The organism is Magnetococcus sp. PR-3 (assembly GCF_036689865.1).
GTDB lineage: Bacteria > Pseudomonadota > Magnetococcia > Magnetococcales > Magnetococcaceae > Magnetococcus.
Map to the genome: position 1 here is coordinate 1 of NZ_JBAHUQ010000040.1, position 53,271 is coordinate 53,271.

Annotated in this window: 48 protein-coding genes; 29 read left to right on the forward strand and 19 right to left on the reverse strand. The window is 51.1% G+C overall.

The window, feature by feature from the left end:
• Positions 1-208: 208 nt before the first annotated feature.
• The 3 genes from V5T57_RS18225 to V5T57_RS18235 form a co-directional block, all read right to left on the reverse strand.
• Positions 209-2,809 carry a LuxQ periplasmic sensor domain-containing protein gene (locus tag V5T57_RS18225; protein WP_332892689.1) on the reverse strand — a complete coding sequence of 867 codons (2,601 nt, stop codon included), beginning with the start codon at positions 2,807-2,809 and terminating at the stop codon, positions 209-211.
• A gap of 30 nt (positions 2,810-2,839) precedes the next feature.
• A complete protein-coding gene (locus V5T57_RS18230; RefSeq protein ID WP_332892690.1) occupies positions 2,840-3,997 on the reverse strand; it encodes a substrate-binding domain-containing protein in 1,158 nt (385 codons plus the stop codon).
• Positions 3,998-4,292: 295 nt separating this feature from the next.
• The gene (locus V5T57_RS18235; RefSeq protein WP_332892691.1) at positions 4,293-5,573 is read right to left on the reverse strand and encodes a multiheme c-type cytochrome; all 1,281 of its coding nucleotides are present in this window, start codon (positions 5,571-5,573) and stop codon (positions 4,293-4,295) included.
• A gap of 340 nt (positions 5,574-5,913) precedes the next feature.
• Here V5T57_RS18235 and V5T57_RS18240 point away from each other — a divergent pair, with 340 nt between their 5' ends.
• Together V5T57_RS18240 and V5T57_RS18245 are read left to right on the forward strand one after the other, a co-directional pair.
• On the forward strand, positions 5,914-7,047 hold the full coding sequence (locus V5T57_RS18240) for a NapC/NirT family cytochrome c (RefSeq protein ID WP_332892692.1): 1,134 nt from the start codon (positions 5,914-5,916) through the stop codon (positions 7,045-7,047).
• A 197-nt stretch (positions 7,048-7,244) separates the two neighbouring features.
• The gene (locus V5T57_RS18245) at positions 7,245-7,373 is read left to right on the forward strand and encodes a hypothetical protein (protein WP_332892693.1); all 129 of its coding nucleotides are present in this window, start codon (positions 7,245-7,247) and stop codon (positions 7,371-7,373) included.
• A 96-nt stretch (positions 7,374-7,469) separates the two neighbouring features.
• Here V5T57_RS18245 and V5T57_RS18250 read toward each other — a convergent pair whose 3' ends face one another.
• The gene (locus tag V5T57_RS18250; protein ID WP_332892694.1) at positions 7,470-8,258 is read right to left on the reverse strand and encodes a PhzF family phenazine biosynthesis protein; all 789 of its coding nucleotides are present in this window, start codon (positions 8,256-8,258) and stop codon (positions 7,470-7,472) included.
• A gap of 486 nt (positions 8,259-8,744) precedes the next feature.
• On the opposite strand from V5T57_RS18250, the gene purL reads away from it, so the two are divergent.
• The gene (gene purL / locus V5T57_RS18255) at positions 8,745-12,632 is read left to right on the forward strand and encodes a phosphoribosylformylglycinamidine synthase (protein ID WP_332892695.1); all 3,888 of its coding nucleotides are present in this window, start codon (positions 8,745-8,747) and stop codon (positions 12,630-12,632) included.
• Between the two features lie 108 nt (positions 12,633-12,740).
• Positions 12,741-13,592: a hypothetical protein gene (locus V5T57_RS18260; protein WP_332892696.1), complete on the forward strand. Its 852-nt coding sequence runs from the start codon at positions 12,741-12,743 to the stop codon at positions 13,590-13,592.
• Here the strand turns inward: V5T57_RS18260 and V5T57_RS18265 are convergent, their stop codons facing one another.
• Positions 13,593-13,934, reverse strand: coding sequence for a tetratricopeptide repeat protein (locus V5T57_RS18265; RefSeq protein WP_332892697.1), 342 nt, complete (start codon positions 13,932-13,934; stop codon positions 13,593-13,595). It abuts the gene before it with no gap.
• 305 nt (positions 13,935-14,239) lie between these two features.
• Between V5T57_RS18265 and V5T57_RS18270 the strand changes: the two genes are divergently transcribed.
• The 9 genes from V5T57_RS18270 (at position 14,240) to rnhB (ending at position 22,017) form a co-directional block, all read left to right on the forward strand.
• Positions 14,240-14,875 carry a Maf family protein gene (locus tag V5T57_RS18270; protein ID WP_442918238.1) on the forward strand — a complete coding sequence of 212 codons (636 nt, stop codon included), beginning with the start codon at positions 14,240-14,242 and terminating at the stop codon, positions 14,873-14,875.
• Between the two features lie 93 nt (positions 14,876-14,968).
• Positions 14,969-15,826 carry a sulfurtransferase gene (locus tag V5T57_RS18275; RefSeq protein ID WP_332892699.1) on the forward strand — a complete coding sequence of 286 codons (858 nt, stop codon included), beginning with the start codon at positions 14,969-14,971 and terminating at the stop codon, positions 15,824-15,826.
• 522 nt (positions 15,827-16,348) lie between these two features.
• A complete protein-coding gene (gene ffh, locus V5T57_RS18280; RefSeq protein ID WP_332892700.1) occupies positions 16,349-17,740 on the forward strand; it encodes a signal recognition particle protein in 1,392 nt (463 codons plus the stop codon).
• A 237-nt stretch (positions 17,741-17,977) separates the two neighbouring features.
• Entirely contained in the window at positions 17,978-18,934 is a 957-nt protein-coding gene (locus V5T57_RS18285) for an AEC family transporter (RefSeq protein WP_332892701.1), read from the forward strand.
• A gap of 373 nt (positions 18,935-19,307) precedes the next feature.
• Entirely contained in the window at positions 19,308-19,559 is a 252-nt protein-coding gene (gene rpsP / locus V5T57_RS18290; RefSeq protein WP_332892702.1) for a 30S ribosomal protein S16, read from the forward strand.
• Between the two features lie 23 nt (positions 19,560-19,582).
• Positions 19,583-20,116, forward strand: coding sequence for a ribosome maturation factor RimM (gene rimM / locus V5T57_RS18295; protein ID WP_332892703.1), 534 nt, complete (start codon positions 19,583-19,585; stop codon positions 20,114-20,116).
• Between the two features lie 29 nt (positions 20,117-20,145).
• Positions 20,146-20,916 carry a tRNA (guanosine(37)-N1)-methyltransferase TrmD gene (trmD, locus tag V5T57_RS18300; RefSeq protein ID WP_442918239.1) on the forward strand — a complete coding sequence of 257 codons (771 nt, stop codon included), beginning with the start codon at positions 20,146-20,148 and terminating at the stop codon, positions 20,914-20,916.
• 85 nt (positions 20,917-21,001) lie between these two features.
• Positions 21,002-21,352 carry a 50S ribosomal protein L19 gene (gene rplS / locus V5T57_RS18305; protein WP_332892705.1) on the forward strand — a complete coding sequence of 117 codons (351 nt, stop codon included), beginning with the start codon at positions 21,002-21,004 and terminating at the stop codon, positions 21,350-21,352.
• A 77-nt stretch (positions 21,353-21,429) separates the two neighbouring features.
• Entirely contained in the window at positions 21,430-22,017 is a 588-nt protein-coding gene (gene rnhB / locus V5T57_RS18310) for a ribonuclease HII (RefSeq protein ID WP_332892706.1), read from the forward strand.
• A gap of 269 nt (positions 22,018-22,286) precedes the next feature.
• On the opposite strand, the gene V5T57_RS18315 is transcribed toward rnhB, so the two are convergent.
• From V5T57_RS18315 to V5T57_RS18330, 4 genes are read right to left on the reverse strand one after another with little or no spacing between them, the layout of a single operon-like run.
• A complete protein-coding gene (locus V5T57_RS18315; protein WP_332892707.1) occupies positions 22,287-24,353 on the reverse strand; it encodes a hypothetical protein in 2,067 nt (688 codons plus the stop codon).
• A gap of 1 nt (position 24,354) precedes the next feature.
• A complete protein-coding gene (locus tag V5T57_RS18320; RefSeq protein WP_332892708.1) occupies positions 24,355-24,975 on the reverse strand; it encodes a class I SAM-dependent methyltransferase in 621 nt (206 codons plus the stop codon).
• A complete protein-coding gene (locus tag V5T57_RS18325; protein ID WP_332892709.1) occupies positions 24,972-25,877 on the reverse strand; it encodes a carbohydrate deacetylase in 906 nt (301 codons plus the stop codon). The genes V5T57_RS18320 and V5T57_RS18325 overlap by 4 nt, the downstream gene beginning before the upstream one ends.
• Positions 25,877-26,941, reverse strand: coding sequence for a glycosyltransferase family 2 protein (locus V5T57_RS18330; protein ID WP_332892710.1), 1,065 nt, complete (start codon positions 26,939-26,941; stop codon positions 25,877-25,879). Before V5T57_RS18330 ends, V5T57_RS18325 begins: the two co-directional genes overlap by 1 nt.
• 298 nt (positions 26,942-27,239) lie before the next feature.
• Between V5T57_RS18330 and grpE the strand changes: the two genes are divergently transcribed.
• From grpE to V5T57_RS18370, 8 genes are all read left to right on the forward strand, one after another.
• Positions 27,240-27,854, forward strand: coding sequence for a nucleotide exchange factor GrpE (grpE, locus tag V5T57_RS18335; RefSeq protein WP_332892711.1), 615 nt, complete (start codon positions 27,240-27,242; stop codon positions 27,852-27,854).
• A 147-nt stretch (positions 27,855-28,001) separates the two neighbouring features.
• Positions 28,002-29,978 carry a molecular chaperone DnaK gene (gene dnaK, locus V5T57_RS18340; RefSeq protein WP_332892712.1) on the forward strand — a complete coding sequence of 659 codons (1,977 nt, stop codon included), beginning with the start codon at positions 28,002-28,004 and terminating at the stop codon, positions 29,976-29,978.
• A gap of 130 nt (positions 29,979-30,108) precedes the next feature.
• Entirely contained in the window at positions 30,109-31,236 is a 1,128-nt protein-coding gene (gene dnaJ, locus V5T57_RS18345; protein WP_332892713.1) for a molecular chaperone DnaJ, read from the forward strand.
• 112 nt (positions 31,237-31,348) lie between these two features.
• A complete protein-coding gene (gene dapB, locus V5T57_RS18350; protein ID WP_332892714.1) occupies positions 31,349-32,155 on the forward strand; it encodes a 4-hydroxy-tetrahydrodipicolinate reductase in 807 nt (268 codons plus the stop codon).
• Between the two features lie 450 nt (positions 32,156-32,605).
• Complete coding sequence (locus V5T57_RS18355; protein ID WP_332892715.1) at positions 32,606-32,950, forward strand: hypothetical protein; 345 nt, start codon at positions 32,606-32,608, stop codon at positions 32,948-32,950.
• A gap of 72 nt (positions 32,951-33,022) precedes the next feature.
• The gene (pyrF, locus tag V5T57_RS18360; RefSeq protein WP_332892716.1) at positions 33,023-33,751 is read left to right on the forward strand and encodes an orotidine-5'-phosphate decarboxylase; all 729 of its coding nucleotides are present in this window, start codon (positions 33,023-33,025) and stop codon (positions 33,749-33,751) included.
• A 364-nt stretch (positions 33,752-34,115) separates the two neighbouring features.
• Positions 34,116-34,766 (forward strand): thiopurine S-methyltransferase, encoded by a 651-nt coding sequence (locus tag V5T57_RS18365; RefSeq protein WP_332892717.1) that lies wholly within the window; start codon positions 34,116-34,118, stop codon positions 34,764-34,766.
• Between the two features lie 105 nt (positions 34,767-34,871).
• Positions 34,872-35,342: a hypothetical protein gene (locus V5T57_RS18370; protein ID WP_332892718.1), complete on the forward strand. Its 471-nt coding sequence runs from the start codon at positions 34,872-34,874 to the stop codon at positions 35,340-35,342.
• 48 nt (positions 35,343-35,390) lie between these two features.
• On the opposite strand, the gene V5T57_RS18375 is transcribed toward V5T57_RS18370, so the two are convergent.
• From V5T57_RS18375 to V5T57_RS18390, 4 genes are all read right to left on the reverse strand, one after another.
• Positions 35,391-36,542: a C45 family peptidase gene (locus V5T57_RS18375; protein WP_332892719.1), complete on the reverse strand. Its 1,152-nt coding sequence runs from the start codon at positions 36,540-36,542 to the stop codon at positions 35,391-35,393.
• 130 nt (positions 36,543-36,672) lie between these two features.
• The gene (locus V5T57_RS18380; protein ID WP_332892720.1) at positions 36,673-37,368 is read right to left on the reverse strand and encodes a cytidylate kinase-like family protein; all 696 of its coding nucleotides are present in this window, start codon (positions 37,366-37,368) and stop codon (positions 36,673-36,675) included.
• A 398-nt stretch (positions 37,369-37,766) separates the two neighbouring features.
• Positions 37,767-39,026, reverse strand: a complete 1,260-nt coding sequence (locus V5T57_RS18385; RefSeq protein ID WP_332892721.1) for a hemolysin family protein — start codon at positions 39,024-39,026, stop codon at positions 37,767-37,769.
• Positions 39,027-39,028: 2 nt separating this feature from the next.
• Positions 39,029-40,627, reverse strand: coding sequence for a hemolysin family protein (locus V5T57_RS18390; protein WP_332892722.1), 1,599 nt, complete (start codon positions 40,625-40,627; stop codon positions 39,029-39,031).
• A 354-nt stretch (positions 40,628-40,981) separates the two neighbouring features.
• Between V5T57_RS18390 and V5T57_RS18395 the strand changes: the two genes are divergently transcribed.
• From V5T57_RS18395 to V5T57_RS18405, 3 genes are all read left to right on the forward strand, one after another.
• On the forward strand, positions 40,982-41,938 hold the full coding sequence (locus tag V5T57_RS18395; protein WP_332892723.1) for a CHAD domain-containing protein: 957 nt from the start codon (positions 40,982-40,984) through the stop codon (positions 41,936-41,938).
• A 166-nt stretch (positions 41,939-42,104) separates the two neighbouring features.
• Positions 42,105-42,617, forward strand: coding sequence for a sulfotransferase family 2 domain-containing protein (locus tag V5T57_RS18400; protein ID WP_332892724.1), 513 nt, complete (start codon positions 42,105-42,107; stop codon positions 42,615-42,617).
• Positions 42,618-42,915: 298 nt separating this feature from the next.
• The gene (locus tag V5T57_RS18405) at positions 42,916-44,121 is read left to right on the forward strand and encodes an HD-GYP domain-containing protein (RefSeq protein WP_332892725.1); all 1,206 of its coding nucleotides are present in this window, start codon (positions 42,916-42,918) and stop codon (positions 44,119-44,121) included.
• 100 nt (positions 44,122-44,221) lie between these two features.
• Here the strand turns inward: V5T57_RS18405 and V5T57_RS18410 are convergent, their stop codons facing one another.
• The 6 genes from V5T57_RS18410 to V5T57_RS18435 form a co-directional block, all read right to left on the reverse strand.
• A complete protein-coding gene (locus tag V5T57_RS18410; RefSeq protein WP_332892726.1) occupies positions 44,222-45,223 on the reverse strand; it encodes a 2,3,4,5-tetrahydropyridine-2,6-dicarboxylate N-succinyltransferase in 1,002 nt (333 codons plus the stop codon).
• Between the two features lie 479 nt (positions 45,224-45,702).
• Positions 45,703-46,647 carry an electron transfer flavoprotein subunit alpha/FixB family protein gene (locus tag V5T57_RS18415; protein WP_332892727.1) on the reverse strand — a complete coding sequence of 315 codons (945 nt, stop codon included), beginning with the start codon at positions 46,645-46,647 and terminating at the stop codon, positions 45,703-45,705.
• On the reverse strand, positions 46,637-47,392 hold the full coding sequence (locus tag V5T57_RS18420; RefSeq protein ID WP_332892728.1) for an electron transfer flavoprotein subunit beta/FixA family protein: 756 nt from the start codon (positions 47,390-47,392) through the stop codon (positions 46,637-46,639). The genes V5T57_RS18415 and V5T57_RS18420 overlap by 11 nt, the downstream gene beginning before the upstream one ends.
• Positions 47,389-47,766 carry a DsbA family protein gene (locus V5T57_RS18425; RefSeq protein ID WP_332892729.1) on the reverse strand — a complete coding sequence of 126 codons (378 nt, stop codon included), beginning with the start codon at positions 47,764-47,766 and terminating at the stop codon, positions 47,389-47,391. The genes V5T57_RS18420 and V5T57_RS18425 overlap by 4 nt, the downstream gene beginning before the upstream one ends.
• Before the next feature lie 2 nt (positions 47,767-47,768).
• A complete protein-coding gene (locus tag V5T57_RS18430) occupies positions 47,769-48,005 on the reverse strand; it encodes a hypothetical protein (RefSeq protein ID WP_332892730.1) in 237 nt (78 codons plus the stop codon).
• Positions 48,006-48,022: 17 nt separating this feature from the next.
• Positions 48,023-48,451, reverse strand: coding sequence for an OsmC family protein (locus tag V5T57_RS18435; RefSeq protein WP_332892731.1), 429 nt, complete (start codon positions 48,449-48,451; stop codon positions 48,023-48,025).
• 257 nt (positions 48,452-48,708) lie between these two features.
• On the opposite strand from V5T57_RS18435, the gene V5T57_RS18440 reads away from it, so the two are divergent.
• From V5T57_RS18440 to V5T57_RS18460, 5 genes are read left to right on the forward strand one after another with little or no spacing between them, the layout of a single operon-like run.
• On the forward strand, positions 48,709-49,794 hold the full coding sequence (locus V5T57_RS18440; RefSeq protein ID WP_332892732.1) for a DHH family phosphoesterase: 1,086 nt from the start codon (positions 48,709-48,711) through the stop codon (positions 49,792-49,794).
• Complete coding sequence (gene lipA, locus V5T57_RS18445; protein WP_332892733.1) at positions 49,748-50,674, forward strand: lipoyl synthase; 927 nt, start codon at positions 49,748-49,750, stop codon at positions 50,672-50,674. Before V5T57_RS18440 ends, lipA begins: the two co-directional genes overlap by 47 nt.
• Positions 50,671-51,306 carry a lipoyl(octanoyl) transferase LipB gene (gene lipB, locus V5T57_RS18450; protein WP_332892734.1) on the forward strand — a complete coding sequence of 212 codons (636 nt, stop codon included), beginning with the start codon at positions 50,671-50,673 and terminating at the stop codon, positions 51,304-51,306. Before lipA ends, lipB begins: the two co-directional genes overlap by 4 nt.
• Positions 51,307-51,312: 6 nt before the next feature.
• A complete protein-coding gene (locus tag V5T57_RS18455; RefSeq protein ID WP_332892735.1) occupies positions 51,313-51,756 on the forward strand; it encodes an NUDIX domain-containing protein in 444 nt (147 codons plus the stop codon).
• Positions 51,757-51,779: 23 nt separating this feature from the next.
• A complete protein-coding gene (locus V5T57_RS18460) occupies positions 51,780-53,144 on the forward strand; it encodes a DegQ family serine endoprotease (RefSeq protein ID WP_332892736.1) in 1,365 nt (454 codons plus the stop codon).
• Positions 53,145-53,271: the final 127 nt, after the last annotated feature.

The following is a 53,271-nucleotide window of genomic DNA, read 5'->3' on the forward strand; positions in this document are numbered from 1 at the left end:
ACATAGGGGGGGGCTATGACATGGAGAGGTGTGCCGCCAAAAAACAGGTTATCGCTCTGACCTTAAAGGGGGCATAGCGTCTTTTGTCCCGCTATCACGCGCTCAAACAACGGTATCTTGATCAGACTAGGGTGATCAACATGGCCCTACCTTGAAGGGATGTGGAAAATGATGGTGGCCAAAATAGAGGGATAGCACTGGTGAGCCTTCAACCCTTTGGTAGGGGGGGCGGGGTGTGAGGGGTAAGGGGGGATCTGCCGGTTGTATATTGGGCGATGTTTTGCAGAAGCACCTTTTTTTTGATGGGTTTGGTTAGGTAGGCGTTGCACCCTGCATCAAAAGCGATCTGTCGATGTTCATTCATGGCATGGGCTGTTAGGGCGATAATGACGGTGGGTGCCTGTTGGTGGGATTTCTCCCATAGGCGAATTTCACGGGTGGCGGTTAGGCCATCCTTAATGGGCATTTGAATATCCATAAGGATCAAATCAAAACGCTGCTCCTTGACCGCATCAATAGCCTGTTGGCCGTTGTGGGCTTCCTGCAAAGTGATATGGGTCTGTTTACGTAGGTAGGTTTGGATCAAATTACGGTTATCTTCCGAATCCTCGACCAGCAGTAGATGAATAGCGGCTAACGGCTCTGTTTCAGATGGTGGCGGTTGGATATTAAAGGTTGGATCTGGCGCTTGGCATAAGTGGATAGGCCAGTAAACATGAAAAACACTGCCTTGCCCTACGGTGCTTTCAACCTCAATGGTGCCCTGCATCATCTCAACCAAACGTTTGACTATGGCCAATCCCAGGCCACTCCCCCCAAACCGGCGTGTCATGCTGGAGTCTGCCTGGCTAAAGATTTCAAAAATGATGGATTGTGCGCTGGCTTCAATCCCGATCCCGGTATCTTTAATGGCCAGATGTAAGCTGTTTTCTTGGCTTATCTGCAGGGATAAAGAGATCTTCCCCTCTTCTGTGAATTTAATGGCGTTACCGGCCAGGTTGATCAAGATCTGCCTGAGACGGCTGACATCCCCCAGTATCCACTGTGGTACATCCGGCGCAATGTGGGTATGAAAGGCCAAACCCCGGCTCTCTGCCCCAATGGACATGACAGAGGTAACCTCTTCCAGAAGATGGTGAATATCGGTGGGGGATTGCTCCAGGGTAAAACAACCACTTTCAATACGGGAGAGATCCAGAATGTTGTTGATCAGTTCCAGTACCGCCGCACCCGCGGTTTGCATTTTTTCAACAACATGTTGATGCTCAAGGGGTAAGTCTGCTTCTAAAAGTAGATCCCCCATGCCAATAACCACATTGAGCGGTGTGCGGATTTCATGGCTCATGGCCGCAAGAAATTCACTTTTTGCTCGGTTGGCAATTTCAGCTTCATCTTTGGCCTGACGTAAGGCCTGTTCCAGACGTTTAATGCCTGTAATGTCAGTCGAGATTCCACAGATGGCAAACACCCGCCCTTTGGCATCTAGAATGGGAAATTTGTTAGAGAGGTAGGTATGGGTGCCTTCTGGCCCAGGTGCCTGCTCTTCGAACTGAATCGGTTTGGCTTGCTGTAAAACAAGTTGGTCATTGTCCCTAAACTGTTTGGCGATCTCAGCTGGGTGTAGATCAAAGTCGGTTTTTCCTAGGATATCCGCTTGTTTAATATGAAACAGCTGCTCATAGAGGGTATTGATCAATAGGTAGGAGCCATCGGGGGCCTTCATGTAGATAACCGATTGGGCGTTGCTGATAAGGGCTTCGATCTGGCTCTGTTTCTCCGTCAGGGTATCCACCATATCCTGCAGCATCCACCCGACCTCGTTAAACTCCTGGACCAAGGTGGGGTGATAGCGTACATCCGGTTTGCCCTTGCTGACCTTTTGGCTGAAATTCATCAATGAGCGCAGGCCATGACCAAAAAAGCGTAAGATCACCCACAGCATGGCCATGGCAACCAACAGAACCGCGATCCCGGTATACAGAACATTGCGCCACACGGCATGACGGAGCTCGGAGAAGGAGGCATCAGGAATGGCAATCATCAAATGTAGAGAGGTCTCCCTACCATCAATACGTAGAGGTCGGCGGGCGATGACAAAGCCATTCATATTTTCCGCCTCAACCGTCTCTAAAAGTGCGGGTATGCCCATCAGGGTTTTGATCTCTCCTTTGGGGGGATAAGCGACCGCCATTTGTTGAAAATGAAACAGGGCCAACCCCGGTACATTAAGAGCACTACGCAGTTGGCGCAGCAGGGGGAGGTTGTCATAGATGGTAATGCCCCCCATGAGTTTACCCAGTACCCGGCCAGTTTCAGGCAAAATTAAAGGCTCCCAAACCACCAGTAAGGGATTTTTGCCAAGGGGTGTGGTCAAAGACCATTGCCCAGGTGCTTGATCAATAGGCTGTTGTAGGGGGGTGTGATCGCCCAGGGGATAAACACTGGTTGTTACCCAGTTAGGCTGTTGATGGTGGTGTATGGCCAGATGGTCCAGCTGTTGTACCGCGGTGGAGGCGTACAGCTCCTCCAGCTTAAGTTTGGCCGCGCTCTGTTGATTTTTTTTGACTGCGGACAACAGGGTCGGGTGCCGAACGGTACCGGACAGTACCTGCCGGATCGCGTGGAGTTGGTTGTTTAGGTAGGATTCTGCAATGACCAAGTGCTGATCAAAGACATCTTCAATCTGCTGTTTCAAGATGGTTTGCGCCGTATGGATGGTCATACCAAACACAATTGCTGCAACCAGGATTAACCCGCCCAGGTTAACCAATAGCAGCAAGGGTATAAGGCCTGTGCGCAATTTAGTCATGGCTCTGCCTATGTAATGAGAGGCAAATCATCATGGCGTGCCACGCGTGGTTGAGGGGGCATGGTTTGAGTAGCGAAAGGCCCGTTCACGTAAGGTATCAATGGCAGCTTGGCTGGTCTGTTGGGTTATAAGGACTATCTCCCCGGAAAAGATGGTGGGTACTTGGTCACCCGCTCCCTGCTGATCCAACGCAATGGCCTCTGCCATGGCGACACCATTATCATCATTCATGCGCATCACCGTCATGGCCAGTGTTCCAGCCTGCAGTGCTTTTAGCTCATTCTCACCGCCCCCCCAACCATTGGTGAGAATAGGCTTGGTAGGAGGAGCGCTTTTTAGTGCGTCCACAACCCCTAAGGCGATATCGGTGGAGCAGGAGAAGATAAACTCAGGTTGCTCGGCTAATTGTAAAATTTCATGGGTGGCCATGGCCGCTTTTTTACGGTTAAACCCTGTGTAGTAAGCAGCCATAGGTTGGGATGGGTTGGTCGCGTAATGTTCCCCATACCCCTGCCGGAAAGTATCCCCCCGCATGGAGCTTACATACCCTGGTAACCCATAGAGCAGGGCATAACGGGCTTTTTTTCCTAATAGGCGGGTGTAGGCTTGAACCAGCAGTTGGGTGCCCAATGCATGGTCAAACCCCACGTACATAAAGGGTTGGTAGCCATCCCAGGCGCGCAGAGGGGTGGTGATGTTTTGTAGAATAACCTTGGGCCGGTCACGGCTGAGAATACGTTCAATCATGCCGCGATGGCGCAAGACATCCAGGGTGAAAATAAGATAGTCCGGGTCTTTTGAGAGGGCTCGGGCCAGTAGAGCGGCCTGTTTAGGGACCTCTGTTTCAGGTTTGGTAAAGTGGGCGTCTAACGTATAGGGCAGGGCCTGTTCTTTAAGGCGAGCCTCAAAGGAGGTTTGGCTGCGGCGCCAATAATCCGAACTCTGCAAGCCAGGGTAGATCATGGCAATGCGTACAGGTCTTTTTAGGGGCTTGCGCTGTGCTTGAGCGGGGTGTTGAACCCGCAAGGAGAAATTTTTTTGTCGGCTCTGGAGTTGTGGGTTCTGTTGGGTGTATTGATCAAAGGTCCAGTACTCGGCGAGCAGATTTTGAGCAAACACAGCTGGGGCGCTGCTGAGCCAGCATAGACCTAGCACCATGGTGATCATATAGCTTCGAGGTATACCCATAGTGGCCTCCTCCACGCGCTATCCACCCATATACTCCCCATAACCATTCTACAATGCATATGGCCGTTTGGATAATGGCATTTTCAAATAGAAATAATGACTTATGAATAATGTTGTCTAAACCTATAGTTGAGCGTGTCTTGCCTGCGTGTGGGGGGCGGCTTATAGGTGATGCATTGGGTTAGAGAATGAGATTGCTCTTCTTTGGAGATAGGTGTGGAGGATGAAGTTCCACCAAAGGGGAGGGGGTTGGGTAGGGGGCTGGTTGTCTACCAGCCCCCTCTTAAAGTGTGGATTAGTTGCTCTTCCACTGTGCATGGGCAATCAGCTTGGCTTCACGGACATCTTCTGGCAGTACTTTGGCCATCGCTTTGTTGATGCCGGGCCACAGCAGATTGTAGTGCAGTTCAGCACGTATGGAGGCCACATTTTGGGCAGGGATCTGGTAGTTTAGCATCCGTTTTTCAAAGGGCTTTAAACGGCTATCAGGACCCACACCCTTGGCTTTGGGGGGGATCGTCGGCTTACCTTTGCCATCCAGCAGAACCAGGTGGAAATAAGCATTGGGGTCATCCTTGGAGGGGTGGCCCTTGGTGCTTTTCCACACCTCATCCCCATCTGCATTGAATGCCGTTACCGTCAAGAACATATTCCGGAAGGGTGCCCCTGTTGGCATGCTGTGGGGTTGCAGGTTCTCCAGATAGATCTGGGTCAGTAGTTGAGGCCCTGTTTGTTTGACATCTAGATCCAGTATGACAGCACGTTTGAGCATGCCCATGTTGTGCCCACCGCCCATATCGTGGTTGGCGACACCATCGGTATTGGGCATATGGCAGGTTTGGCAGGTCACCTTGGACGCACCCATATTATACTCATTACCGGTCTGACAGAGGGGGACGCCATGGCCATTGTTGCGCTGATCATGGCAACCCATGCAGGCATCTGCCGTACGGAACAGTCGGTTTTTGCCCTCAAGGGGTAGGAACAGACCTTTGCTGGCTTCCAAATGAGGGTTGGCTGCCTCATCCATGCCTTCCAGGTTGTCCAGATCGTCACCACCACCACTGGGTAGAATACCGCTGGGTCCTGAGAGGGTATTGCCTAACTCATAGGCATCAATACCAAGGGTTAAGCCTGGCTTGCCGGGTTTGCGTATGCCTTTAAAAGCCTTAATACGGTGGCACGCCACACAGTTTACCCCTTCTGCATACACAGGGTTGGCATCCAGTTTGGTTTTGCCTTCCACCGCCAAGTTGGGTACATGGCATTTTAAACAGACAGGATACGTCCCTTTTTTGGTGCGTAGATCTTCTTGGTTGGGGTCCCCAATCACTTTGCGATAAAAGGCGTTATGAATGGGATCTTTGGCTGCTGTGCTTTGCGCATGCATAGAGCCTTTCCACTGTTTATAAATGCCCTCATGGCAGGCTTTACAGGTCTCGGCACTGATGTGATTAATGGGGACCTGTTTTTCCTCCACCATGGTGGCTTGGGCTGTGGGTGCCAGGAGTGTAAAAAACAGGGTGGTCAAGGTAAATGCTATCAATCGTTGAATGGTCCAAACTGATGGGCGCATGGAGGCCTCCCCCTATCAAATAAAGGTGTGCTGCATCACCAGAGTAGGTATCGGCACAGGGTGTCGGTACCCGTCCAAAAACACAGGTTTGGCTCTGTTGGCCTGTTTGCCTGTGCATAATCCGATTATTTCGGTATACCCCTGTTCATGCCTGTATTTGGCAGAACATTTTTATGTTTAAGGTTGATTTTTGTCAGAAAGATATATCAATGTCAATAAGGTTAGGTCTATGAAAAAGCTTAGAAACCCATATAAAAATGATTTTCATTTGGGTGTATAGCATATTTATGTTTGCTAATATATGCGCTAAGTGTTTGGTGATCCAGGGGGAGATGATCTCATGATGGCATGGTTAAAAGCGCTCAATCGCCCAGCAAAATACAAGATGGGCAGTTTAATTTTATTGGGTATTCTTACAGGAGCAGGTGGACTGGGGCTTTTTAATGGTTTTATGGCCTTTAGTAACACCGAGAAATTTTGTCTGAGCTGTCATGAGATGCAACCACTTTATGATGAGTACACCCACTCGGCCCATGCAGGTAATGGTAGTGGTGTGTTGGCGGTTTGTGCGGACTGTCATGTTCCAAAGGGTTGGTTGCCTAAATTGATCCGTAAGATCCATGCAAGTAAAGAGATTTATTACCATTTTAAAGGCAGTATTGCGACCCCCGCCAAGTTAGAGGAGAAACGTTTGGTTTTGGCTGAACGTGTTTGGTCAGAAATGCGTGGTAACGACTCCCGAGAGTGTCGGAGTTGCCATCGTATGGAGGGGATGGTGGCATCCAAACAGAACAGTCGGGCGCAGGCTGGACATAAACGTGCCTTGGCAAATGGTGAAACCTGTATTGATTGCCACAAAGGCATTGCCCACCAAAAGCCCAAGCTTAAACCTGCGTTAGAAGCGGCGCATCAAGCCATGCTGGAGCACCGCACTCAGCCCAGTGTTGATCAGCATGTTGCGGCCCTAGGTACGCTAAAAATGTATGGAGAGAAGCAGGGCGGAAAAGCCCAAGCTGTAGTTTTGGTCGGTACGGTCATGAAGGTGGCCAAACGAGAGGATGCACGTGTCGCGTTGACCTTGGAAGGCTGGCGTAAGGCTGGTAAATCCCGACAGATCTACCTTGCTCCTGATCGTCCGCAGCTGTTGGCATCCACCACCAAAGCGGGATCCAAAAAAATAGAACCCCTATCCACCACGCAAACCCTTAGTGGTGTGCTGTGGACCAAGGTTCGCCTTACCCTCTGGGGGTCACCAGAAAAGTTGAGTGATAAACCCCAGGCTATTTGGACTTATGCTGCGCGGTTAAATGATCTGGTTTGTGGGCAGTGTCATCAACCTTATGCGCCAGATAAATATAGAGTCAAGCAGTGGCCAGCACAGCTCAAAGCGATGAAACCCATGGCGAAGTTGGATAAAGAGGATGAACGTCTATTACAGGTTTGGTTACAGCGGAATGCCATACCTGAGAAGTAAAGGTGTGATGATCATGTTGAAAGAGAGAGGGTGTTTCTTCTGGAAACCCCCTTTTTTTATGGTGGTTCGGTGAGACCAGGGGCCAAAGAGAAAAAACTCTCAGGCAAAAACTTATATGTGACGATACAAATATTAGGAAATCATGTTATACTTACGTGTAATCACCTGTCACAAGCTTTGCTTAGAGGAGGTGCACCATGTTGGCCACACTTTGGTACCTTATGTTTTTTGGTGGCTTGGCTCTCTTGGGTGTTCTTGTGGTCCGCTCGATTATGGATCTGCTCCATACGCATTTTAGTCACTCGGTCGATCATATGACCCATTAGGGTGGAGGGTTGGTGAAACAGCCCCCCGCATAGGGCATTGATCATGTGGTGGGCCTTTCCCATCCAGATGGTATGGGTACAGGGAGTAAGGTGTTTTTATGCGGATAGCCGACCGGCAACCACCGTGACAGCCTGACCGCTTAAGATGACCCGATTATCTTGCACGCACACCTTAACCTCTCCACCCCGCCTCGAAGCCTGATAGCCGACCATCTCCCGTTTACCCAATATAGGGCCCCAGTAAGGCGCTAAGGTGCAGTGGGCTGAACCGGTCACCGGATCTTCAGGTATACCGGCTGCGGGGGCAAACAGTCTGGATACAAAATCGTGTTCAGTTGTTTCCGCTTGGGCGGTGACGATGACGGCCCGAGTTTCAATCTCTTTTAGGGCGTTCATATCCGGGGTTAGGCTTCGTACCAACGCTTCATCGTCAAGACATACCAGATAATCCATACGACTGCGCGACACGCGGCCTGCCGTTATCCCCAAGGCTTTCAGCAAGGCTTCTGGTTTTGGGCAGGGGTGTGCTGGTTCTGCCGGAAAATCCATCTCAATCCAATCCCCTTGACGGGTACAGGTTAATAAACCGCTGCGGGTATGAAAGCGGGCGGTTTCCTGAGTCTTCAGTATGCCCTGTTGCCATAGGATGTGCGCTGCGGCCAAGGTTGCGTGCCCGCACAGATCGACCTCAAGAGTTGGGGTAAACCAGCGCAGACCAAAATCTGCACCCTGGCGGCTGACAAAAGCGGTCTCGCTCAGGTTCATCTCTCCGGCCAAGGCTTGCATCCAGGTCTCTTCTTCCTTTTCAGGAAATAGATGGACTGCGGCAGGGTTACCACCGAAAGGCTGGCTGCTAAAGGCATCGACAATAAACAGGTTATCCATGGTTTTTCCTGGGTCAGAGATGGCACCCTTTAATCGGATAAAAGGGCCAAGGTTAAAAGCAGCGATGAGCCCAAGTACAAAAGGAGGGGATTGGGCTTGGCGTATGAAGCGATTGGCTGGCCTAATGCCATGAAAAAGGCAGGCTGTGGCGCCTGTTCCACCTTTCTGTCGGTTTTAAGTACAGGGTCTTTTTTTGCCTGTCCTATGGGATCAATCATCAGCCGACCGAGCTGAATAGGGTACCTTTGTTCTCTTTTTTAAGGTTAAGTTACTGAATAAACGGTAAATAAAGGGTCTGTTTAGTAGAGGGTGGATTACGGTTTTCTCCCAAGCCCTTTGGCGCGCATCCACCCCTTACCAGATAAGACATCCATGGTGCTTAAATTTATCCGCATCATTCACCGCTTTGGGGCTGAAATTTTATACACTTTAGGCTAGCCTATGCACCTCTTTTCCAACCCGGTACCTCGCAGCACGGAGCATCCCATGGACGCAACCCACGTATTGACGCTTAACGGCAGCAGCGCCTACTCCAGCTTTCGGCTGGATAAGTTATTGGACGCTTGTCAGGCTGTGGTACCCCATTTACAAAGCATGGATGCCTGGTTTGTCCATTTTGCCAGCCTGGAAAGGCCACTGGATGAACCGGAGCAGGCTAAACTGGCCCAACTGCTCACCTATGGTCCCAAAGAGCTTAGCCATAAAGAGGATGTGACCCCACACCTGTGGGTTATTCCTCGTTTTGGTACCACCTCTCCTTGGTCCTCTAAAGCCACGGATATTGCCCAGCATTGTGGCTTGGCGGCGGTGCTTCGTTTAGAACGGGGTATGGCTTTTCACTTTGAAGGGCTCATGAATGGGGATGTGGAAAAAATTATCCCGCTGATCCATGACCGGATGATCCAGCAGGTGGTGACCGATGCAGATGCCTTGCCGGGTATGTTCAAGACCTTCTCCCCTGGTGCGTTGCGGGAGGTGCCCTTGCAGCAGGAGGGCCGTGTGGCGCTGGAGCGGGCCAATGGTGACTGGGGTTTGGCGCTTTCGGAAGATGAAATTGACTACCTGGTGGAGCAGTATCAGGAAGAGGGGCGTAACCCCACCGATGTTGAGCTGATGATGTTTGCTCAGGCAAACTCTGAGCACTGCCGACACAAGATTTTTAATGCCGACTGGCATATTGATGGGGAGTCTCGGCCCAATACCCTGTTTGGTATGATCCGTAATACCCATATCCGTGCCCCCGAAGGTACCGTGGTGGCTTATAAGGATAACAGCTCGGTTATTGAGGGTAGTGCCGGTCAACGTTTTCATCCGGATACCGAAGATGGTATCTACCGGGCTCATGAGGAGACAACCCATATTCTCATGAAGGTAGAGACCCATAACCATCCCACCGCAATCTCCCCTTACCCCGGTGCGTCCACTGGCTCTGGCGGTGAGATCCGTGATGAAGGGGCGACGGGGCGTGGTTCTTCGCCTAAGGCTGGTTTAACCGGTTTTTCCGTCTCCAACCTTAATCTACCTGGTGCGGTGCGTCCCTGGGAGTTGCCATATGGCAAGCCAGACCGGATCGCCTCAGCACTGGATATTATGCTGGAAGGTCCCATCGGTGGCGCGGCCTTTAATAATGAGTTTGGGCGGCCCAACCTGTGTGGTTACTTCCGTACCTTTGAACAGGATGTCGCAGGTGAGGTGCGGGGCTACCATAAGCCTATTATGATTGCGGGTGGTTTGGGCAATATGAAAGCGGACCATGTGGAGAAAAATCCGCTGAAAGAGGGGGATTTAATTATCCAGCTTGGTGGCCCAGCGATGTTGATTGGGTTAGGCGGGGGCGCGGCCTCCAGCCAGACCAGTGGTAGCTCCCATGCGGAGTTGGATTTTGCATCGGTTCAACGGGACAACCCCGAGATGGAGCGGCGTTGCCAAGAGGTGATTAACCGCTGCTGGCAGTTGGGTGATAGCAACCCCATTCAATCCATTCATGATGTTGGGGCCGGTGGTCTTTCCAATGCTGTGCCTGAGTTGATCCATGATGGGGGGGTGGGTGGACGTTTTGATCTGCGTAATATCGACAATGCAGATCCTGGTATGTCCCCCATGGAAATTTGGTGTAATGAAGCCCAGGAGCGCTATGTTCTGGCCATTCATCCCGAAGATCGTGAGCGGTTTGAGGCGATCTGTCTGCGTGAGCGGTGCCCTTTTGCGGTGTTGGGGGAGGCCACAACCGAAGAGCAGTTGATCCTGACCGATCGTCTCACGGGTGAAACCTGCATTGATATGTCCCTGAACACCCTGTTGGGTAAACCACCACGTATGACGCGGGATGTAACCCACCACCGTCGTCAGGCCCACCCGTTACGCATTCCTCAGGGGCTCTCTCTCAGTGAAATGTGTTACCGGGTTTTACGTCTGCCTACCGTTGGGGATAAGAGCTTTTTGATCACCATTGGAGACCGTAGCGTGACCGGTATGGTCACCCGTGACCAAATGGTTGGCCCTTGGCAGGTACCGGTGGCGGATGTTGCCGTGACAGCGCGTGGCTATGAGGGGTATGAAGGTGAGGCGATGGCCATGGGTGAACGCACCCCTGTTGCCTTGTTGGATGCCCCAGCATCAGGTCGCATGGCCATTGGTGAGGCGTTGACCAATATGGCGGCAGCTCGTGTGGGTGACTTGGGCCGAGTCAAACTCTCGGCCAACTGGATGGCCCCGGCTGGTCATCCGGGTGAAGAGGCCAATCTGTATGAGACCGTCGAGGCTGTGGGGCTGGAGTTGTGCCCAGCATTGGGGATCTCCATTCCAGTAGGTAAAGATTCGCTCTCCATGAAAACGGTGTGGAAGGATGAGCAGGAGAACCCCTGTGCGGTAACCGCACCGGTCTCTTTGATTATTTCAGCTTTTGCTCCGGTGGTGGATGTACGCCAGACGGTGACACCACAGCTACGTACCGATTTGGGTGAAACCCGTTTGATCCTGGTGGATCTGGGTGAAGGTAAAAACCGCCTGGGGGGTTCTGCACTGGCCCAGGTTATGGGACAGATGGGGGATGTGCCGCCGGATGTGGATGATGCGGATAACCTGAAACAGTTCTTCCAGACCATTCAAATTTTGCATGAAGCTGACAAGATCCTCGCCTATCACGACCGTTCGGATGGCGGGCTGTTTACCACCTTATGTGAAATGGCCTTTGCAGGGCGCTGTGGTTTGGATATACAGCTGCAAGGGTTGGGTAATCAGCTAGAGGGTGTCCTGTTCAGTGAAGAGCTTGGTGCGGTGGTGCAGGTTCGTGCCGAAGATGCCAAGAAAATGGTTAAACTTCTGAACTGCTGTGGTATTGCGACAGATATTGGTACGGTCGCAGCCCATGGCCAACTGCGTTTCCACCGGGATCATGATCTCATTTTGGATCTGCCCCGTGTGGGTTTGCACCGGGCTTGGTCCGAGACCTCTTGGCGTTTGCAGAGCCTGCGGGATAACCCCGAATGTGCCCAGCAGGCCTATGATGCCTTATTGGACATTAAGGATCCGGGGTTACACGCCAGTTTGAGCTTTGACCCAGCGCATAACGTCGCGGCCCCTTATATTAACAGTGGCGCTCGTCCCTCTGTGGCAATTCTGCGTGAGCAGGGTGTGAATGGACATGTAGAGATGGCGGCGGCTTTTGACCGTGCTGGTTTTGAAGCGGTGGATGTCACCATGGCGGCATTGGCCGGGGGTGAGCGGTTCTTGGCAGACTATAAAGGGTTGGTCGCCTGTGGCGGCTTCTCTTATGGTGATGTGCTTGGGGCTGGTGAAGGGTGGGCCAAATCCATTCTGTTTAATCCAAAACTGCGGGATGGTTTTCAGCAGTTTTTCCACAGTGCGGACAGTTTTGCCCTGGGGGTGTGTAATGGGTGCCAAATGCTCTCTACTTTACATGAGCTGATTCCTGGTACCGAGCTATGGCCACGTTTTGTTCGTAACCACTCGGAACAGTTCGAGGCCCGCTTTAGTCAGGTAGAAATTCCCCAAAACCCCTCGATCTTCCTTAACGGGATGGCAGGTTCCCGTATGCCTGTTGCGGTGGCTCATGGTGAAGGGCGTGTCGAGTTTGCCCACCGTGCCCACCAAGACCGGGCTTTGGCCGAAGGGTTGATAGCACTGCGTTATGTGGATAGCTATGGTCAGGTGACTGAGAGCTATCCGGCTAACCCCAATGGTTCGCCCCAGGGTATTACCGGCCTGACCACAGCCGATGGCCGGGTGACCATTATGATGCCCCATCCCGAGCGGGTATTCCGGTCTGTTCAAAACAGTTGGTATCCCGATGCCTGGGGTGAAGATGGTGCTTGGATGGCCATGTTCCGTAATGCCCGTAAATGGGTTGGCTAAAAAAGAGCAACCCAATCTCATTTCTGTTCACTAAATAGTGATCGTTGTGCAAACCATAGATGGGGCGCATGCATAATCTGCAAGCTATGGGTTTAACAGAGGTTTGAGATGGCAACTGAACAGAAAAATCACCTAAAAAGCCTCATGCGCAAAGAGCGGCGCATGCAGCGTCTGTTGGTTATCTTGTTGGTGGTTATCGGCCTGCCTTCCGGCTTTTTTATCATCCTGCAGGTGCGGGAGAGTTTGAACTCGGATAACCCTTTTGTTCGTGAGCGTCAGACGGCTGATTGGAGCAAAAAACCCTCTTCAACACGTCAGGCAAGCAGTCGTGTTGCCCGCTCAGGTAGTGGTTCTAGCAGTAGTGGCAGTGGGCGTACTTCTAGCTCGATTGGAGGGGGGGCGAGTAAGTCTCAACCCCAGTTGGTGAGCAAGCAGGAGCTGCAACAAGCAAAGCAAGAGATGAAGCGTCTGGCCAGCCAAGAGGCTCAGCAGCAGTCAATGCATGAACAGTCTCAAGCCCCTGAAGCTCCCCGGGAAAAAGAGGCTTTTGAACCCCGTTATACCATTGAAACACCGGATAACCCCGATGAGCAGGCCATTCCTGTGGTGGAGCAAGGTCCTATTAAGGTGGGGAATGGTCGTTTGGGGCGTTCATTAATGGGGCAAAGCCGCCTGTTTGCAGAGATCTTGAACCAAAGTGAGCAAGCAGTTACCCGTGTGGCGATCAAAGTACGCTTTACGGATGCGCAGGACCGTGTGGTTACCGAACGTATTTTAAACCCACTGGCGATCTCCAGTGGTGTCTTTGGTGATACCATCAAACCTCTACGTGGGGGGGAGATCCGCACCTTTGGTACCTCGGTGGATGATCTGCCGCGTCGTTGGAATGGTGGGGTTAACATCTCCATTGAGCAAATTGAGCAGGCAGCCCCGACTGCTCCTGCTGGTGTAACCCCTTGATCAAGGGTGGCGGCGCTGATTGAACCAGTGAGATACCAGACGGTTGCCGCGCTGCTGCATCTGTGGGCTCAGGGTATGATTTAAGGATTGCAACTCAGCCAAAGCGGCTTTAAACCCTTGCAGTGCAGCCAGTTTGATCCACTTATACGCATGGCTATAGTTCTGTTTCTGTAGGTCGGCCATCCCCATTTGATATTGACTGGCGGCATGGCCCAAATCGGCGGCTTTCTTCTGCCAGACTAAAGCTGTACGCGCGCTTTTTTGTACGCCCAAACCTTGTTGATAGAGCTTCATCATAACCAGTATGGCCGGTAAGTAACCCTGGTTGGCGGCTTGGTACATGAGGCTGGCCCCTTTGTTGATTTGACCAGACGTATTTAACAGAAGGTTGGCCTCTGCATAGATGGCTTGAGGACTCTTCTTCTTATGAGAATGGGGATCTGCTGGTTGCGCGTGTATACCGGTTGTTAAGCCGCACAAGAGTAGAATCAACAGGGTACACTTTAAACCATGCATGGGCGCGTCCAGGTTAAGGGGTAGTGGTTTCTTCTCTTATCGGCTCAAGGGGGAAAAAGCCCAACCGCTGCTTGCCGTATGGCCGGTGTTCGCTTTCCATTTGACATAAGCTTGGGTGTGCCGCACTGTGCATGGCTAAATTGACCTGGGTTTGTAGGAGATTCTCGCCCGTGAATGTGATCCTGGCATCGACCTCCCGCTATCGTGCCCAGTTGTTGGAGCGGCTACAGCTGCCGTTTACCCAACAGGCACCGGTGTGTGATGAAAAACCTGTTGCCGGGGAGCTGCCCGAGCAGATGGCAAGGCGTTTGGCCCAAGCCAAGGCCATGTCGGTAGCTAAGGGTTTGACCCAAGGTGTGGTGATCGGTTCCGACCAAGTGGCGACCTTGGAGGGTGCCATCGCTGTTGGCAAACCGGGTGGGTTTGAACAAGCACACGCTCAACTGACCGCTGCATCGGGCCGTGGGGTTACCTTTTATACCGGTTTAACGGTTATCCATGTTGAAACAGGCCAGGAACAGAGCTGTGTTGAGCCCTTTCGGGTTGTTTTTCGTGATCTGAATGACCATATGATACATAACTACCTGCACCGTGAAGCACCCTATGACTGTGCTGGTAGTTTTAAGGTGGAAGGGTTGGGTATAACCCTGTTTGAGCGTTTGGAAGGGGATGACCCTACCGCGCTGATGGGGCTGCCTTTGATCCGCCTGACCCGCATGTTGGAGGCCGTGGGGGTTGAACCGTTGGGTATGCGTGATGCAACCTAATTAGGAAAAAACACGGGTCCGGGGGGGCTGATCGTGTTGAGATAGGCGCACTGTCCTGGTGGAGAGCGGCGCTGTCACCATTTGGGGTTGATAATGTCTGAGCAAAGTTCGGCTGGTACTGACTGGCCTAGTGGTTTGTTTGTTAAGACCGATTGGTTAGAGAATAATCTACAGCGCGACAATCTGCGCATTGTGCAGGTTGGGGGTGAGAACTTTTATAACCGACTGCATATCCCTGGTGCGGTGATGGTGGGTTATAATGAGATTACCGGGTATCGGGATGGTGTGCCGGGTTTTCGTTCCGAGAGTGCGCTTTTGAGCAAGCTGTTTGGTAAGTTGGGTATTGGCCCAGACACCCAAGTGGTCGCTTATGATGCCAGTGGGGGGATGGATGCTGCCCGCTTTATCTGGACCATGCACTGCATGGGGCATAGCCAAGGGTATGTTCTGGATGGTGGAATGGGGGCTTGGTATACCGAGCAACGCATTACCGACCATCAATTGCCACAAATTGCGCCAGTGGAATTTGCCGGAGTAGAGAACCTGAGCTGGGATGCCGACATTGACCTGATGCAGCAGGTTGCAGCAGGAGATGTTGAGATGAAGGTGCTCGATACGCGTAGTGAAGCGGAGTATGAGGGGCAAACCATTCGTGGCCCCCGAGGTCATATTCCTGGTGCTTATCACCTGGAGTGGACAGACGCCCTGCGTGGCCCCCAGGATCCGCATTTAAAAGAGGATGCTCAGCTCCAGGCAATGTTGTCCAAATGTGGGGTGGATAACCCTGCACAGGATGAGGTGGTTGTCTACTGTCAGACCGCACACCGTGCCGCCCATACCTGGGCCATGCTGCGCCATTTAGGTTATGGAAAGGTACGTTTGTACGATGGTTCCATGGCCGAGTGGGGCTTGGCAGGGCAGGCAGTGGTCGCAGGCAAAAGCCCACGTTAATCGGTTTTGCGTAAGGTTGTTTGATAGATCTAAGGTGGTGTGACGCGGATGTTTGGCGCCTCAGAGCCTGTACGTATCTAAGCGAAGCATATCTGGTGAGATATCCATGGGCAGCATCCGATCTTTCGGTTGCTGCCCATTTTTGTAGGGGGTCGCGGCAAGCAGCATTGTGTGTGGTCCGTAGGCTTCCATCAGGCTGGTTATGTAATTTTTATCCATGCGACTGATGCTGTTTTGGTCACAGCGCGCTTACACGCTTTAGACCATCATATACCAAAACAGGGCGCCTCTTTTATGCTGAGCCCTTGCAAAAATGGGGGGCCGTACCCATCTCAGAGGATGGCAGGGGCTGCATATTCTTAAGCCTGGGTGTAAAACGGTATCTCTGGTTTTAGGACCCTTGGGCGGATGTTTCTATCCGGTTTGCTCAAGCTTTCGAGACCTTCGCCCGCAAACCTGCTATATTCATGGATCCATTGATTGATTGGACCCAACGTCGTACCAGCACCACAGGACCTGCCCATGTTTGAATCCCTCTCCGACCGCCTTGAAGCCACCTTTAAAAAGCTTAAAGGCCAAGGCAAGCTCTCTGAACAGAATATCAAGGATGCACTGCGCGAGGTCCGTATTGCCTTACTGGAAGCGGATGTCAACCTGACCGTTGTAAAAAGCTTTATCAGCCGTGTGCGTGAAAAAGCGGTGGGTGTGGAGGTGCTGAAAAGCCTGACACCTGGTCAGCAAGTGATCAAGATTGTCCATGACGAGCTGGTCACCGTGATGGGGGAGGCCAACGAAGGTTTGAACTTGGCCGCTCAGCCTCCGGTGGTTGTGATGATGGCGGGCTTGCAGGGGTCGGGTAAAACCACCAGTACGGCTAAGTTGGCCAAACGTCTTATTGATAAAGAGAAGAAAAAATGTCTGCTGGCCTCGTTGGACGTCTACCGTCCTGCGGCGATGAAACAGTTGCAGACCGTTGGGGGGCAGGTTGGGGCGACAGTTTTACCCTCTGAGCCAACGGAAAACCCCCGTGATATCGCCCGGCGGGCCTTGGAAGAGGCGCAAAAGGGCGGCTTTGATGTGCTGTTCCTGGATACCGCCGGTCGTTTGCATGTTGATGAAGAGCTCATGGGTGAGCTCTCTGATGTCGCGGAGATCGTAACCCCGACGGAGATTCTTTTTGTCGCAGACTCTATGACCGGTCAGGATGCCGTCACGGTGGCGCAAAGCTTTGATGAAAAGCTTAGTATTACCGGTGTTCTGCTCTCTAAAACCGATGGTGATGCCCGTGGTGGTGCTGCGCTATCGATCCGGGAAGTGACCGGCAAACCCATTAAGTTCTTGGGTACTGGTGAGAAGCTGGATGGTCTTGAGCCTTTCCACCCTGACCGCGTGGCCTCACGTATTTTGGGTATGGGTGATGTGGTCTCCCTGGTTGAGACCGCCATGGAAAAGGTGGATCTGGAAGAGACCGTTAAACTGCAGGAAAAGCTGGCCAACAAAAAAGCGTTTACCCTGGAAGATTTTCTAACCCAGATGCAGCAAGTACAGAAGATGGGCTCGATTGGTGACCTGGTGGGTATGATCCCGGGCGCTAAGCAAGCGATGAAGGGTAAAGAGCTGGATATTGATGATAATCACATCAAACGGCTTGAGGCGATTATCCTTTCCATGACCAAAAAAGAGCGGAAGAAGCACGCCATTATCAACGCTTCGCGTAAGCGTCGTATTGCGGCGGGTTCTGGTACCTCGGTTCAGGAGGTCAATAAGCTGCTCAAGCAATTTGCCCAAACACAAAAGATGATGAAAAAAATGGGTGGTATGGGCGGTATGGGGAAAATGATGAAAGGGATGAAGGGGTTACCAAAAATTCCTGGTCTTGGTGGTGGGGGCGGTTTCCCGAAAATGCCTTTTTAAACCAGGGATGTATGCCAGCCTGGATCTAAGTAATATGGCACCATCCCCCCCCCTTCTTGATGGTGGGGAATGTTTTGACAGATCAAGACGATCAGAGCCCTTTTATCCCATGTATGGGACAAAAGGGCTCTGTTTGTTTTGGGGGCTGTATACGGCGGTTGAGTGGTTGGATAAGCTCTTTGCTCCCCCCTGTTGGAACTTGCGATCCTTATGTTGGAGAGCCTGTGAGTCATGGTGATGCTTGATTTTTTGGAGACAGCCTATTTTGTGGCAGAGGTGACCGGGCCGATCTTTTTGTTGGTCCTGCTGGGGGCGTTACTGCGGGCTGTCGGGGTTATTACCCCACGTTTTGTTGATGATTCTTCTCGGGTTGTATTCCTGGTGGCGCTGCCTGTTTTGGTCTTTATGGCCATTGCTCGGGCGGATCTGGCTGCGCTGTATCAGCCCGCACTGTTGGGCTACTTTTGTTTGGGCACCATCATTACCTTTATCCCGCTGATGTGGATGGCCACTCGGTTTATTTCTGAACCGGAACGTTGTAGCGCTTTTGTCCATGGTGCCTTTCGGGGGAACTACGGCATTGTGGCGTTGGCGCTTTCGGTGAATGTTTTTGGTGATCAGGCCCTACCCCAAGGGGCTATGATCTTGGCTGTTTTGGTCCCCCTGTACAATGTTTTGGGGGTGTTGGCCATGACCGTGCCCTTTAAAGGACACGATCGCCTTTCGTGGGGGCAGGTGTTGCGGAGCACGGTGACAAACCCGCTAATATTAGCTGTTGTGTTGGCACTGCCCGTGGCGTTACTACAGCTCTCCTTGCCCCCTATTTTAGATCGTACCGGAACCTATTTTTCGCACCTTACACTACCTTTGGCACTTTTGGGGGTTGGTGGATCCTTAACCTGGCGTGGTCTTAAACAGGCCAGTGGTCTTTCAACCGTGGCTACCCTGCTTAAGTTGGTGATCCTGCCGGCTCTGTTAACCTTGGGTGCCTTGGTGGCCGGTTTTCGGGGGCAAGATGCTGGTATGCTCTTTCTGGCTTTTGCCAGCCCAACAGCGGCAGCCAGCTTTATCATGACCAAAGCCATGGGGGGAGATGGCGAGTTGGCGGGTCATATTATTGCGTTATCTACTGCTCTATCGGTGGTGAGCATCGGCACGGGGCTGTTTCTTTTGCGTACGTATGGTGTTATTTAACCCGGATTGTTCATGAATTCCAGACGCTCTCGCTTAATCTTTGGATTTTAAGGGCTTTGTAGCACTTGGAGCTATCAATAAATATCTCGAGCGCGTTAAGAAATCCTTTAAAATCCAACTCTCTACGTGATAATCGAAGGGGTTTATGAAATGTTTGGGTTGAAAAGGTAGGGGGCGAATGACACGAATTTTTCAGTCCTTGAGCACTCTTTTATCCCCTGTTTGTCTCTTGGACGCGGAATTGTCTTGACGCTTTGATTAATTCGTATACAATCCCAGGATTTCCAGGTTACCCAAGGACCGCGCTGCCACAAAGTGGCCAAGTGCTGAGGTCCTTTTTTGCAATTTGTCTGGTTCGTAGAGAGGAAAACAGATGGCCGTTTGCATCCGTCTGGCACGTGGTGGTAAGAAGAAAAAGCCTGTTTACACTGTGGTTGCTGCTGATAAGCGCATGCCCCGTGATGGCCGTTTTCTTGAGAAGCTGGGTCAGTACATCCCCGCTAAAGAGGGTGGTGTGTTCACCCTGGATCAAGAGCGCTATGCTCACTGGGTCAGCCAAGGCGCCAAGCCTTCTGACACTGTAGCAAGGCTTATTGCCAAGGAACAGGCTTCCGCTGAAGCCTAAATGCCGCAAGGTGGAAAGCCACCATGACCGATAAAGAAGAGATCCGTTGGGTGACCATAGGTCATGTAATGGGCGCTTTTGGTGTGCGGGGTGAGATGCGTATACGCTCTCTAACCGACATGCCTGAAGATATTTTTGAGTACCCGGTCTGGTGGTTGTTTGCCCCTAAGCAGGGTAGCCGTAAGGAGATGAAGTTAATCTCCGGCCGCCAGCACAGTAAAGGTGTGATCGCCAAGTTGGAGGGGGTTCTCTCTCGCGAAGCTGTCCAGGCCCTTTATGGTGCTGAAATCCAAATTCCACGCGATCAGTTGCCCGAATGGGTCGATGAGCCCGGTGTAGATGGCCTATGGGCCGATCTGATGGGGTGTCGTGTGGTGGAACGGGATGGTACAGAACTAGGCACGGTTCATGACATCATGGAAACCGGAGCCAACGATGTACTGGTGGTGCGCGGCGGTGCCGAAGGGGAAAAACTACTTCCTTACATTGAGGAGGTGGTTGTTGAGGTCGATCTGGATCATAAACTGATCAAGGTTGAGCTCATGGAAGGCATGTAGGGATGGATCCCAGCGCGGCAGATCAAGCCATACGCTTCTCCATACTTACACTTTTTCCTGAAATGTTTGCCCCCCTTGAAGCTTCTATACTTGGGCGTGGGCAGAAAAGCGGTCGGTTGGACCTGAATCTGGTACAGATACGGGACTATGCCACCAACCGTAACCAAACCGTGGATGACAGCCCCTTTGGCGGTGGTCCTGGTATGGTGTTAAAACCAGATATCTTAGCCCGCGCACTGACCGATACGGTGCAGGGAAAAAAGGCCCATGTGGTCTATATGACACCCCAAGGTAGCCCCTTTAATCAGGCGGATGCCCAGCGACTGGCCCAGCATAACCATCTGGTTTTGATCTGTGGCCGTTATGAAGGGGTGGATGAGCGTTTTATCGACACCTATGTGGATGAAGAGTTTTCCATGGGTGATTTTGTCCTGACGGGGGGTGAGCTGCCCGCCATGATGGTGGTAGATGCCACCGCACGGATGATTCCCGGTGTGTTGGGGGATCAGGGAAGTGCCGAAGCCGACTCGTTTCAAACCGGTCTGCTGGATCATCCCCACTATACCCGTCCAGCCCAGTGGCAAGATGGGGATCAGGACGAGACAACTGTTCATAAAGCACCGGATGTCCTGCTCTCGGGCAACCATGGTGCCATTGAAGGATGGCGTAGACGACAAGCGCTTTTGCGCACGTTAATACGCAGGCCGGATCTGCTGGGCAATGCCCCGCTAAGCCGGGCAGAAAAACGTCTGATCCAAGCTTTGGCTGAAGATCTAGACGCTATGGAACCTGACGATTGATTAGGACACCATCAAGGTGTTTGCGTAAGCGCCGCTAACCCCCTTGGGATAAGTCGGTGGCGGTGTGTATACGAGGAATAAAACGATGAATGAACTGCAGGCTTTTGAACAGAGCATGACTCCTGAGACCCCAGCTCCCAAGTTTGGCGCTGGCGACACCCTGAAGGTCCACGTGAAGGTTGTTGAAGGCAACCGTGAGCGTATCCAGGTTTTTGAAGGGGTTTGCATCAGTCGTATGAACGCCGGTCTGCGTTCCACCTTTACGGTGCGTAAAATCTCCTTCGGTGAAGGCGTAGAGCGGACTTTCCCTCTCTACTCTCCCCGTGTGGACCAGATCGAAGTCATCCGTCGTGGTGACGTCCGTCGTGCTAAACTCTACTATCTGCGTGGCCGTACCGGTAAGGCCAGCCGCATTAAAGAGAAGCGTGACTGGTAGTAGCGCTTCCTTTGGGAAACGTAGCGAGCATATCCGACAAGGCGCACCCTGGTCCCAACTTGGAACTGGAGTGCGCCTTGTTGCGTTCAAACCCAGCCTTACACCATATCTGTGGTGTGGATGAGGCCGGGCGTGGGCCCCTGAGTGGTCCTGTGGTGGCCGCAGCCGTCATTCTTAATCCAGAGCAGCTTCCTGCTGGGCTGAACGATTCCAAAAAATTATCCGCTAAAAAGCGAGACGCCCTGTTTGAGCTTATTCAAGCACAGGCGGATTTTGGTATTGGTCAAGCGACGGTTGAAGAGATTGATGCACTGAATATTCTGCATGCCAGCATGTTGGCTATGTGCCGTGCCGTGGAAGATCTACAAACCAAGGTACGGGTCGACTTTGCCTTGATTGATGGCAACCGCCTACCTAAAACTCTTATGGTGCCGGGTGAAGCTGTGGTTAAAGGGGATGCTAAGTCGCTCTCTATTGGGGCCGCTTCCATTCTTGCCAAGGTCACGCGGGATCGTATCATGGCGGTGTTGGATGCACAGTATCCCCACTATGGTTGGGCCAAAAGTCAGGGCTACCCGACCAAAGCACATCTAGAAGCCTTGGCTCAACACGGTGTTACCCCTCATCACCGTCGTTCTTTTAAGCCCGTTCAAAAGTACCTATAACCCAGATCGGGTTGATGACGGCCTTTCTCCAACCGCTCAAGATATTGTATAAGACCGGTTTTGCAGCGCTAAACGATCTGCTGGCATACAAGCCTGCTTCCAACCTATATGACAGGCTGGGATCTCTAATCTGCTCAATTACAGAACAGAGATGTGCCAGTTGACCGTGCCCCACGGCTAAAGCCGCTTTTTTTCCGCAGTCCACTCTCCTGGCCTCTCTCTTATATATCTCAACGATCTTTGTGCCGATATCCGTTGGAGATGGGCTGTTAGCTTGCGCCCGTGCAATCAATCCAACTGGAGGGTCTCTCTAGCTGTTCCACCCGTAACACACGGTCAATCCCCTTGGACTGGGCATGTTTACAGAGTTGTTCCATGGTGAGTTCTCGACTCCATGCGCCCTCACCATAGGAAGGAAAGCCATAACCGGGATACATCTCACAGTGCTGCGCCTTGGGGGGAAAACCTAAAAGCATCGGTAGGCCTGTAACCGCGGGTACCGTATGGGTAATGCTCCAACAAATGGCATAGCTGTCTGTCCAAAAAGCCGTATTGCTGGGGGGAATGTAGATCGCGTGTGGCGTATCGTTAGACGCATGCTGCATCGCTAGCTCAACGTGTTGGTTAAGCTTCACAATGGGGCTGTTATGGAGCTTTTCAGCAAACTGTGGGTTTAACTCAAGGCGCGAATGCGGTTTAAAGGTGGGTTCATGTTCCGGTTGCCATTTATCTACACCACGGTTCAGTGCTTCAACCAACAGGGATAAACGATCTTTGATCTTAATGGGTTGCCAGTGGTGAATGGCAATTTTTACAGTAAAAAGAGCAACGGGTAGAAGCAGTAAAACAGGGAGCCAGGGTTTCCATTTGGGTGAGGGCTCTGTCTGCTCTTGCGTTTGCCACTGTTGAATTTCGTTGAGTAATAAAGGTAGTGCCATCCATTGGGGAACATAGATGAACCATAGCTCAGCGTTGTTGACCATTAACCCTAAGAGAATGGGTAGGTAAGCAAAGAGTAGCAAAAGAAGCAAAAAGGCAGCACTAGAGTGTTTTTCGTTCTGGCTATGCCATAGACCCCACTTATGCCCTAAGTGCCGAACCATATAGAGCCCGATAAAGAGGGTTGGGATCAAGAGTGCTGCGATCATATATTTGGGTTTGGCTAAAAAACGGGTGAGTGGTGCCCAGCCCAAGTGAATGCTGTCACTACCACTTTGGACCATATACCCTTTTTCAACAAAGAAGTGGTAGCTCATCCAAAGGGCCAGCAATGTGAGCAGCCCAAAAATGAGTTCCACCTTGGTTAAACGACGTGTTACCAGTAACAGCAGACCCCCCGACGTAAACCACAACATGCCCGTGCTGATTTTTAATGCACAAAGCACAATTCCCAGTATGATAAAAAGGCTATAGATCAGGTGCTTACCTGTTGGATCAGATGACGGATCTTTAATCATCCTTAACATAAAGGGAAGGGATGCCACCGCCACGATCAGAGACATCAGCATACTCTCACTGATGTAGTAACTGCTTTTTCCCAGCATATCGACCATCAAAACCAGGATAAGCAATACGGCAGCTTCCTTTAAAGGTTGGATGGTGTCGTGTCGTGTGGCCAGGGCTATCCGAGCTAGAAAAACCATAAAAAAGAGTAGAGGAATGGAAAAAAGCCAGTGAAGTAAAGCGTGGCTAAGCATAAGTTTTCCACCACTTAGCGTGGCCAGGGCCGCCAGCCAGTAATGGGCACCAATATGATAATCAAGGAGCTTAATGCCATCGGCACCAATAGAGGCTAAACCACTCTGTTTGGTCATGTGAATGATACTGGCATGGTGCAGCGTATCTGGGCTCATCCAGACTTCATTACCCCATGGTTGTGACCCCAGTAGCGCAAACTCCAGTGAAAAGGGATTGGTATAAGGTATGGCCAGAAGTTGATGCCAAAAATGGGGCATGAGCAGTAAAACTGCGAGTAAAACCCACCATTTAGAGGAAGGGCGCAGAGGTAGGTAGCGAAACAGCTGAACCACACCTAAAAAAAACAGCCCGCAAAAAAAATAAAAAAGTATGGGCCCGGTGATCAATGCCAATAAAGGAATGAGTGCGATACCCAGCACCGCCAGGGGTAAGCGCCAGGAGCGTTGCCAAGTTTCGGGTATCCACAGTGGTGACAGGGCAACCGCACCAAACAGTACCCAAATACGGGCAACAGGGGCGAGCTCTGTGGGTAGGATCATCAGACGTGGGGTGAGAAAGAGCACACCCATGGCGGTACTGAACAGCAAGCTCCAAAGACCATACAGTGCAAGTAGAGAGCGCCGATCCTGTGTGTGCATGTTAGGGCCCAACCGTTGGAATAAGTTGATAGGCGGTGGCGAGTGGCCAACTTTTTTTGACGTTCGTGAGTGTCCAACCCGCACTAGCGGCCTGTTGCTTAACCGTTTCTGGGGTGAAGAGGTGGATAGAGACCCCATGGCTACGGTGGTATAGCGTATAGAGCGTGCCCCAAAAACCGGGTCGGGGATTGAGCAGCACTAAGACGGTCTCTTCGGTTGCGAAACGTCGAATGTTCTTTAAAACCTCTACCGGTTGATCGACAAACTCCAAAAGGCCAGCACAGACGATACGACCATAGCTCTGTGAAACTGTAAATGATGCCCCGTCGCCAACAATGCCCTCAACAGTATCTGGTAAGGCTGCGACCATTGAGGGGGAAAGGTCGACCCCCGTGGCGCAAAGGGGTTGCTCAGGCAGAACCGAGCGCAGATAAAACCCATGACCACACCCCACGTCTAAAAACCGCTGATCAGCGACAGAGCCCAGAAGGTCCAACACCACTTTACGTTCGTTGGCTTTAAATTGCGAAATGGGCCAGCGACCTAACAGTTGGTCATATTTTTCTGACTGGGTATCAAAGTGCTGCAGGGTTGTGGGTTTAGATTCGGATGATGGCTTCATAATAATCCGTGCTGGCTGGCCAGCTGTCTAAAGTTGGTGGTTTGGTTGTGTTCATTATTTAAAAGCGGTGCAAGGGTGGGGTTACAGACCGTCTCCAGCTCCTGTTGACGCATGGTGTGGTTGCAGTAGGCCGGGAGTGAGGGGTCGACCCATGTTGTATCCTGGTGGTGGGCAATGGTCGGGTGTAGTAGCAGTTCGATCACAGCCGAGCTAGGCGCAGCCTGTACCAGTCGCTCGACCACAGGCATGGTCATGCTGGATGAATGAAACAGCCCATGGAACACATCATTGGTTTTGACCCCATGTTGGTCAGCCATGCGTTTGGTCCGCTTAAACCAGCGATTCATGTTCAGCCAGTGGGCCCAAACCAGAGGGTTGATACGCGCCACAGCCAAGCTTTGCCAAACAAAGGGATCATGGCTCCAGCGGACATAAGGGATCTTATACTCTTGTGCCAGCTTGGTGGTGATCTCGAATATCCAGGGGATCATATGGATATGTTGGTGCCCATTTAGGTGATCGGCGGCTGTCTGGTGCAGCACTTGTTCAATTTGTGCTCTAAACTCACACTCTACTTCTTGTTTTAATCGCTTGGAGGGGGGCATTAAAGCTAAGCGGATAAACCCCATCATTTGGCGATGGCGGAACAGGCCGTCTGGCAGACAAAGTGTGGGTAGCAAGGTGGGCTTAGCGGTGGCTTTACCTTCATTCAAACACAGATGTACCCCAACCCCCATATCAGGGCATTGAGGTAGAACCTCTTCCACCGCTTGATCCCAGGCTAGGCCATTGGTGCGGATCGAAGTAGAGCGGATCAGGCCGTGTTGATAACCATGCAGAATCCCTGCATTAAAGCAGTGCTGTAGTCCGAGATCATCAGCATGCACAATCCAGTAGCGCATTAGGTTTTTCCTTGTTTCTCCAACGACGTGGCATCCGATGTCTGTTGCGGAACCGCATTTTTTTTCTGGATTTTTCGATAGGGTTGAAAATGCACAAAGGTAGGCATTTTTCGGGAAGATTCATAAATCAGGCGAATGTAGTTTCCCATCACTCCTGTCATGAGCATCTGCATAGAGCCAACCACCAGAACCAGGGTAACCAGGGAGGTCCAGCCTGGTAGTGTTTCCCCTTGGTAATGGTTTATAATGGCATAAATAATATAAGCTATACTCAGGAAAAACAGTATGATACCTGCAAACAGGCCAATATTGAGCGGCTTGGATGAAAGCTGTAGCACAGCGTGCCAAGCCATGTGTAAATTCTTTTTAAAGGTATAGGCTGGTTGCTCGGCATAACGGGATTCCGCCTGATAGTCGAGCACAATGGTGGGAAAGCCTAACCAGCTGATTAACCCACGAATAAAAGGTTCCTGCCCGGCAACCTGTAGAATGTGGCTGACGGCTTGTCGGTCAAGAAGCTGAAAATCAGCGGCATTCTCAACAAGGTGAACGTTCGATATGCTGTTAATGAGGCGGTAAAAACTCCGCGACAGAAGGCTTTTGACCGCCCGTGTGTCGGTATCATTCTTGCGGCGCATTTGAACAATAAATGTGCCTCTTTCCCATAAATCCACCATCTGTTCAATCATCTGGGGCGGGTGTTGTAGATCGCAGTCCAGGGTGATAATCGCATCCCCTTGGCTGTTGCTCATGCCCGCCAGCAGGGCTGATTGATGACCAAAATTACGGGTCAGCTTAATCAGAATAACCTGGTCGTCCTGTTCACAGAGCTTCTCAACCTCTTTACTGGTCTGGTCCATCGAACCATCATCGACAAAGATAATTTCATGTTTGATGGGGATAGTAGCCAAGATCTCTTTCAGCTTATGGTAAACACGGGCAATATTTCTCTCTTCATTGTATGCAGGAAGCACAATGCTTAGTAGCGCGGTTTTTTGATCCTGAAACGAGTTCTCTGGTAACTCAAGAGTATCCAGCATGTCAGGTTCGATATAGTTACTCATAGGAGGAATCATCTTTAATTAAGTAAGGGATGGTTCAAACGGCCCGGTTCTCTTGTTCACCTGCAGGGTAATATTGCAACATCCAGGCCAGAAGCCCGTCGAAGCGGGTGGTCGTGGGGCGGTATCCATGGGGGCCAGCGGATGCCGTGCTCTTAAGCTTTTTTCCGATTTTTTTGATCTTTTTTTCCTCGCCCACTTGCAATCTATGCCAAGGCTCCTTACATAGGGGGCAGTCCAAATGATCCCTACGCTGCCAGATACTGGGCGGCGCTTGTTTTTTTTGAGGAGACCCGGTGCCATGAGTGAAGCAGAACAGCAAGAGAAAAACCCCGATATGGAAGCCGAGGCGACCGAAGAAGAGAGTCAGGCCGTTGAAGGGGAAGTGGTAACCGAAGAGACCGAAGCCTGTGAGCTGCCTGAAGAGGGCGAAAATGCCGAGCCTTCGCTTGATGACCAGTTGCAAGCAGCCCTGGATAAAGCGGAAGAGAACCAAAAAAACTTCATGCGTACTGTGGCAGATATGGACAACCTGCGTAAACGCAGTTCACGGGATATGGATCAGGCCCGGAAATTTGCTGTCGAAGGCTTTGCCAAAGATCTTCTGGGTGTGGCTGATAACATGGAACGTGCCATGAGCCATATGGACCAAGAGAGTGAGAATGATCAGGTTAAGGCCATTGTTGAAGGGGTGAAGATGGTTCAGGGTGAACTGACCAAAACCCTAGAGAAGCATGGTGTTAAGCGTATTGAGGCCGTGGGGCAGCCTTTTGACCCTAATCTGCACCAAGCTGTTATGCAAGTGCCAGATGAAGAGGCCGAGCCCGATACCGTGGTTCAGGAGATGCAAGCAGGGTATACCCTCAATGAGCGTTTGCTGCGTCCCAGCATGGTTGGTGTCGCCAAGGCCCCCTGATTTTCTTTAGGGTAGGGGGTTGCAAAAAGAGAACCCCAACCCCATATGTGGGGCAGCAGAACAAAAGCATAAGCCGCATAAGGCTTTTTATAGTTAATCTTACAGGCCCAAACTGGGCTGTGATCGTATAGTCAAGAGGACAAGAAAATGGGTAAAGTGGTTGGCATCGACTTGGGTACCACAAACTCCTGCGTCTCGGTCATGGAGGGTGGTGAGCCCCGTGTGATTGAAAACAGTGAAGGGGTGCGTACAACACCTTCCATGGTGGCTTTTACCAATCAGGGTGAGCGTCTGGTCGGTCAGGCTGCTAAGCGTCAGGCAGTCACCAACCCCACCAATACCCTTTATGCCATGAAGCGCTTGATCGGACGTCGCTTTGATGATCCTTTGACCGCTAAGGATCAGCAGCTGGTACCCTTTAAAATTGTTAAAGCTGACAATGGCGATGCTTGGGTTGAGGCTGAAGGTAAGAAAATGAGCCCCTCAGAGAGCTCAGCGATGATTCTGCAGAAGATGAAGCAGACCGCTGAAGACTACCTGGGTGAAGATGTGAGTGAAGCGGTGATCACCGTGCCTGCTTACTTCAACGATGCTCAGCGTCAGGCGACGAAAGATGCCGGTCGTATCGCTGGTCTAGAAGTGCTGCGTATCATCAACGAGCCAACTGCAGCAGCCCTGGCCTATGGCCTGGATAAAAAAGATGGTCAAACCATTGCGGTTTACGATCTTGGTGGTGGTACCTTTGATATCTCCATTCTAGAGATCGGTGATGGGGTGTTTGAAGTAAAGGCCACAAACGGGGATACCTTCCTGGGTGGTGAAGACTTCGATATGGCCATTATTGATTATCTGGCTGAGGAGTTCCTTAAAGAGAACACCATCGATCTGCGTAAAGATTCTATGGCCCTTCAGCGTCTGAAAGAGGCCGCTGAAAAGGCTAAGATTGAGCTTTCCAGCAGCACCCAGACCGATATCAACCTGCCCTTTATCACCGCCGATGCTTCAGGTCCTAAGCACTTGAACCTGGGCCTCTCCCGCGCCAAGCTGGAGTCTTTGGTTGATGATCTGGTTCAGCGCACCCTGACCCCTTGTGGTACAGCATTGAAAGATGCCGGGATGAGCGCTTCAGACATTGACGAAGTGATCCTGGTTGGTGGTATGACCCGTATGCCTCAGGTGCAGTCGGTTGTCGGTCAGTTCTTCGGTAAAGAGGCCCATAAGGGTGTGAACCCTGATGAGGTTGTTGCTGTGGGTGCCGCCATCCAAGGTGGTGTGCTCAAAGGTGACGTGCAAGACGTTCTGTTGCTGGATGTCACCCCTCTCTCCCTGGGTATTGAGACCCTCGGTGGTGTGTTCACCAAGCTGATTGAGAAAAACACCACGGTACCTACCAAGAAGTCTCAGGTGTTCTCAACCGCGGCAGATAACCAGTCTGCGGTGACCATTCGTGTGGCCCAGGGTGAGCGTGAGATGTTCCCCGATAACAAAAATCTGGGTCAGTTTGATCTGGTTGGTATCGCACCCGCCCCCCGTGGTATGCCCCAAATTGAAGTGACGTTTGATATCGATGCCAACGGCATGGTGCATGTGTCAGCTAAAGATAAAGGCACCGGTAAAGAGCAGTCTATCCACATTGAAGCTTCGGGTGGTCTGAGCTCCGATGAGATTGATCGCATGGTCAATGAGGCAGAATCTCACGCAGAAGAAGATGCTCAGAAGCGTGCTTTGATTGAAGCCCGTAACAATGCAGATTCTCTGGCCTACTCCAGTGAGAAGTCGCTCACCGAGCATGGTGATAAGCTTGATGATGCGTTGAAAGAGCAAATCTCTGCCGCCATTGCCGATCTTAAAGGTGTGAAGGATGGCGATGATCTGGAAGCCATCAATACCAAGACTCAAGCCCTGATGGATCTCTCCATGAAGATGGGTGAGCAGATCTATAAGGAAGATCCTGAGGCAGCTGCTGCGGCGGCTGCTGCGGCGGGTATGGATCCTGCGGCGGCGGCTCAAGCTGCGGGTATGGATCCTGGTGCGGCTGCAGGTGGTCCTGCGGATAGCGGTGCTAAGAGCGCAGAAGATGTGGTTGAGGCTGAGTTTGAAGAGGTCAATGACGAGAAGAAGTAAGTCATTGTGCAGTATGGATAAGCCCCTATTAAAATAGGGGTATGGAATAACGGCGGAGAGTGCATTTGTTGCTCTCCGCCGTTGCCCCATCGGGGTACTCTAGGTAATTAGACGGAAGTTAGGACCAGTTATGTCCAAGGATCTCTACGAAATTCTCGGTGTGGCCAAAGATGCCAGCGATGCTGAAATTAAGTCGGCCTATCGCAAGCTGGCGATGAAGCTGCATCCAGATCGCAACCCTGGTGATGATGCCGCGGAGGCGCAGTTCAAGGAGGTCAATGCTGCGTATGAAGTGTTGAAGGATTCGCAAAAGCGTACCATCTATGATCAATATGGTCATGCGGGCTTGGGTCAGGGTGGTCCTGGGGGCTTCAGCGGTCAGGGTGGGGCTGGTTTTGGCGATATTTTTGAAGAGTTTTTCGGAGATATTTTTGGGGGTGGTCGTCAAGGTCGTGGGGGTGGTCGGAGTGGTGCTCGCCAAGGTGAGGATTACCGCTATGATCTGCGTATAAGTCTCGAAGAGGTCGCCAGGGGTGTAGAGAAGCGGGTACGGATCCCCTCCATGTCAGCTTGTGAGACCTGTCGGGGTACTGGTGCCCGATCCGGGAGCAAGCCAACCACCTGTACCACCTGTGGTGGTGCCGGGCAAATTCGCACACAGCAAGGTTTTTTTGCGGTACAGCGTGCCTGTCACGTCTGCCATGGTAAAGGGCAGATCATCTCAGACCCATGCCCCGATTGTGGTGGTGCCGGGCGCCAGAAAAAAGAGAAAACCCTAACGGTTAAAATTCCCCCTGGGGTGGATACCGGTACCCGCATTCGTCTCTCTGGTGAGGGCGGCGCAGGTATGCATGGTGGCCCAGCAGGTGATCTTTACATCATCACAGATGTAGAAGAACACTCTATTTTTGAGCGCTATGGGGCTGACCTGTTGTGTGTGGTGCCCATTACCTTCCCTCAGGCGGCACTTGGGGCCAAGTTAGAGGTGCCTACGCTCAGTGGTAAAGCACGTATTACTTTACCAGCAGGTAGCCAAACCGGTAAGCGTTTGGTGCTTCGTAGTAAGGGTCTGCCGCATCTGAACCGTCCAGGTATGTTGGGTGATCTGGTTGTTGAGGTTCGGGTTGAGACACCGGTTAAGCTCTCTGGCAAGCAGAAAGAGTTGCTTGAAGAGTTTGAACGGTGTGGTGATCCGAATAGCCAGCCGGAGTCTGTGGGCTTTTTTGACAAGGTCAAAGAGTTTCTAGGCGGCAATTAAGCTGAAAATCAGATAGAATACTTCCGCTTTCCGTGTTAGGAGGGTGGAATGAAAATTTTCCACACCGCCCTTCTGGGGCGGTGTGTTTGTTTGCAAACTGAGGGTGGGTGTCATGACGATCAAAGTGGGTGTTACCGGAGCTTGCGGGCGCATGGGGCGTATGTTGGTTGAGGCGACGCATGGGGCTGCGGGTTGTGCGTTGGGTACGGCCAGTGATTATCCAGCCCATGCTTTGATTGGTTCTGATGCTGGTGAACTGGCCGGTATGGGGAAGCTGGGGGTTTTGGTTGGTGGCGATGGTGAGGTCACCTTTCGCGATGCGGATGTGGTGATTGATTTCTCTGTTGTGGATGCCACGTTAGCCCATTTAAAGCAGGCCTTGGCGTATCAAACCCCCATTGTGATTGGTACAACAGGTTTTTCAAACGCTGAGCGGGAGCAGATTGTTCAAGCCGCCAAAGAGATCCCTGTGGTGTTTGCACCGAACTATGCGGTTGGGGTGAATCTTCTGTTTAAAATTGCCGCTGAGGTCGCCTCTATTATTGGTGATGACTACGACATTGAGATTGTTGAAGCGCATCACCGTCATAAGGTCGATGCCCCTTCAGGTACTGCCTTGGGGCTTGGTGAGGCCATTGCAGCGGCTGTTGACCGTAATTTGGATGAGGTCGCGATTTATGGCCGTGAAGGTCAGACTGGCGCTCGTGATGATAAGACCATTGCGTTCTCCACCATTCGGGCGGGGGATATCGTTGGGGATCATACCGCCATGTTTGCCACGGATGGGGAACGTTTAGAGCTAACCCACCGTGCCAGTAGTCGTATGACCTTTGCCAAGGGGGCTGTGAGAGCGGCCAAATGGGTTGTGGATCAAAAGCCGGGCCTGTATGACATGCGCGATATTTTAGGCTTTAAATAAGCAACCAGTTAAGATTAACCAGCAGCCCTTTGTCTTCTGCGCGGTTTCGGGTTTTGTGCCTAGGCCCTGCACCCGTAAAGAGACCTTGGCTGTGCGCCCTTAGGCGACCATTGAACGGAGTTGGTAGAAATCTGCCCGATCTTTAAATTGATCAGGTATTGCCCTTGGACCTCTGGGTATGGTTTGTCTGATGTGGGTTTAAGCTTAAGATAAATAAGAGCCTGAAAAAGGCTGTGCGTATAGGGTGAAGCCGGTTATGGGCTGGCCCCGTGTGACACCAGCTGCTTTGACTTGACCGTTAAAGTGGGTGTGACAGAGCAGATAATATGTGTATATAAATCGAGCGATCCGACCGTAACCTGAAAACATATTCAGGACGTTGGTTCAGGCTCAAAGAGACCCCTGGGGTAGCGCCACTGGGGTAGATCCCCGCCAAACGAGGATGAAACAATGGATGAAGATATCATCGTAATCAACGATCTTAAGCCCGGCACCAAGGTTTCCATTGAATTTGGTAACATGGAGCCCGTTCTAACAAAAATGGACGAGCCAAAAAAATTCCTGATGGAAGATTGGTCCGAAGATGAGATGGAGATCTATATCCTCGAAGACCAAATTGAAGAAGATGAGCCCTTACACTACGCTCTAGAGCCCATGACCCTGGAAGAAGGTTTAAAGCGCAACGAAGGTAAGTTCGGCGTAAACCGTATTATGTGGAATTTTTTAGGTCGTGAAGTGGAAGGTTTTGAAGTCGAAGAGGCTGAAGAGGAAGAGGCCGAAGAGGCCGCCGAATAAGCCATTCGGTTTGATCAGGAAAAGGCGTCCCTAGTGACGCCTTTTTCGTCTCTATACCAGAAGGTACTATCTATGTCAGATCGCCCTATCTCCGCTGCTAAAAATATTGACCCCCGAGATCGCTTGATGTTTGCGATGGATGTGCCGGATGCCGATACCGCCAAAGCATTAGCTGATAAGCTGGGGGATTCGGTTACAGTCTATAAATTGGGGCTGGAGCTGTTTCTCTCCGGCAACTATTTTGAGCTGGTGGATTGGATGCTCAAGCGGGATAAAAAGGTCTTTGCTGATCTAAAGCTGTTTGATATTCCCAAGACGGTGGAGCGTGCGACGCGGCAGTTGGCTGGTCGGGGCATCCACTATCTGACGGTTCATGGAAATGATGGTATTCTCCAAGCTGCAGCATCGGCCAAAGGGGATATGAAAATTTTGGGGGTGACCTCCTTGACCAGTTTGGATCGGGGTGATCTGGATGATCTTGGTTTTCAGTGTGATGTTGAGGATCTGGTGGTCTCCCGTGCCAAACGGGCTTTGCAGCATGGCTGTGATGGGGTGATCTCATCCGGTCTGGAAGCCGCTAAAATGCGTGCCGAGTTAGCCCATAAACTGTTGGTGATCACCCCTGGTATTCGTCCGGTGGAAAACCGCCCCAGTGATGATCAAAAACGGGTTGTCACTGTGGAGCAGGCCTTTAATTTTGGTGCCGACCATATTGTGGTTGGTCGCCCCATCCGAGATGCGGAAGAACCCGCCAAAGCTGCTGAGGGTATTCAGCAGAGTATTGCAGCGCTCTTTACCTGAATTTAGGTGCTGGTTGAGGAGAATGAGCAGGATGTATGTGTCGATACATCCTGTTTTTTTGTGCGTTATTGGCATCATCATGGTTATCTTGATCTAAATCATGTTAGGCTTTGGGTGATCGTTTGAACGGTGTAGTGTCGCGCTGCATGTTCTTATGAGACGCTATGCGTTCCTCTCGTCGACCTGCATGTCGCTTCTGATGAAGTTTGTGCCCGTTGCCCTGTGCATACCCCATTGGCACATTTTAATCGGAAGTAGCTTATGCTCCCCCGCTTCGTTGGCAGACTTGTGTGCTGCTGTTATGACGCATTGTTTTTCTCCTATGAAGAGCTCGTATGCCTAGTGATCTCATGTGAGGTCAACCATGGGGTGTCCGGATAATGCACTGTGGCTACAAGCTTGGAAGGAGAATCATATTGATGATTTTCACCAATCTCGTATCAACCCTCTACTCATGCGTTTTTGGCCAGGTATAAAACTACTTAGGGGCAAGCGGCTTTTTGTACCGCTTTGTGGCAAAAGTTTGGATATGATCTGGTTAGCCCAACAGGGTTATGAGGTGTTGGGGGTTGAGTTAAGTCCCATCGCTGTGGCAGCCTTTTTTAAAGAGAATGGACTGCGGCCCACACGGCGAGCTTTTGGGGCTTTTACGCAGTGGCAAGTCGGGCGCATTACCGTGTTGTGTGGGGATTTCTTTAAATTAAGCTCCCGACGGTTAGGCAAGGTTGATTGGGTTTATGACCGGGCATCACTCACGGCGTTGCCGCCAGATTTACGTCTTCGCTATGCAAAGCATCTTCAACATGTGACCAAAGCACCCATCTGTTTAATGACGACAGAAGAGAGAGAGCAGGGGGTGTCTGAGCAGAACTTTATGGGGGTTGATCCTGAGATCTCTCTTCTTTATGGGGAGGCTTGTGGGGTTCATATAAGCTATGTGGAGCCGGTAAAAGCGCATGCTCTGGCAACGGATGCTGTGCATAAAGTTTATGAATTAATCCGTCACCCCCATTAAAGTTTTTTCCATCTCTTGATTTATGTGGGTTGGGTAACCATATCGGTAAAAGCGCCACAAAATGGCTAGAACGTATTGATGATCTCCCGCATTGAAGGAAGCGACATGCGCCGTATACAGATGTTGATGATGCTTTTGGCTCTTACGATAGCAGCCCCTGTTCTGGCAGAAGAACCTGTAGCTGGGCAGGAAATGGGATGGAAAGAGAAACTTAAACAAGGGTGGGACGCAACCAAAGAAGCCGGTAAGAAGGGTCTTGAGAAGTCCAAGGCGTATGGTGCCAAGGGTCTTGAAAAATCCAAGGCGTACGGCGCCAAGGGGTGGCAGAAATCTAAGGAATACGGTGCCAAGGGTCTTGAGAAATCTAAGGAATATGGTGCCAAGGGGTGGCAGAAATCTAAGGAATACGGTGCCAAGGGCCTTGAGAAATCCAAGGCGTACGGTGCCAAGGGGTGGCAGAAATCTAAAGAGTTGGGCGGAAAAGTAATGGGTAAGGAGAAACCGCCATCCACACCTGCTACGCCTGCACAGCCCAGCGCACCCCCAGCAGCCAGCCCTGTTTCACCTGCTTTCTAAAAGATGCATGAGATTATGCAATAAAAACCGGCTTAGGCCGGTTTTTTGTTAAAGGGTGGGGTTGGCCCGTCGTGCATGAACTTGCAGGGTACCATTTTCAGGAATCATTAGGGCGTGATAGGCGGTTTCGTAGTTCCATACAGGTGGGGTTGCATAGAGTGAGGCCAGCTTTTCCCGAAGTTGTTGAGCGTCCCCATTGAAAGGCCGCAAACCTTGCTCCAACAGTTGGCGTCGTTTGGCTGAACTGGGTAGCAGGTCGCTGGCATACCAATCCTCAATAGGCCGTTGGCGCATTTTTAAAAGATCTTTAAAGACAGGGTGCGGGGGCATATCTATATTTTTATCAACAAAAGGGCTGGTCTCCGGGTCAAAATGATTGGTCTGGACCAGTAGCCCCGCTTGGCTTTGCCGTACGTGCCTCATACCTTTTAGACCAAACTCCACCACGCAAGCCTGATCTTTTTCCACACCACACAAAGTGACATAAACGGGAGAACTAACCGGCCATGCCAGTAATGTGTCCAGGGCGGAATGATAATCCACCACGTTAGGATCTTCGAACAGTTGCCTAAGGAGCAGTAAGGGGTCTAGCCCTTGCTCAATGCCCCATACCGTCCAGGGCGCATAGTTAATGGCTGCGCACAGACCGGGTTTAATGGCCGTTAGCAGTCCGACCATGCCTATGTTACCCACCGCCTGAAACCGGTTTGTACCGTGCCGGTCAACAAATTGATAGAGGCGTGTGGCTTGGCCTAGCTGCCGCGCACCTGCCCAATCCAGAGAGCGCATGCAGATATTTTGTTGAGCGGTCTGGTCCCAAACAACGGATGTACTACAGGCGGCTCCGGGTGCATGGGCAACCACGTAGGCGCGCTGGGCAAGGGCCATTTGAGTTTTGGATAGTGCCCCACCGGAGTGATCGGCCATCCAGTCGGTTTCTTTAATGTAGGGTTGTTGTTGGTAACGGTGGTAATAATGTTTTGCCGCTACGCCGGTTAAAAGCCCTTGGGGTAGGGCGAATAACATCTGATGAAAGGTGTGGCAGAGCGCTTGAAGATCCTGGTGATCTTGTGGGTTTAAGGCTGCCCAAACTTCGTGAGGCTGCGTCGCCTCAAAAGGGATGGTGCGGTGATCCTCTGTACTTAATAGCACCATGGGATCGTGGCGAGATGCCCGACGTGTGGGTAGATCTTCAAACATAATAGACGCTCAATAAAATTGTGGTATAGGCTCGGGTGCACAGAGGAACAATCTGCTCAATTGGCAGAAGAAAAAAGGGCGCAATCTGTCCCAGATAGCGCCCTTTTATGGTTGTGGCTGTACGTCGCCTTTAGTTCGGCATCCGTGTGGAATATCCACCGGCATTCATCATGCCGATGATGGCATCCACCGTCGCATTATCCTGTTGAAAATGATCGGTGTGTAGGATCAGATCAAACTCGCTTTCCAAAGCTGGAAAACGGTTGGGCATTTTAGCGATAAACTTGGTGCGTTGCGCATTGGTGCTTTCAATACGTTTTTCGGCTTCTGCTTCCGAGATGCTCTCACGGCTGGCGATGCGCTGAATGGCTTTGCTGCGGCCACACTCAAAACGTAAACGGAAAGTCCGCTCTTCTGGTAGCAGCATATGAGAACCACGACCCACAACCACCCCACCATTACGGCTGATATTGATCAACACTTTGACCAAAGCCTGGAAGTAGGCATCCTTGGGGTTTTGTTTATCGCTGAAGATGGCGTAGATGAAGTCATCCATAAAATTGGTGGCACGTTCATCAATGCGCTGCATCAGTACCTTGTCTTGATCAGCCTCTTTCAAGACGCGATCGATAAGATCCTGATCATAGTAAGGCACACCCAGCTTTTCAGCCAACTTTTGGGCAATGACCGTGCCGTTGGCGCCCAAGGTGCGGGAAACCGCGACCAATGGGGGGCTAGCCCGTTCACTGCTGCTCTGTTCATGCTCTTCAGAAAAGAGACCAGCACCGACAATGGATTTAACCAGATCCAGGGAAGGTTTGCTCATAGTTACAACTCTCCGGATGCCAAAACCTGAAGGGTGGAAGCCTAAAGGCCGGCCATTTTTTTGAAATATGGTGGAAGGCTGAATACAGCCAGCAACCTATCAGCGGGTGGCGTATGTACCCTTAAAAGAACAGCGCGGGAAAGTATGCTTGGGCTACGAACCTAAAGGGAACCTGCATAACTTGCGATAAGTGATGCCGTGTTTCCATGAGGTATGCAAGAAATAATATCCCGCCACCGGTGAAATATGTTAGCGGGATTTAGGGTGAAACGCACCCTTTTGCGCGCAGGGTGGAAATTTTTTTTAGGCGTATAAAATGATCTCTTGGCCAAATAAAATATTGGACTCAATTATAATCAAAAGCCCGCCTTATATACGTTGTGTTCAATCTGTTTGGCTCAAGCACGAGCAATACGTACCTTGGTTACGGTGCGATCATTGGCCTCTAACACCGTAAAATGATAGTCCTGCTCAAACACTTCATCATCTGGTTTAGGAATGGCCTTTAACCGCTGCATCATTAAGCCAGCCAGGGTGTGGGCTTCACCAACTGGTAGGTGAATATGCAATTTATCATTGAGCTGGGAGAGTGGAATACGTCCATCCGCAACAAAATCATCTTCCCCCAATTCTTGAAACATGACCCGGCGTTTGGGGTGGTACTCATCAAAGTCATAGCCAACATCGATTTCACCCACAACCTCCTCAAAAATATCCTCCATGGTCAGGATGCCTGCTGCAGAGCCAAATTCATCCACAACAATACCCATATGGTCCGATGGACGAGCCTGGAGCAGGGGGAGCGCCTGATCAATGGTTTGATTGGGGGAGAGATAGAGTGGGGGGTCGGTGTAGTCACTCAGCTGTTTATTGTCCAGCTCAGGGTCCATTAAAGACCAGCTGTTGACGGTACACACACCAACAATGTTAATCAGATTACCCCGGTAGACCGGCAGTCGGTTAAAACCCTGACTCCAAATCCGCTCTACGGCCTCTTCCAAAGATGCTTTTTCCGAAACTCCTACCACATCAGCAAGGGGGATCATCGCCTCCCCAACCGTGGTATCGGCAAAACGGATAATGCGACGAACCCGGTCACGGTCAAACCGGCGACCTGTGGGGGTGGCATCACTCATCTCCAGCAGCATACGGATCTCATCGCGGGTAATAAATCCATTTTGCTGACTGCTACCCCCCACCAAACGGGTGGTTGTACGGGCGATACGGCTAAAGACAAAGATGACCGGATAGAACAGAACCGAGAAAAATTTCAGCCCATAGATAATATAGGGGGCGATGGAATCGGCTTTTTGCTGGTAGATACTTTTAGGGACAATTTCCCCCAAAATAAGCAGAAAAGGGGTGAAGACTAAAACAGAGATTAAGTCACCCTGACCACCGTATAGATCAATAAACATCAACGCCGCCATGGTGGAAATGCTCACGGTGGCAATGTTGGTACCCACCAGTGTCGTCCCCAGAATAATATCTGGGTTTTCGAACATTTGTACCACCATCTGAGCACCACGATCTCCCAGCTTGGCACGGTGACGCATTTTCAATTTATCGCAGTTGACCATGGCAATTTCACTGCCAGAGAAAAAACCCTTAAGTACCAGGAAAAAAGCGATAATAAGTAGTTGTCCGATGGTCTCCATGGTCAGCCCTCCGTGTCCGCATCAGGATGAATCTGCCGATCTTGTCGCTCCAGACGCTTCTCTTTGGCTAGGGCTGCCAGCTTACGTTTTTTGTTTTTATTTTTTTTCGCTTTTTTTCGGACTTCCTGGGGTTCTGGATCCTCTTTTTTTTCCAGCTCTTCATCATCAGGTGGTGGGGGAAGGTGCTCGGGGTCTGATCCTTCATGATCGGTGGGCGCATGGCCACTCTCCACCACTTCTGCGGTGCTGGGGGCCTCTAATGGATGCGGGGCTTCCTGTTCATCCGGCAAGCCACTGTCCACACTGCTTTTACCTACACGCAGGGTTTTAATACGTAACCCATCCATATCTATAATGGTAAAGCGAAGCCCTTCATTGATGAGGGAGTCCCCTGCTTTGGGCAGTCGGTCAAACAGGCGGAAGGCAACCCCACCAATGGTGGTCATCATAGAGTCATCAATACCAAAGGCGGTAAGATCTTCAAAATCTATAAGACGCATATCGCCAGGGATGGTATAGACATTATCATCCTGCTCTTTATAAAACGCCTTGCTTTGGCCGGCACCGGAGATCTCACCAAAAATAAAGGTAAGAACATCTTTCATGGTGACAATACCGGTCACACCACCATATTCCCCAAGAATAATGGCGGCACGGGTATTGTGTACCTGAAAATAGTCAAACATCTCATCCACGGTTTTGGTGGGGGGAACATAGTGGGCTGGGCGAAGTAGCTCCTCCACCTTAATCTCTTCAATATCCCGTTGGCTTTTGGTTAAGCGTAGGACATCCTCAGAGTGCAACATGCCAAGAATATTATCGGCATGACCCCGAATCACCGGAACACGAGGGTGGCGATATTTGCGAAACCGCTTGAGTACTTTGATCATGGGGTCATCGGCATTTAGAAAATGCAGACGGGTACGGGGGGTCATGATATGGATAATCTCGGTTTCTGAGGCTTCCAACATATTATCAATCAAGACCCGCTCAGAGGCATCCAACGCACCGTGATCGGCTCCCTCTTCTACCAGGGTGCGGAACTCATCCTTCTGTAGAATGTTCTCCTGCTCCATGGCTTCACCCACCACCAGCGTGGTAATGCGGTCTGCAACCAACCGGATACCTTCTCGTAGAGGGCTGATGAAGAGAATCCATTTTGGCAGGAGCTTCGCTGAGATACGTGAAGAAAACTTGATGGGAAAAGTCACTGCAAAGGTCTTAGGGGTGACCTCACCAATCAGCAGCAGCATCGGTACCATCACCAGTACGTTGAGCAGGCCGACATCTTCACCGCTGCCAAAAATGATTAACAGTATGGCGGCCATGTTTGCAGCTGAAGCAATGTTAACCAGTTCGTTGCCACACAAGATTGAGATGATCAATCGGCGAGGCTCATCAAGCATCTCATGAATACTGTCAGAGTGGGGGTCGCGCATATTGCGTAGTTTTTGCAGATCAAGCCGACTTAAAGAGAAGAGGGCTGTCTCAGAACCGGAAAAAAAGGCCGAAGAGATCAACAATCCAAACTGAAATAAAAATCGTAAGGTCAGTTCCAGCTCTTGAGGGGAAAAAAAGAAGAGCTCGGTAGTACTGTCCATGCGGACCTTCTTTCTACCTAAGACGACAGTTTCGCCGATAACCGAATACATGGGCCTATTGGGCACACCATGCACCATTGCTGTATGGGGAGAGTGAGTTCCAAAAGTCTGTATCGAAGAGGATTTTAAAACAGAGCTTTGGAAGTGACTCTCATAACCAGACCGACAGCCTGTAAACTCTATCATAAAGCCCTTTATGATTGCAGGGCAGAAGCGCAAAGAGAATGAAACATCCTGGTAAAATGAAAAGATCCCACATATGCGCCTTGGATGTGACCGAGTGCTTTGTGTAGGATAGGCCATTCCCGGTCCTGCATGGGGACCGCTCCTTGACGTTGATGAGGTTTGAACACAATGGAACGCCCCCAGATCACCAAACGTTCTCCTGTAGAAGCCACTCATACGGTTGAACAGGCCTTTGGCACCATTATCCGGCACAATTTTGATTATATTCTGGCCTGGGAGCCTTTGGCTCACGATGGTCATGATATTGAAGGTGTGCACCAGGTGCGGGTTGGGTTTCGTCGTATGCGAAGTGCTTTGACAGTATTCAGGCGGGCGATACCCCGTGAAGTAACCCGTGAGTTGGGGAACGAAATGCGTTGGGTCGCAGGCTCCATGGGACCCGCTCGGGATGTGGATGTGTTTTTGGATGAAGGTTTGCAGCAGATGCATGGTTTGATCCCCATGCCCCAGGGTGAAGAGCGGTTGACCCTTCATGCCAAGGCCTATCAAGAGCAGGCTTATGATCAGGTTCGTGAAACCCTGGATAGCGAGCGTTATCGTCGTTTTAAAAGCCAACTGGATGCCTGGCTTAAAGAGAAAACCTGGCGCAAGATGATGAAAGAGCCCGCTAAGTTGGAGCGTCTGGATAAGCCAATTTTAAAGTTCGCAGGTAAAGTTCTAGAAAAACATATGGCCCGGGTAATGGGAGATGGGGAAGAGATTGACCGCCTGCCTTCTGAAGAGCTGCATCAACTGCGTATTGATGGTAAGAAATTGCGTTATGCGACTGAGTTTTTTCGACCACTTTTCCCTGAAAAACGCTGTGAAGCTTTTATTGGAGAGCTCAAAAAGGTTCAAGATCTCTTGGGCATTATGAATGATGTCGCGGTACTGCCGGGGTTGCTGGAGGATGTGCTTAAGGATATTGAGGATCCAGAAGCCCATGGTTATGCCGGTGCCGCTTTGGGGTGGCGTGCGCATGAGTTTGAAACCTTAAGGGGGCAGCTGCCTGAGCGTTGGGGTCATTTTCTTGCAGCACCCTTACCCTGGGCGGAATCACGCAAGCGTACAGGACGTCAAGACTAACCATTAGATCCCGCTGCTCCGTTGTTTGATATCACAGCCTTTACAGGCTCATGGCTTTGGGAACGTAAATATTGGGGTGAGACGTAGAGGTCACCTGATCCTCAACCGTGCTGTCATCAGAGTTTAAAAAAGTCCACCGGAAATTAAGCCGTGAAAGAGTGGTAGAGTGATCCTTTCCACCCAAAAGAAGTTTATTTTCATACATAATTATAAAACAGCAGGCACATCCATGGAGCGGGTGTTAGCCCCCTATGGGCATCTGCAGAGTACAAGTTTTTATCGTCGGTTGCGGACGGGCCTGGATAACCGCAAAATTCTACCTAGTTGGCGACATCGTTTTTATACACGAATGATCAAGGCTCCAGATTTACAGTGTCATATTCCGCCCTCTGTCTGGCATGATTATTTTTCATTCGGTTTTGTACGTAACCCCTTTGATCGTCATGTCTCCTTGTACCACTTTTCGCAAGCGTGTGCGGATATGCGTTCCCATGAAGTGGTGAAGGCTATTCCTACCTTCAAAGCGTATATCCAACAGCTGCTGGAGCACCCGGACTTCCAAAGCAGCCGGTATGTGTACCAGAAAGATTCTTTTTTTGATAATGAAGATAAGCAACAGGTCAATTTTGTAGGTTATTTTGAAAATCTTGTGGAAGACTTCAGCTATGTTCAAAATTAAATAGGTATCTCTGCATCCCTGCCCAAGCTCAACACATCCAAGCATGACGCTTACCAACAGTATTATGATGACGAAACTCGAGAAATGGTTGAAGCATACTCCAAGCCTGATCTCGATTTTTTTGGCTATACCTTTGATGGTGTAACGCCAAAAAAGTGGATCCGCTGATCTTACAAAAAAAGAGGGTCTGTGTGCAGAGCACCCATCGTTGTCGACCCATTCTCACAAGACGAAACTTTCTTTTGCAGGATGCCACCCATAAGGTTTAAGTACTAAAATAACCTTATGGAGATTTCGCATGTCCTTTCATATCCCCATACCTACATCCGAACTGCCTTTAGAGAAGATCTATGATTTCGATCTCATGGTTCTTCGCCAAAAACAATATGTTCTTTTTCGAGAACAGAACCTGGCGATGACCCAAGAGGTGGCTGATCGGTTGCGGGAGAGTGGGGTTGAACATCTCTATATCCATGAGCAGGACTATGCCAATTTTGTGCACCTGTCCCAAGCTGGGCAGTCACAAAAAGCTGGACTCAACAAATTCTCACAATATCTGTTTGATCACTTTATCCCTATTAATAAAGGCCCTTTGGTGGCCGGTAGTTGCCCAGAGTTTATAATTTTTCAATTGCAAGGTGTTCGGCCAATTCCTGTGGTTGGTCCAAACCAACCAGAACTCAGTGCTGCTATTGAACCTAAGCATTGCGATAAAAAAAGCCGTCTGTATATCCGCCGGGAAGATATGCCCGCTTTTCAGCAATACTTGAAAGAACAGTTGGGTCAAAAGGCAAGCTATACCCCGCTAAATGAAGCTGGTGGGACACTTATTCGGGAAAATCTAAAACTGGCCATGCATGGTATTTATCAACAGCAAACTGCAGAGCAGGCCCGTACGATGGCCAAGCAGGCTGTTGATGAGTTAATGCCTGTATTGGTGGATAATCCAGATCGCTACTACAGTATGTTAATGAGTGGTGAGACAGAAGATTTCCATATGCTCAGTCACTCGGTCAATGTCAGTATCCTGGCCATGGGGTTGGGGATGATGCGTAAGCTATCCCCTCAAGAGGTACAGCAGCTTGGGGTCGCCGGGCTGCTGCATGACATCGGTAAACGCTTCATCTCTATGGACCAGAGCACCACACAGGTGAGCAGTGATCCTGCTTGGTATGAATCCTCCCCAAGTCATGTGAAAGAGGGTATTCAGTTCTGTGCGTTAAGTACTGAGCTGGAAGATCAGGTGATCCGTATTATCCATGAACACCACGAGTTGTTGGATGGTACCGGTTTTCCCAATCAACTCCAGGGGGATGATATCCACCCACTTTCCCAAATTTTGGGATTGATAGAGCACTTTGATCAATTTACAACCGGGGGGCCAGAACGGGATGCCATGACCCCCTATCGTGCCTTGGCAAAACTGCGCAAGATGGGTAAAGCCATGAATCAGGATCTGGTCACAGATTTTGTGCGGAGTTTAGGGGAGCAGCAGGCTGGATGAGCGCGATCTCATTGGGCAGGCTGGGCTCGCTGCTTAGAGCGGTTCGAACGGCTCATGCTTGGGTCTGCAGGGGGGCGCCATGTTTTGTACGGGTGACGTGCTAAAAAACCTGAACATTACGGTAGAAGTTGTTCAGGATATCCCGCGCTGCGTAGCGTGATTCATCCGGGCCGCGATAGTAGACAATGTGGGGCAGGTTAAGTCCGGTCTGTTCATGACGCTTGGTCACGACCAGTGCGCCAGGGGGGACATACCCGCGGTAGACCTCCCCTTTGACCTCATCAATAATGGGGATTTCTCGTTCCAGGTCCACGCTTCCAGCCAAAATAGCCTGACTGCCAATAATCATGCCTGCTGAAACCTTGGAAAAAGAGCCAATGTAGGCACGGTCTTCAATCACCGCTGGCATCAGTTCCACAGGGCGCATAGCCCCACCAACGGTAGCGTTCTTAGAGATCTGTACACCCATACCAATATGGGCGCAGGAACCAACCATGGCACCATCGTCAATGAGAACATCCGAGCTGATGTAAGCACCCATCTCTACCCGGATCCCTTTATGCATGGTCTTTGGCCCTAAAAAGCAGCCTCTTTGGGCAATGGCTGGGGGAGCCACAATGATCTTAGCGGCTTGAAACTGCTCATCGGTCCAGTTGCTGAACTTAAGGTGACGGTTGTCCCAGTAGTAGGTACGGCCAGGATCCATGATACTTTTTGATTCCAGACTATCCCCCAGCATACGGTTGGGGATAAGCCGGTCATAGATAACCAGAGCCCGTTTGATCCACCAATTGACGGCCCAATGATAGCGGGCATCTTCCCGCAATGGGTTGATGGCAACGACACTGATAATACCATCGTCAAGCATCTGTATGGTTTCATGGATGGTATCCCGCAACATGTCGTCCATGTCGCTGGGTGTGTGCTGCATACCCTCTTCCCAGGCAAGATCGATCAATGCTTCAAAGCGTAGCATCCGAGCATAAAGGGTCTCTTCATACTCATCGCAGGCACTGGACCCAGGACAGGAAATTTGGCAAACCGCATCCTTGGCGCAGCTCCAACGATCACTCTCTTCTGGTTGTATATCGATGATGCTCATGAAACTGTCATCTCTACCGGTTAAATGCCGTACAAAACAGCGGGATCAAAGCAAATACCACCATAGCATGCTTTGCTCTCCTATCATGAGGTGTTATGCCCTGCTGTGGTAAGATTTGTTTAGATTAAGAGATTGGATATAAACGACCAGGAAAGGTTGCTTCGTCTTGCAAAAAAGGTGGCGTGGGTTGAAAAGGGCGCAGAGGAGGCCATGGCAGGGATCAAAGATCTTTAGCATTCATGAAAAAATAATGGCTTGCAGAGGTCTTGTAAGGGATGGGTCTACGGGGGCCTGTGTCTAAGAGTCTGCCCGTGTACCCAATGACCATCAGCCTTGATCGGTGTATGGAGGGAGCTGAGATTGGTGTTTGTTGAAGAGAACTTAAGCCAGTTAAGAAGGGGCATTTTACTCAGGCACTGATCAGGCTACGTCAATCAGCGGAATAAAAGCCCCTTCTTAATGTGTCGCGTCGGGTGTGGTTAGCCCAGGTGGCGTTGCCACTGGGGGAGTGCCTCATAGAGATCGGCAACCAGTCGATAATCGGCAACCGCATGGATGGGGGCACCAGGATCTGAGTTAATGGCGACAATACAGCCAGAATCCTTCATACCCGCGAGATGTTGAATGGCACCTGAAAGCCCCACGGCAACATAGAGCTTAGGGGCGACCACTTTTCCCGTTTGTCCCACCTGTAAATCATTAGAAGCCAAGCCTGCATCCACCGCAGAACGGGTTGCTGCGACGGCACCACCTAGGGCATCCGCCAGTTGTTCAATGGGGGTGAAGTCTCCACCCTTTTCGAGCGCTTGTCCGCCACAGACAACAATAGCCGAACTTCGTAGATCTGGCCGTTCATTGGTCGATTGGGAGATTTCAACCAACCGTGTGGCGTGGGTGGCCTCTATGGCTGGACCGTTGATGACGGGAGATGGCTTGTCTGTATGATCGACGGCGGCAAAGGCTGTGATGCGAACCGTGGCCAAGACGGGGCCTTCCTGGCAGCGTAGTGTCACCAGGGCATTGCCGGCATAGGTTGGGCGGATAAAGGTTTGTGCATCCAAAATCGAGACAACGCCCGTTAGTGGTTGCACCCCCAAAAGCGCCCCGATGCGCGGGAGTAAATCCTTACTCCAGGTGGATTCAGCCATAAACAGGTGGCTGGCTTGTAGTGCCTTAAACCGCTCTAGAATGACCAGTGCTAGGTTTTCTGCGGTACAGATCTCCAGCGCGGCGGGTTGATGATGAACGTGAGAGACCCCATCAAGGCTGGCTGCTGTCTGTAAAACCTCATCCGTTACAGGGCCAACAACCAGCAGTGTGCAACTGGGGGCAATCTGTTGAGCGGCTGCAACGGCATGTGCGGTGGCTGGGTTTAACTGGTTCCCTTGTAGCTCTGCTACCACCAGAATGGTCTCATCCGCCATGAATTAATCCCTCTTTGAGCAGTATCTGGTGTAGCTCATCAACAGAAGCCACGGCCCGGCCCATGGGGCGCATGGTAGGTGGCTGGGTTTCAACAACGTGCCACTGGGGTGTGCATGGGCTTTCTAGATCCGTCGCTTCCATCTGATCCAAAGGTTTGCGTTTGGCCTTTACAATATTAGGTAAGCTGGCATAACGAGGGGTGTTTAGACGCAGGTCTGTGGTTATGACCGCGGGTAGAGGTAGGGTTAGGGTCTCTCTACCACTATCCGTTTCTCGTTCCACCCGCAGGATGTCTTCTTGTAGGGTGATTTGGGATGCAAAGGTTGCCTGGGACCACCCCAGCAACCCAGCCACCATTTGGCCGACCTGATTATCGTCACTATCAACCGCCTGTTTGCCCGCCAGTACCAGGGAGCAATCCTGCTCAGGTGCAAGTTTGGCCAGTAGGCGGGCAATGGCCAGGGGTTCAAGATGGAGCGGCCCATTCACGCGGATAGCCCGATCGGCCCCCATCGCCAGGGCTGTGCGTAAAGAGTCATTCCATGACTCTGGGCCAATGGTGCAGACGATCACCTCACTGGCATGGCCTGACTCTTTAAGCTGCATCGCCGCTTCGAGGGCAATTTCATCGAAGGGGTTGATCACCATTTTGCTGTCGGTGTTATCCACACCGCTGCCATCCCGGTTCAGGCGAACCGGAGAGGCAGGGTCGGTGACCTGTTTAATGGGAACCAGGATCTTCATTTTGACAGCAACATCTCAATAGACTTAAGTGCTTTGTCATAGTTGCCATGGGCCACCACACGATATTTACCGTTGATCACGACAGAAGGTGTCCCTGTCACGCCATACTGGCGGGCTAAGCCATTAACCTGGGCCACTTTGCCAAACACAGCAAAGCTATCCATGGCATCTTCCAGTTTTTTGGCATCAATCCCTGCTTCTGCGGCAATTTTCAGGATGTCATCTTCATCATCAATCTTGTAGCGGTTGTCATCAAAATTGGCTTTAAAGATGGCACGCTTCATTTGTTCACCCACACCCATAAACTCTGCCGCAAAGTAAGCACGTACGGGGGTGTCGGGTTGGGTGCCCCAGAACACAGGCATGCTACGCATGGTCACTTTGCCTTTGCCGGCGCTCTTATAGTGGTGTGCCCACTTCTCCAGTACCGGGTAAAATCATTACAATGGGGGCAATGGAAGTTGAATACCTCGACAATTTCAGGCCCTTCACCCTGTAGGGGTACAATGGGGCGAATGTTGTAATAATCGTCATGGTCATCAGCTGCTTGGGCGGTGGTGATCAACCCCAGCATTAAGGTCAGGGACAACAGTAAACGGGAAACAACCTGCATCTTGATTCTCCAATTTCTTATGATTCGGCTTCGACGATCTCGAAGGAAGTTTTGATCTGTGCGGTTTTACCCAGCATGATGGAAGCTGAGCAGTAGGTCTCCATGGAGAGGTCAATGGCCCTTTGGACCGCCTTTTCAGGAACACCTTGACCGGTAATGGTAAAGTGCAATTGGATCTGGGTAAATACGGAAGGTTGGGTTTCTGCACGCTCGGCTTGCAGCTCGGCCACACAATCACTGATCTTGTGGCGGCCTTTTTTCAAGATGTTAAGTACATCAATAGAGCTGCACCCGCCCATGCCCATGAGCAGCAGTTCCATGGGGCGTACCCCCATATCCCGGCCACCAACCGCCTCGCTGGCATCCATCACTACAGGATGACCGGAGCCGGACTCTCCCAACATTTGCATGCCTTCAACCCATTTGACCCGTGCAGTGGTGGCCATATTACCTCTCCCTCGTAGCTATAAACGGCTTAGACGCGAAAAACCTTCGCGTACTTATCAGATTTTCAGTTCAAACCGATGGGATACTGTATGACGTTGCGTTGCCTCTTGGCAACCAATCGGTCAAAAAGGGCTTTTTCATACCCTCTCGTCTTGAAAAGGGGGTAAACTGTACCCAATTAAAATATAAGGTTCGGGTATGGGAGTACTGTCTGTTCCAAATGAACATCTTTCTGGCCAGTAGGGGGCTGTAAAAGATGAATGAAGAGACCATTACCAAAACCGAAGCACTTCGCGAGCTTCTCTTAAGCTGTGAAGGGGATCGTCATGCTGTTGTCTTGCAGGATTTCCCCGATCCAGATGCCATCTCCTGTGGCTTTGCTTACTCCATTATTGCTGAGGCTTTTGGGATAGAGACTGAGCTCATTTATGGGGGGCGTATTAGTCACCAAGAGAACATCGCCTTGATTAATCTGCTGGATCTGGAGCTGATTCAGATTATCGATTATAACGTGCTCAACCATAATCGTTATCAGGGTGCTGTTTTTGTGGATAATCAGGGCACAACCTCCAACCTGACACTCCCTTTAAAAGAGGCCGGTGTGCCGACAGTGGCGGTGATGGATCATCACGCCAACCAAAATTTTCTCACCCCTCTTTTTTCAGACTTACGAAAAATAGGGGCCTGTGCATCAATCCTGACCAGCTATTTTATGGATGATCTGGTGGGGTTGAAGACCAGTAAACCTGAACATCGCCGTTTAGCAACCGCTTTGATGCACGGTATTATTTCCGACACGGGAGCGATGATTGAGGCGAACCAGCAGGATTTTGAGGCTGCCAGCTATCTACAGCCTCTGTGTGACAGTGATATGCTCACCGAGATTATGCACCAACAGCGTAGCCACCGGGTTATGGAGGTGATTCGTCAATCACTGGCCAACCGGACCACGCGGGAAGGGATCTGTTTATCAGGGGTTGGGGCGATCCGTGCAGAAGATCGGGATGCGATTCCCCAAGCTGCTGAGTTTTTATTAACAGAAGAGACCGTGCATACCGCCATTGTCTTTGGTTTGGTTGCCCATGCCGATAATCATGAATCGGTGCAAGGCAGTTTGCGGACGACCAAACACTCCTTAAGCCCTGACAGTTTTCTAAAAGAGGCCTTGGGTCAATCCCACACAGGTGCGTATTATGGGGGCGGTAAAGCGATGGCTGGAGGGTTCGAGATCCCACTGGGTTTCCTCTCCGGTACCGATGACCCTGATCTATCGGCCATGAAATGGGAGGCCTATAATGCCAAGATCCGCAAAAAATTCTTCTCCAAAATCGGAGTCGAGTAGCGGAGTTGATCCAAAGACCCACCTGCCATCCGGGAAACCTCGGTGGCTCAAAGTCAAAGCCCCTACCTCGCCAGGATATCTCAAGCTTAAAGGGATGATGCGTGAGGGGGGGTTACACACCGTGTGTGAAGAGGCCACATGCCCCAATATTGGGCAGTGCTGGCATGAAGGCAGTGCAGCTTTTATGATTTTGGGGGATACCTGCACCCGCCGTTGTCGTTTCTGTAATGTCAAAACAGGCAAACCTTTGCCGCCCAACCCAGAAGAACCCCACCAGTTGGCACTGACCGCCCAAAGTATGTCACTTAGACATGTGGTGATTACCTCTGTGGATAGAGATGATCTGGACGATGGCGGTGCCGAACAGTTTATCGCCTGTATCCAAGCGTTGCGTCGCTTGCTGCCAGAGGCTTCTGTTGAAGTGTTGACCCCTGATTTTAGACATAAAGAGGGGGCGTTAGAGCGGCTCGTTGCAGCTCGACCGGATGTGTTTAACCACAATGTAGAGACAGTGCCACGCCTTTACGCCAATGTTCGACCTGTCTCTAGCTATGAATACTCTCTGAACGTGTTAGCACGTGCCAAGCAGCTCAACCCAAAAGGGGTGACCAAATCCGGTATTATGTTGGGGTTGGGTGAAGATGAAGCAGAGGTTCTGGCGGTGTTTGAAGATCTGCGCCGTGCGGATGTTGACTATTTAACCGTGGGTCAATATCTACGTCCAAGTCCTGAACATCATGAGGTGGTTCGATATTGGGAGCCTGAGCGGTTTGAATATCTGGGGGCGCAAGCGACTCAAATGGGTTTTAAGCGGGTTTCCAGTTCGCCATTGGCGCGTTCATCCTTTCATGCCAGTGCGTTGCATGGTGTGACCGAATGAGCCAACCACGTCCTGTTGTTCTGGTTAAGCGGGATGGGTGGGATTATCAGCAAGCTTGGGATCAACAGTTAGCCTGGGTTAAAGCGATTCATGAAGGGCACCGCTTAGATACGTTGATCTTAGTGGAGCATCCGCCTATTTATACGTTGGGTAAGCGGGCTGAACCAGACGATGTGTTACGGCCTGATATTCCTGCCATCCGTACCGATCGGGGTGGTCAGGTTACCTATCATGGGCCCGGACAGTTGGTGGCTTATGTGCTCTGGAATTTAAGGCCCAATCAGCATGCGGTGCGTACCCATGTTGACCGCCTGGAACGTATGGTTTTCACCGTGTTAGAATCCTATGGGCTGGTCGGGCGTAATGATGATGCCGGTCCAGGTATCTGGGTGGGTGATGCCAAAATTGCTTCCATCGGTGTCCGGGTAACACGGGGTATCTCTATGCATGGGTTAAGCCTGAACCGGGAACCCGATCTTAGCCATTTTGGTGGTATTGTCCCCTGCGGTCAGCCTGGCAGGCCGGTGACTTCATTGGTTGCAGAGGGGGTTGAGGTCACCCGTGACGCTTTGGAAAAACGCATGGTGGCTGCGTTTGAAACAATCTTTAATGCACGCTGTGTAGCGGAGTAGCGCGTTATGACTTGGTCCCCTGAGACCCCATATGTGACGGTGGATATTCTGATCCAAATGGTGGACCAACCGGGGAGCCCTGTGGTGTTGATTGAACGGGTTAACCCCCCACATGGTTGGGCCTTGCCTGGTGGGTTTGTGGATCGTGGTGAGCGGGCCGAGGTTGCGGCCATACGCGAAGCCAAAGAGGAAACCTGTTTGGATGTCACGCTAACCGGACTGTTGGGGGTTTATTCAGATCCCAAGCGGGACCCCCGTTTACACACCTGTAGTATGGTCTACGTGGCTGAAGCCACAGGTCAACCCAAGGCTGCGGATGATGCCAAAAATATCCGTGTGGTTGATCCGACAGCGCCTGGTGTGGCCTTGGCTTTTGATCATGATTTAATTTTGGCTGATTTGGTTGCGTATCGTGCCCATGGGGCTGTGGCACCACTACGCATGGTCTGAACAGATAAAGGGAGCGGTTTCCCATGAGGGGAAAAGTAGAGATACGGTTGGGCGTATGGGCCTTTTTGTTATGGGGGTTGGTTGCCAGTGGTACGGTACAGGCCGGTGCTTGGCCGGTTTCGGTGGATGGTAATAAGCTGCCTACCTTGGCAGATATGCTGGAAAAAACAACGCCAGGGGTGGTCAATATCGCAACCTCGGGCCGGGTTGTTGAACAGACTCCTTTGTTAAGTGACCCTTTTTTCCGGCACTTTTTTGATCTGCCTAGTACGCGCCGTGCTAAGAAGACCCGCTCTTTGGGCTCTGGTGTCGTTGTTGATGCCAAACGCGGCTATATTTTAACCAACCATCATGTCATTGATAAAGCGCAGGTGATCACCGTTACGCTGCGGGATGGGCGGGTGCTTAATGCCAAAAAGGTAGGGGCCGACCCAGCCACTGATGTGGCGGTGATTAAGGTGAAAGCCGATAAACTACATGCCTTGCCTTTAGGCAACTCAGACAAGTTGCGGGTTGGGGATTTTGTGGTGGCCATTGGTAATCCCTTTGGTTTGGGGCAGACGGTTACCTCAGGCATTGTGAGTGCGCTGGGCCGTTCAGGGTTGGGGATTAAAGGGTATGAGGACTTTATTCAGACTGATGCCTCCATTAACCCCGGCAACTCTGGTGGGGCACTGGTCAATTTACGTGGCGAGCTGGTTGGCATTAATACCGCTATTTTAGCCAAAGGTGGCGGTAATGTAGGCATTGGCTTTGCCATCCCTGTCAATATGGCCCAGCAGTTAATGGCTCAACTTATTGAGTATGGTGAGGTTAGGCGGGGGCTATTAGGTATCTCTAGCCAGGATCTAACGCCAGAGCTGGCCCAAGCTTTTGGTCTGGACCATCAAAAGGGCAGTGTCATTACCCGTGTGACCCGTGGTTCAGCCGCACAAAAAGCAGGCTTGAAGGTCGGGGATATCATCTCCAAGGTGAATGGGCACTCGGTACGCAATGCGGCGCATCTACGTAACTTGGTTGGCCTGCTACGGGTGGGGGAAGAGGTTGAACTGACCCGTATTCGCAATGGCCGTAGTCGTACGGTCCGAGCTGTGGTGGCGGAGTCCAAACGTAAACGGGTGCAAGGCAAGGGTTTGTCATCCCGATTGGACGGGGCGGTTCTGGAGCGTCAAGAGGGGGATGAAAAGCCAGGTATTGTTGTGGTCAAAGTACGTCGCGGCAGTATGGCTTCCCGTATTGGTTTGCGTTCAGGGGATCGTATTGTAGAAATTAATCAACGCCCGGTAAAAAAGATGACAGATGTCGCCAGCCATTTAGAGGCAGACACCCGTAAGATGCTGCTGACCATACGCCGCGGTAAACGTAATATCCGCGTCATGGTGCGATGATCCATACCATCTTAAGCCTACAGCGCTATGGGTAAGGCTGTTAAATGGTTCTCTGCCCGTTGGGGATGGTGGTTTGGTGAAGGAAATTAAAGGGAGGCCAGTTGGCCTCCCTTTTTTGATTGTGTGC

What these genes read in the sequence shown, in the direction of transcription:
- V5T57_RS18390 (WP_332892722.1), bottom strand. Translation starts at nt 40,627, where the DNA reads ATGGACAGTACTACCGAGCTCTTCTTTTTTTCCCCTCAAGAGCTGGAA.
- dapB (WP_332892714.1), top strand. Translation starts at nt 31,349, where the DNA reads ATGACGATCAAAGTGGGTGTTACCGGAGCTTGCGGGCGCATGGGGCGT.
- V5T57_RS18245 (WP_332892693.1), top strand. Translation starts at nt 7,245, where the DNA reads ATGTTGGCCACACTTTGGTACCTTATGTTTTTTGGTGGCTTGGCTCTC.
- V5T57_RS18380 (WP_332892720.1), bottom strand. Translation starts at nt 37,368, where the DNA reads ATGAGCAAACCTTCCCTGGATCTGGTTAAATCCATTGTCGGTGCTGGT.
- V5T57_RS18430 (WP_332892730.1), bottom strand. Translation starts at nt 48,005, where the DNA reads ATGCAGGTTGTTTCCCGTTTACTGTTGTCCCTGACCTTAATGCTGGGG.
- V5T57_RS18285 (WP_332892701.1), top strand. Translation starts at nt 17,978, where the DNA reads ATGCTTGATTTTTTGGAGACAGCCTATTTTGTGGCAGAGGTGACCGGG.
- dnaJ (WP_332892713.1), top strand. Translation starts at nt 30,109, where the DNA reads ATGTCCAAGGATCTCTACGAAATTCTCGGTGTGGCCAAAGATGCCAGC.
- V5T57_RS18235 (WP_332892691.1), bottom strand. Translation starts at nt 5,573, where the DNA reads ATGCGCCCATCAGTTTGGACCATTCAACGATTGATAGCATTTACCTTG.
- pyrF (WP_332892716.1), top strand. Translation starts at nt 33,023, where the DNA reads ATGTCAGATCGCCCTATCTCCGCTGCTAAAAATATTGACCCCCGAGAT.
- V5T57_RS18415 (WP_332892727.1), bottom strand. Translation starts at nt 46,647, where the DNA reads ATGGCGGATGAGACCATTCTGGTGGTAGCAGAGCTACAAGGGAACCAG.
- V5T57_RS18425 (WP_332892729.1), bottom strand. Translation starts at nt 47,766, where the DNA reads ATGCGTAGCATGCCTGTGTTCTGGGGCACCCAACCCGACACCCCCGTA.
- V5T57_RS18375 (WP_332892719.1), bottom strand. Translation starts at nt 36,542, where the DNA reads ATGTTTGAAGATCTACCCACACGTCGGGCATCTCGCCACGATCCCATG.
- V5T57_RS18325 (WP_332892709.1), bottom strand. Translation starts at nt 25,877, where the DNA reads ATGCGCTACTGGATTGTGCATGCTGATGATCTCGGACTACAGCACTGC.
- V5T57_RS18250 (WP_332892694.1), bottom strand. Translation starts at nt 8,258, where the DNA reads ATGGATAACCTGTTTATTGTCGATGCCTTTAGCAGCCAGCCTTTCGGT.
- V5T57_RS18385 (WP_332892721.1), bottom strand. Translation starts at nt 39,026, where the DNA reads ATGGAGACCATCGGACAACTACTTATTATCGCTTTTTTCCTGGTACTT.
- V5T57_RS18270 (WP_442918238.1), top strand. Translation starts at nt 14,240, where the DNA reads ATGGCTAAATTGACCTGGGTTTGTAGGAGATTCTCGCCCGTGAATGTG.
- lipA (WP_332892733.1), top strand. Translation starts at nt 49,748, where the DNA reads ATGCCAAGATCCGCAAAAAATTCTTCTCCAAAATCGGAGTCGAGTAGC.
- V5T57_RS18320 (WP_332892708.1), bottom strand. Translation starts at nt 24,975, where the DNA reads ATGAAGCCATCATCCGAATCTAAACCCACAACCCTGCAGCACTTTGAT.
- V5T57_RS18330 (WP_332892710.1), bottom strand. Translation starts at nt 26,941, where the DNA reads ATGAGTAACTATATCGAACCTGACATGCTGGATACTCTTGAGTTACCA.
- V5T57_RS18410 (WP_332892726.1), bottom strand. Translation starts at nt 45,223, where the DNA reads ATGAGCATCATCGATATACAACCAGAAGAGAGTGATCGTTGGAGCTGC.
- V5T57_RS18395 (WP_332892723.1), top strand. Translation starts at nt 40,982, where the DNA reads ATGGAACGCCCCCAGATCACCAAACGTTCTCCTGTAGAAGCCACTCAT.
- V5T57_RS18440 (WP_332892732.1), top strand. Translation starts at nt 48,709, where the DNA reads ATGAATGAAGAGACCATTACCAAAACCGAAGCACTTCGCGAGCTTCTC.
- V5T57_RS18420 (WP_332892728.1), bottom strand. Translation starts at nt 47,392, where the DNA reads ATGAAGATCCTGGTTCCCATTAAACAGGTCACCGACCCTGCCTCTCCG.
- V5T57_RS18455 (WP_332892735.1), top strand. Translation starts at nt 51,313, where the DNA reads ATGACTTGGTCCCCTGAGACCCCATATGTGACGGTGGATATTCTGATC.
- V5T57_RS18230 (WP_332892690.1), bottom strand. Translation starts at nt 3,997, where the DNA reads ATGGGTATACCTCGAAGCTATATGATCACCATGGTGCTAGGTCTATGC.
- V5T57_RS18355 (WP_332892715.1), top strand. Translation starts at nt 32,606, where the DNA reads ATGGATGAAGATATCATCGTAATCAACGATCTTAAGCCCGGCACCAAG.
- V5T57_RS18365 (WP_332892717.1), top strand. Translation starts at nt 34,116, where the DNA reads ATGGGGTGTCCGGATAATGCACTGTGGCTACAAGCTTGGAAGGAGAAT.
- V5T57_RS18240 (WP_332892692.1), top strand. Translation starts at nt 5,914, where the DNA reads ATGATGGCATGGTTAAAAGCGCTCAATCGCCCAGCAAAATACAAGATG.
- V5T57_RS18435 (WP_332892731.1), bottom strand. Translation starts at nt 48,451, where the DNA reads ATGGCCACCACTGCACGGGTCAAATGGGTTGAAGGCATGCAAATGTTG.
- V5T57_RS18225 (WP_332892689.1), bottom strand. Translation starts at nt 2,809, where the DNA reads ATGACTAAATTGCGCACAGGCCTTATACCCTTGCTGCTATTGGTTAAC.
- V5T57_RS18315 (WP_332892707.1), bottom strand. Translation starts at nt 24,353, where the DNA reads ATGCACACACAGGATCGGCGCTCTCTACTTGCACTGTATGGTCTTTGG.
- rimM (WP_332892703.1), top strand. Translation starts at nt 19,583, where the DNA reads ATGACCGATAAAGAAGAGATCCGTTGGGTGACCATAGGTCATGTAATG.
- V5T57_RS18460 (WP_332892736.1), top strand. Translation starts at nt 51,780, where the DNA reads ATGAGGGGAAAAGTAGAGATACGGTTGGGCGTATGGGCCTTTTTGTTA.
- V5T57_RS18260 (WP_332892696.1), top strand. Translation starts at nt 12,741, where the DNA reads ATGGCAACTGAACAGAAAAATCACCTAAAAAGCCTCATGCGCAAAGAG.
- purL (WP_332892695.1), top strand. Translation starts at nt 8,745, where the DNA reads ATGGACGCAACCCACGTATTGACGCTTAACGGCAGCAGCGCCTACTCC.
- V5T57_RS18405 (WP_332892725.1), top strand. Translation starts at nt 42,916, where the DNA reads ATGTCCTTTCATATCCCCATACCTACATCCGAACTGCCTTTAGAGAAG.
- V5T57_RS18265 (WP_332892697.1), bottom strand. Translation starts at nt 13,934, where the DNA reads ATGTACCAAGCCGCCAACCAGGGTTACTTACCGGCCATACTGGTTATG.
- ffh (WP_332892700.1), top strand. Translation starts at nt 16,349, where the DNA reads ATGTTTGAATCCCTCTCCGACCGCCTTGAAGCCACCTTTAAAAAGCTT.
- dnaK (WP_332892712.1), top strand. Translation starts at nt 28,002, where the DNA reads ATGGGTAAAGTGGTTGGCATCGACTTGGGTACCACAAACTCCTGCGTC.
- rpsP (WP_332892702.1), top strand. Translation starts at nt 19,308, where the DNA reads ATGGCCGTTTGCATCCGTCTGGCACGTGGTGGTAAGAAGAAAAAGCCT.
- rplS (WP_332892705.1), top strand. Translation starts at nt 21,002, where the DNA reads ATGAATGAACTGCAGGCTTTTGAACAGAGCATGACTCCTGAGACCCCA.
- V5T57_RS18370 (WP_332892718.1), top strand. Translation starts at nt 34,872, where the DNA reads ATGCGCCGTATACAGATGTTGATGATGCTTTTGGCTCTTACGATAGCA.
- lipB (WP_332892734.1), top strand. Translation starts at nt 50,671, where the DNA reads ATGAGCCAACCACGTCCTGTTGTTCTGGTTAAGCGGGATGGGTGGGAT.
- grpE (WP_332892711.1), top strand. Translation starts at nt 27,240, where the DNA reads ATGAGTGAAGCAGAACAGCAAGAGAAAAACCCCGATATGGAAGCCGAG.
- V5T57_RS18275 (WP_332892699.1), top strand. Translation starts at nt 14,969, where the DNA reads ATGTCTGAGCAAAGTTCGGCTGGTACTGACTGGCCTAGTGGTTTGTTT.